Raw genomic sequence first — 57,671 nt, forward strand, 5'->3', positions numbered from 1 at the left:
GGCTTGGGTCGGGCGTTGCTCTCGACGACGATCGCCCGCTTGCACCGTACCGGGGCGGCGACGGTCAAACTCGGCGTCGATGCCTGTAGTTTGACCGGAGCGACCCGACTTTACGAGGCTCTCGGTTTTCGCCGCGTCGAAACCTGGATGACTTACACTAAGTCAGTCTGAACGGCGCTACAGTAAAGTCAATCGAGTGGGAGTGAGGGTGAATGAAAATTCGGATCGGAGTGCTGTTGGCGATCGCCTTTAGCGTGGGCTTGGCGATCGCCGTGGGGGTCAAAGTAGCATTACAGGTGCCATATTCGCCCTCCTCCCCCTCAGCCCCGACCCTCGAAGCCGTTGCCCCTTCGCCTCAAATCGTCGCTCAGTCGGGCGATCGCCCCCCGGAAATCCGGGCCGAGGCGATCGTCCCCGAACGACTCGTGCGCGATCTCAAAACCTTGGCCTTCGATCGCTCCACACCGGAAAGCCGCGACCGAGCGCGCCGTTACATCGTCGAACAATTGCAAGCTGCCGGATGGAGTCCCACCCCACACCCTTTTCCCGGCGGCATCAACATCGTCGCCGAACGCTCGGGAACTGACCCGGACGCGGGAACCGTTCTGGTGGCGGCCCATTACGATACCGTTTCCGGTTCTCCCGGGGCCGACGACAACGCCAGTGGGGTCGCCGTCGCCCTCGAAGTCGCCCGCTTGCTCGGAGCGGTACCCACCCCGCGATCGCTGCAACTGGCCTTTTTCGATCTCGAAGAAACGGGACTGCAAGGGAGTTTGGCGTTTGCAGGGGAAGCGGATCCGCAACGCCTGCACGGGGCGATCGTCATGGATATGGTGGCGTTTGCCTGCCACGAGCCGGGATGTCAGGACTATCCCAAGGGTTTACCCGTCAAAGCCCCCGATCGCGGCAATTTTCTCGCGATCGTCGGCGATCTCGAACATTTGCCCTTAATCGAAGCGTTTCAACAGGCAGCCCGCGACCCCCTCCCGGCCATTTTTACCCTCCCGGTTCCGTTTAAAGGGCTGTCGATCCCGGATACCCTCCGCAGCGATCACGCCCCTTTTTGGTATCGCGGCATCGGGGCCGTGTTGGTGACCGATACCGCCAATTTGCGATCGCCCCACTACCACCAACCGAGCGACACGCCGAGCAATATCGACCGCGACTTTTTCCTCGGGGCCGCTCAACTCGTCGTCAACGCCACCACGATCGTCTTAAACCGCCGCGCTACCCTCGACAGCCCCCTCCCCCCTCGCCAAGCCGCCACGGGGCGATCGCCCCAGGGATCGGCGGGATCGCTTTTCTGAATTTTTCTGAAGAGTTTTTTAACTTTTATTTCATTCGCGATCTACTCGATGATATGCTAAGCACACTCGATCGAATTTAAAACTTGTAAAGTTTCACGAAAAAGGCAACAAAACCCACTCGGGATACATCGGATCTCTTAAAGAGATTTCCTTGAAAAGTAAGTCGGTGCTTTGATAGGGACGCTCCGGATCGAAGCGATCCTCGGTTCTGTCGAAAATAAGGCGATCCCCTTTGAGAAAACCCCCCTGTTAAGCCATCTAAAGCGCCTTCGATGCGGCTGGGGCAACGATCCCCGCTTCTGATAGACCTTTGATTTGAGAAGCGGCGATCGCCCGTTCGGGATTGACTTTTTGCTCGACTACGATCGCGATCGCAAATTTTCGATGATAAGCATCACCCTATGGCAATGGGATTATCACAACGGATTGCTTTAAAATCCTTCATACTAGTCAATAAGGAGTTACAATCAGCACCAGAGGGATCGAGCAGGCAATCAAATGATCATTCAAGGAAACTTTTACAAGTTAACGATTTCAGAAATTTTTTGCGAAATTTGGCGATCGGGGGAAATCACCCATCTGGAACGATGGGGTCTGATGTCCGCTTTACTCAAGGGATCTCTCAGTCGAGAAGAAATGGAGACCATTAACCGCCTCATCCATGCCGTTCGTCGCGGATGGTTGCGAGTGGTCGATTGAACGAGCGAGTTTAGCAGGCGCGCCTCGAGCGTCCGCTCGTCGCCGGGTCGGTTATTGTTTGAACGCCGACTTACCCGGAGGGCTTGTCACTTGCGGACTTTTCCGTTCGGCTGGATGACCCCGGAAAGCTTGGCGCCGCGTAAATTCGGCTGGACGATATTTGCTTTCGTCAAATTCGCCCCACTCAGGTTCGCCTCACTCAAGTTCGTATGCATCAAATGCGCTCCAGTCAAGTTCGCTGCGGTCAAATTGGCTCCCGCGCAATTCGCTTGAATTAAATAAGCTCCAGTGAGATTGGCGACGCTTAAATCGGCTCCTTTCAAAATCGCTCCGGTCAGCAATTTGCCACTCAAATCGACACCGCTCAAATCCGTATTGCTCAAGTTCGTCCCGCTCAATTGCGTCGCATCTAAGCACGCTTGTCGCAAATCGACCCCGGTTAAATTGGCTTTGCTTAAGTTGGCCCGGGTCAGATCGGTTTCGCTGAAATCCGCTTGGCTTAAATCGGCCCAATTCAAATAAGCTTCTTGGAAATTCGCCTGTTTCAGCGAGGCTCCGGTCAAGTCTGCTCGGCTCAAATCCGCACGGGTCAGCTTGCACTGTTTGAGTTTGGCTCCCGTTAAATTGGTCTCGACTAAGGTCGCGTCACTCAAATCCGCTTTGTTCAAACTGCATTGTGCTAATGTGGCTTGTTTTAAATTCGCTCCGCTTAAATTGGCTCCGATTAAATAAGACCGACTCAGTTGCGCTCCTTCTAAGACGGTGTGGCTCAAATTTGCCCCACTAATATCGGCTTGATTTAACAGTGCCCCGGTGAGGTTGGCTCCACTCAAATCGGCCCAATTGAGGTGCGCGCCAATTAGATTGGCTCCACTTAAATTGGCTCCACTTAAATTGGCTCCACTCAAGCTCGCTCCACTCAGATTCGCACGGCTGAGATTGGCTCCTCTGAGATCGGCTTTACTCAACCCCGCACCCCCCAGATAGGCTCCGGTTAAGTTGGCTCCTTTGAGGTCTACTTTACTCAGGCTGGCTCGACTAAAATCCCGAACGCCATCGGCATACTGCACGAGGAGTTCATCTCGGGTCAAACTCGGTCTGGGAGTGGTGATTAAGTCAGCCTTCATAATTAAGCACGGGTTTATATAGTTTTTTTTAGTTTTCTGTTCAGATCTTACAGAACTTTACTATTTATGCAAAACCGAATTTTCCCTGAAGTTTAGTTAAGTATTATGAAGGAGGCAATTGTTTCTTTATATTTTTTTTAGATTTTAGGGCTTCGGGAAGACCAGTGGCGAGGAGCTGGAGAGGGATCGAGAAATCGCAAAAAAGTAGTTTTTTGGAGTGCGAAAAATCAAGGACGAACAGAAACAGTTAAGCCGGAGGGGGAGGGATTTCGATTGAGGGTCGAGGGAGCGGGCGATCGCCTCATTTTCCCCTCAACCGCCTATCTTAGTTCAATTCGAGCGATCGGCGTTGATGGGTCAATCCCCCTCTACGCCGGAAAGTCGCTCTAGGTCTGTAAAAGAACGGCTCGGGCGATCGCCTTCGAGCGCCCGTCGGCTAGGCGAAGCGAATGCTAAAAGTTAGTGAAAACTATTATTTTTGAAGAGAATAGTTTTCCAGGCGATCGCCTTTTGAAGGGAAAAAATATCCCCTTCACCGATCGCAAGACACTCGCGACTGTATGGGGAGTTTTCGACGAGTCGATCGCGATTGTCAAAAGCGGGTAACATTACGGATGGAAGCGCGATCGCCCTGGCGGGATTTACGGGGAAATGGGGGTCGGGATGGAGTCGTCACCCCCTCGGTCTGCGGTTTGGCAAGGTGGTGACGGAATGGCCAAAAATTGCAGCACGAATTCCCTATTTTCCGAGCGGTCATTAGGAGTTTATAGGAAGGAAAAGGGGGAGTCAGTCCGTCAGGTCCTCGATCGCAACGAGCAAGGCGAGGAAGTAGGGCTTAAAGAGGGCGAAGGGGAGGATTTGTCGGCGACGTCAAAACGAATGGTTCCCCCACAGTAATTTTTAAAATCGGGAGCGCAATGAATTAGTTCTCGGATGACACGATCGTCAACCCACAAGACCAAGGGGAAGTGAAAGAACTTGACAAATAAATGCCGGGAAAGATTGGTGGCTTTCAAGACGCGATCGAGGGCTTGAACGGCGTTTAAACCAAATACCATTAAGGTTTGGGGTTGGCGATCGCGCAGGAGGGTGGCAATCGTCGTGTAAAGGGTTTGAATGTCCGAGGAAAGCACGATTCGTTCCGGTGGATTCGGCAAACTGCTATTGAGTCGGTTCGCGATTTGCTGTTGTAAATGGGGACAGTTGCAAGAAACTAAAATCAGAGAAAACTCGCCCTGGGAACCGGAGATTGCACGATGAAGGGTGACGAGCGATCGCTCGTTCTTGGCTCCTAAATTGTCTGGAGAAGAAGGGCTAGTCATGGACTGAATGGCTCCGAGCCATGGCGGCTCGTGTTCTCGCGATCGATTTGAATGAGGTTCGAGGGAGTCGCCCGAGAAAATTGGGAGAGGGAGTGGAGCAACTCCGTGTTTGCAGTTGAGGATCTCGTCAGAATTGAAAAAGACGTAATTTTTTTATAGTCTCTTTATTTTGGAGTAAAAATTGTGAAGATTCCGTGAGGAACGAGCAAGCACTCACGAAAGTAGAGAGAAGGGTTAACCCTCGATGGGGGTACGGCGATCGCCGCGAAAGGGATGAGGAGCCTGGGATAGGGATCGAGGGTCGGCGGTTCGGGGCGGGCTAGGGTCGGGCCGAGGCTTTACAATTTCTTTATAAGGCTAGAGTGCTTGCGCGATCGAAACGGCAAAGCTATCTTAAGTTTGTGCGATCGCCATTATGAAGAAGGAAAGTAAAGAATGGCTGGAGAATTCCGGGACATTCAAGGCCATTGGGCGGCAGCGTGCATTCAGCAGCTCGCCAGCCGGGGAATTGTGGCTGGATATCCCGATCGAAGCTTTCGACCGGACAATCCCCTGACGCGAGCAGAATTTGCAGTTTTATTGCAAAAAGCGTTTCCCGGAGTGGGGAGATCGCGTCCGGGGCGGAATTTTGCCGACGTACCCTCCCATCACTGGGCCGCCGGGGCGATCGCCAACGCCGTCGAAGCCGGGTTTATGAGTGGCTACCCGGAAGGGCAGTTTAAACCGAACCGCCAGATCGTGAGGGTCGAGGTGTTCGTAGCGATCGCCAGTGGATTGCAGTACCTGGCGAGTCATTCGGCGACGGTCACCGTCAATCGCACCTTTATCGATGCGGCGCAGATTCCCGAATATGGAGTGCGCGCGATCGCCGCCGCCACGGAAAATGAAATCGTCGTCAACTATCCGAACGTGCGCCAACTCCATCCCAAGCGGGCCGCCAGTCGGGCGGAAGTGACGGCGATCTTGTGTCAGGCGATCGCCGACGGCAGCGGAGGATCCCCGGTGCCGAGTGCCTACGTCGCGCGAGTGCGTTCCCAAGAGATTCGAGGGGTGTGGTTGACTAACATCGATAGCGAAGCGATGTTTTCCCGCGATCGGCTCAAATTTGCCCTGGAACGACTGGCAAACCTTCACTTCAACACCGTTTATCCCAACGTTTGGAGTTGGGGGTATACTCTATATCCGAGTCGTCTCGCCGAGCGAGTCGTCGGCTTTCCCCACCATCCGGCGCCGTGGCTGCAAGGGCGCGACCTGCTCGCGGAAATGGTCGAAGAAGGACACCGAGTGGGGTTGACGATCGTTCCTTGGTTTGAATACGGATTCATGATGCCCCCGGATTCGGTACTGGCGAGGCGACATCCCGAGTGGATCGCGCGGCGGCGCGACGGGAGCGATCGCGTCGTCGAGTCCGGAGTCGAACGGCTTTGGCTCAATCCCTGGCACCCGCAAGTGCAAGAATTCATCCAAGGGTTGATTCTCGAAATTGTCGGCGATTATGCCGTCGATGGGATTCAGTTTGACGACCATTTCAGCATTCCCGTCGATTTAGGGTACGACGAGTATACAGTCCAACTTTACCGCCAGGAGCACTTGGGACTCGCCCCGCCAGACAACCCCAACGATAATAATTGGATTCGGTGGCGATCGCACAAACTGACCGAATTTATTCGCCAGATTTACAAAGCCGTCAAAGAACGGCGACCGTCGGCGATCGTTTCCCTGTCGCCGAATTATCAAGATTTCGCTTATAAGTTCTACCTCCAAGACTGGCGGACTTGGCAGCGTTACGGCTTTGTCGAAGAATTAATCTTGCAAGTTTATCGCGACGCGATCGACAGTTTTACCGCCGAACTGCAGCGATCGGAAGTGCAACTCGCCCAACGCAACATCCCCGTAGGGGTGGGAATTTTAGCCGGACTGCGAACTCGTGGGGTGCCGATCGAACAGATTCAAACCCAAGTGCAAGTCGCCCGCAATTTGGGATTTTCCGGGGTATCGTTCTTTTTCTACGAATCCTTATGGAATTTTGCCCCAGAATCCCCGGCAGATCGGGCCGTCGTGTTGAAAAAATTGTTTCCCTCCAAATTGTCGCGTCCTGAATTAGGGACGGGGTGGGAACCGTCCGTCTGAAAAAACCGCGATCGCGATCGTTGCCGTCAACTTTACAATTGAAAGAGGAACCGATCGCCCGTACTTCGGTAGATGCCAGCCTTCAGTCAAACCAGCCCAGCCACGGAGTCGGGGGAAGGCGATCGGAGGATAAGCGATCGAGCGGCGATCGCGCGGGGGTTGCTAAGATTTTCTCAAAGCGGTGCAAACTTAAATGCTCGGTAATACTCGCGCAATCATTAAAGATCGCTAAGATTAGTGTCGCTAAGATTACCGGGTCGATGGAGACATCTTCCTCAAACCCATTGATTGCGATCTGCCGACCGAGCCACTAGAGGGTCACTCATGAAAATCATTTTAGTTATTGAAGACGAAACCGCAGTTTTAACAAATATTCTCGAAATTCTCGAATGCGGCGGCTTTAAAGCGATCGGCGCCGAAAACGGGCAAATCGGCGTTCAACTGGCCAAAGAAAATCTGCCCAACTTAATTTTATGTGACATCATGATGCCCGTCCTCGACGGTTACGGCGTACTCAACGAACTGCGTCAAGATCCGGCCACCGCAACGATTCCGTTGATTTTCCTGACCGCCAAAGCCGAAGCCCAGGATTTGCGAGAAGGGATGAATCTCGGAGCCGACGATTACCTGACCAAACCCTTTCGGCGAAAGGATTTGCTCGAAGCGGTCAATACCCGCCTCGCCAAACAAGCCGCCGTCATGCAGCAGTACGATCGCGAGCGCCAGCGCGCCGAAGGACTGCAGAGTAAAATGCTCGAACTCGAAGAGCTGACCAATACGAAAGAAGGCTTGTTGATGAAGTTGATCGAGGATTTACGCAATCCGCTCTCCAAGATTAACTTGGCGATTCACATGTTAAAAAATATGCCTGCCGGAGCGTCGCGCGATCGCTATTTAGAAATCCTGCAAGAAGAATTCAACCGCGAAATTTCCCTGATCGAACAAGTCTCCGACTTGCAAGAACTGTTAACCGTAGACAATTTTAAATTGTTGCGTCAGTTTAACTTGCTCGGCGGCAATCTCAACGATCTTCCCCCGCAAAAAAATGAATGAGTCCGAGCCGCTCGTCGATTATTCTGGAATAAACTGCCCGTGGTTAGAGATCGAGCAGCCCGCAGTGCGGTTGGCAACCGCTTCACCCTTGTGGCGCCAACCGAGACGGCTGGCAATCGCCCGTGCGGGGTGGCACGAGCGCTCCTCTCCCAGGCGTTAAACGGCAGTGAGCGAGGGGACTCCTCCCGAGTTCGTCGCTCCCGTGCGCGCGAGATCGAGATCTGAGTTGAAATTCCCCCAGCCATGAGATCTAGTGAAATTGCGGCCTCTTACTTGCAACCTAAATCGATGATGAAAACAATTTTGGTGATAGAGGACGAGGAATTTGTCCGAGCCAACATTCTCGAAATCCTTGACTCGATGAACTTCGAGACCCTCGGTGCTGAAAATGGCAAAATTGGGGTAGAACTCGCGCAACAACACCTTCCGGACTTGATCTTGTGCGATATTAAAATGCCCGAACTCGACGGCTACGGGGTTCTGACCGAATTGCGTCAAGATCCGACAACCGCCACAATTCCCTTTATTTTTTTAACGGCGAAAGCCGAAGTCGCCGACCTGCGCCAGGGAATGAATCTCGGAGCGGACGATTATTTAACTAAACCCTTCCGACGGGCCGAATTGCTCAGTGCGGTGTCGGTGCGCCTGGAAAAACAGGCGGCGATGCAACAGCGCTACAGTCATGAAAAACAAGAACTGATCGCCTCCTTGCAGCAAGTCAAAGCGCGACTGAATGACTCGGTGCACTACGATCCGCTCACCAAATTGCCCAATCAACTGCTGTTGCGCGAACAGTTCGATCGCATTGAAACTCAAGCCGAGCGAGGACAACAGCCGATCCCGATTCTTTATATCGGTTTGGATCGCTTCAGCCGGATCGTCGAAACTTTGGGTCATGCGTTAAGCGATCGCCTCATTCAAGAAGTTGCCCGCCGCCTACTCAGTTGTGTCAATCCCGACGATACCGTCGCCCACCTCAACGGCGAACGCTTCGCGATCGTTCAATCTCCCTTCAGTCAAAACGTTCGCCCGAATTCCCTCGGAAGCGATCGCCTCGCCAATGGGGACGCGCGCCCCTGTTTGCCCTTGGTCGAACACATTCTCGAAACGATGGCCCGTCCGTTCTTGTTAGACCGTCACGAGATTTTTATGACCGTCAGTATCGGTATAGGGATTTATCCGATTCACGCCCGCGATATCGACAATTTGATGAAGCGCGCCGGAGCGGCGATGTCGCGGGCGCAACAACTCGGCGGCAATCAATATGAATTTTATAACCCGTCGTTGACCGCTCACGCGATCGCCGATTTGAATTTAGAAACCAGTTTGCGCTACGCCTTGGAGCGATCGGAATTTCTAGTTTACTATCAACCCCAAGTCGAACTCAAAACTGGAAAAATTGCCGGAGCGGAAGCCTTAGTGCGCTGGCAACATCCCGAAAAGGGCTTGGTGTCTCCGGGAAAATTTATTCCCCTCGCGGAAGAAATTGGCTTGATCGTTCCCATCGGACAGTGGGTTTTACAAACCGCTTGCAGCCAAATTCAACAGTGGCAAGCACGGGGCTTGTTTGAGGGCAGATTGGCGATCAACCTCTCGATCCGGCAATTCAACCAGCCGGATTTAGTGCCGAAATTAGCAGAAATTTTAGAGACGACCGGGTTAGAACCTTCTACGCTAGAAATTGAAGTTACTGAAAGTCTTTTAGTTCAAAATATTGACAATACGATCGCCAAATTAAAGGCGATTAAAGCTTTGGGAATGACGATCGCCCTCGACGATTTTGGTACTGGGTATTCCTCCCTGAGTTACTTGCAACAATTCCCCTTCGATATTTTAAAAATCGATCGCTGCTTCGTGCGCAACTTACCCGAAGATCGCAAAAATGCGGCGATCGCCACTGCCATTTTGCAGATGGCTCACGGACTCAATTTAAAAGTAGTGGCCGAAGGTGTAGAAACTTATCAAGAATTATTGTTTTTATACGGCCAAGAGTGCGATACTTTACAGGGCTATTTATTCAGCCCTCCAATTTCCACCAGCGAGTTTGAAACCCTACTGAGGACGGGCAAAAAACTCAAGCTTCCCGAAACCGACGACTACCTTCCTTCTTATTGAAGCCGTTCTCGTTCGCCGGGGACGGACGGGTTTGCAGGTGGGGGAGCGAAACTGGGGGTCAAAACTCTTGCTATATTGAGATCGAGCGGTCAAAAGGGGCGATCGCCCACTCGTGCTTTCCTCTTGTAGGGGAGTCCACTGCACCTTTGCAAGATCCAGCTAAGCTCGACGTCGGACGGCAATTAGACCCTCGAATGGAGCAAGACCTCCACTTTAAAAGCCAAGTGAATCACCTTTATTTCAAAAGGTTTATTCAAAAGGTTTAGCTTAAGTGCGAGCGATGGATAAAATACTCGTCGTAGAAGATGAAGAAGATTCTAGTCATTGAAGATGAAATGTCGGTGCGCGATAACATCGTCGAACTGCTCGATGCGGAGAACTTCGAGACCGTTGCTGCCGAAAATGGCGTGGAAGGGGTCAAGCGGGCGCGCGAAGAGTTGCCGGATTTGATTTTGTGCGACGTGATGATGCCCCACCTCGACGGCTATGGGGTGTTGGAAGCGTTGCAAAGCGATCGCGCCACCGCGACGATTCCCTTTATCTTTTTAACGGCGAAGGCGGAGAAGGCGGATACCCGCAAGGGGATGGAGTTGGGGGCCGACGACTATCTGAGCAAACCATTTACAATCGACGAATTACTCGGGGCGATCGCCACCCGCTTGCAAAAACAAGCGACCATTGCAGAGCAATCCCAACAAAAACTAGAGGAATTGCGCAATACGATCGCCCTGTCCCTTCCCCACGAACTGCGGACCCCGATCAACGGCATTTTAGGCTACGCCCAACTGCTCGCGGAAGACTACGAAGATCTCGATCGCGAAGAAGCGTTAGAGATGTTGGAAGGTATCCAAGTTTCGGCGAAGCGACTGCACCGACTGGTACAAAATTACTTGTTATATGCCGAAATCGAGATCGTCGCCCGAGACCCGCAACGCTTGCAATATTGGATGAATAATATCGGCGCCCACAGCCCGACGGAGATCGAACGGGCGGTGCGATCGAAACTGGTGGAGGCGGGACGAGAAGGCGACCTCTCCCTCGATCTCGAAACGGCATCGATTGCGATTTCGGCAGTGCACTTGCATAAAATCGTCGAAGAATTAATTGATAACGCCTGTAAATATTCCTCTCCCGAGACCCCGATTCGCGTTGTCGGACGCAAACAAGAACCCACCGACTACTACTTGAGTATTGTCGATCGTGGGCGGGGGATGAGCGCCACCCAGATTGCCAATGTCGGCGCCTACATGCAGTTCGAGCGCAAACTTTACGAACAACAGGGATCCGGGCTGGGATTGGCGATCGTGCGACGGTTGAGCCAACTCTACGGGGGCGACCTCAAACTCGATAGCGTTCCCGACGGCGAAACGACGGCGACGGTGCGCCTGCCCTTACTAGAATGGATGTAAATGCCGCGATCGCGGCAGTGCCAGTGCGACGATCGGGCCGGTTCGCGTTCGATCCGTGGGGTTTCCGGCGATCGCCGGATCTCGGGAACACAATCCCCACCCCTCGACCCTCAGACCAAATTTTATCAAAAAAACTCCGATGAAAAACGCCCGATCGCTCTAACAGGACGATGGTTCTAGAGTTCACCTCCCCTTTAGCGGCAGTTTTGGATCGTCATCCCCTGGCGGTACGTCCGGAAACTCCCCTCACACAAGCCCTCGCCCTCATGCACCGGGGGCGGGTCAGCTACCTCGCCGTCGTCGAACCGTGGGGCCAGGGTGGGGGAGGCTCCTTGCAACCCGGTCAGCCTTTGCAATGGTTGGGGGTGTTCGCCGAAAGTGAGGCGGTGCGCCTGCTCGCTGAGGAGCGGGACTTGGCGGCGCTCACCCTCGGCGACGCGACCCAGTGCCTCGGAAACGCGGTGAAAGCGACGGAAAGCCTCGATCTGGCGAGGGCGATCGCCCTTCTCTACCAGCAGCGCTTTACCCCGCTTCCGGTCAACAGTGCCACGGGTCAGCTCCTCGGGGCGATCGCCCCGGAAAGTCTCGCCCGCGCCCTTCATGTCACGCCGACCTTGCGCGATCTCCCGGTGGCTTCCTTGGGGCCGATCCCTGCCGTCGCCATCGATCCCCGGGACTCGTATCGGGTCGCCGTCCGACAGATGGCGCGGGCAGGTCGTACCAGCGTGCTGTTAGCCCGCGCCGGAGAAGCGATCGCCACCGTCGCCGCAGCCGACGCGATCGCCGCCTGGGCCTGGGCAATTGATGCCGATCGCCCCCTGGAGGCTCAAGCGTGGACCGCGCCCGTGTGCTGTCGGCAGGAGGATTCCTGGTGGACCGCCTACCAGTTAATGCAATTCCATCACGTCCGCCATTTGGCCGTTAAAGACCCGAACGGGGCGATCGTCGGCCTGCTCGACCTCACGGACCTGCTCGCCAGCCTCAGCCCCGAAGCCTTGCACCTGGCGATCGCCCCTTGGTCGCGCTCTGGCGTAGCGCTTCCCTCTCGCTCCGAAATTGGTCGCGATCGCTCCACCCCCCCCTTAAAAACCGTCGTCGAACAACTGCGCCTCGAAATCTTTCAGCGCCAGGTCGCCCAAAAGTTACTGCATTTCAGCGAAGAACGCTTTCGTCAGGCGATCGAAACCATGGCCGATTGGGTGTGGGAAATGAACGCCCAGGGGGTTTACACTTACGCCAGCCCGCGCATTCGCGATATTTTAGGCTACGAACCCGCCGAAATCGTCGGTACGACCGTATTCGACACCATCGATCCGGCCCAAGTGGAGGCGTATCGGGAAACCTTCGAGCGGTTTTGGCGCGATCGCCGCCCGTTCGAGTTGTTGAAACGCACGGTCCGCCACCGAGGCGGTCGTCGGGGGATCCTCGAAAGCAGTGGGGTTCCCCTGTTTAGTGCCGACGGCGAATTCCGGGGCTATCGCGGCGTGGATCGCGACATCACGGAACGAGAACAAGCTCGCCAAAAACTCGAACAGCTCAATCAAAGTTTGGAAACTCGGGTGCGCGAACAAACTGCCGAACTGCGCCAGGTGGTCGAGCAATTACAAGCAGAAATTGCCTGCCGGGTTCAAGTCGAGTCGGCGTTGCGCGAGAGCGAACGACGGCTCGAAAATATCCTCAATTCTCTCAATGACGTGGTCTGGTCCGTCTGCGCTCGAACTCACCAGTTACTTTATCTCAATCCGGTGACCGAGGTGGTGTTCGGGCGTACCTGTCGGGAATTTTTAGAGTGCCCCGATCGATGGCTGGAAGCGGTCCATCCCGCCGACCGCGATCGGGTGCGGGCCAATGCCGAGCAAATGTTGACCCTCGGCTGGAAAGACCTCGAATATCGGATCGTGCGACCGGACGGCGAAGTGCGCTGGCTTCACGATCGCGGTCAACTCTCGTTCGCAGAAGACGGTCAACCGTTACGCATCGACGGGATCGCCCGCGATATTACCGATCGCAAGCAGATCGAAGCGGCTCTATCCCAAACCGAACGCCGTTTTCGCGCCATTTTCGACCAGACGTTCCAGTATATGGCCGTGTTGACCGTCGAGGGAGCGATTTTGGAGGTCAACCAAACGACGCTGGATTTATTGGGTATTTCTGCGAGGGAGGCGATCGGCTGTTCGTTTTGGGACGGGATTCGCGGCAATTTGGCGGGGGATCTCCCTTCCCCCTGCTGGTCCGAGGCGACTGCCGCCCAAATCCACTCGGGGATCGTGGCGGCGGCGCGGGGGGAGTTCGTTCGCTGCGAAATTGAGGTGACGACCGAGGGCGATCGCCGAATCACCTTAGATATTTCGATCGAGCCGATTCGCGACGATCGCGCCCGGGTGGTGCAATTGATCTTGGAAGGGCGCGATATCAGCGATCGCAAGGCGTTGGAACGGGAACTGGCCCAGCGCGAACAGTTACTGCACTCGTTTTTTACGGCGATCGGTCAAGTTTACGTGGGACTGTCTTTGCAAGATGAGCGACTGCGTTATTTACAAGTCAATCAAGCTCTCGCCGACATCCACGGCGTCCCCGCGCGCGAGGCGATCGGCAAAACGGACCGCGAGATCTTCCCCGCCTGGGCCGATCGCGTGGTGCCGTTGCAAGAACAAGTGTTGCACTCCGGGGAACCGTTGTTGAATTTGGAGCTGTCTTTTCCGACCCGGGCGCGTCCCCAAAAGATGCGCCATTGGATGGTGTACTATTTTCCGGTACCGTTGAATGAGGGCAGCCAGCGAGGGGTCGGCACCATTATTCTCGATATCACCGAACGCCAACAAGCCGAACAAGACCTGCGGGCGATTCGAGAGCGACTCGAACACCTGTTGGCGGTCAATCCGACGGTGGTTTACAGCGCTGAAAGTTCGCCGCCTTACGCCACGACGTTTATTAGCGAGAATGTCACGCGACTGCTCGGTTACGACTCCCAAGACTTCTTAGAAAATCCCGCGTTTTGGGTCGATTGCGTTCATCCTGACGATGCGGGTAGCTTTCGGGATGCTTTAGCTAGGGTGGGACGTTCGGAAGCGATCGTCGTCGAATATCGGTTTCGCCGTCGTCATGGCAGTTACTGTTGGGTGCGCGACCAACTGCGCCTGATTCGCGGCGATCGCCGTGCAGAAATTGTCGGCTGTTTTTATGACATTACCGAAAGTAAAAAAGCTGAGGCGCGCTTGAAAGCCTCTTTACAAGAAAAGGAAGTGCTACTTAAAGAGATTCACCACCGGGTTAAAAATAACCTTCAAGTCATTTCCAGTTTGCTCAATCTCCAATCTAGAACTCTTGGGGATCCCCAAACCCGCCAATTATTTTATGACAGTCAAAATCGCATTCAGTCGATCGCTTTTATCCATGAAAAACTCTATCAATCTCAAGATTTAGCCCGGGTGGATTTCAGTCAATATATCAAAACACTAACAAACCACTTGTTTCGTTCTTACGGCGCCAATATCCAACGGGTTTCCCTTAAAATTAATATTCATGACATCTTTCTCAGTGTCGATGTAGCAATTCCTTGTGGACTAATTGTGAACGAATTGGTATCTAATGCCCTCAAGCATGGCTTTCCCGGCGATCGCACGGGGGAAATTTGGATCGCGTTATTTGACGAGTCCGCTTTGTCGAATTCCAGTCCATCTAGGGTCCCCCTCCACCGTACCGATCCCCAAATGATTTTGACCGTGGGGGACAATGGGGTCGGTTTACCGCAGGAGTTGAGTTTGGGCAACACTCAATCGTTGGGAATGCAACTGGTCAATACCTTAGTCAAGCAACTCAAAGGAAGCATGGAGTTGCTCGCCGAACCAGGGACGGTGTTTCGTATTGTCTTTCCCGTCCCCCACTAGCACGCTTCCCTCCCGTCTGCATCGCCAAGCGACTTCAGACTGGAACGACCGACCCCCCCATCGCCCCGGCTGCCCGTGGCATCCGAAGCCTGGAGTTCTTTTTGTAACCGCCCGAGGGAGGCAAAAGTAATGGCCAACGAGCAGATTTTGGTAGTCGAAGATGAAGGCATTGTCGCCCTTGATATTCAAAGTATGTTGGAAGATCTCGGATATCAAGTTCCCATTACGGTAGGATCGGGCGAGGAAGCCCTCGCCTCGATCGCCGAAAATCGACCGAATTTAGTCTTGATGGATATTAATTTGGACGGCGAAATCGACGGCGTAGAAACTGCCGAACAAATTCGCGACCGCTACAATATTCCGGTGGTCTATTTGACCGCCTACAGCGACGACGATACCCTGCAACGGGCAAAGTTGACCACGCCTTTCGGCTATTTGGTCAAACCTTTGGAAGCCCGCAGCTTGAAAACGACGATCGAAATGGCGATTTATCGCCACGAACTCGAACAAGAATTGAAGCAGAGTAAAGAATGGTTTGCGACGACTTTGCGTTCGATTGGCGATGCGGTGATTGCCACCGACGAAAGTCGTAAAATTGCTTTTCTCAATACGATCGCCGAACAGTTGACCGGATGGAGTCAAAATGAGGCGATCGGTCGCGAAGTTTCCGAAGTGTTGTACTTGATCGACGAAGATCGAGGCGTCGCGATCGGCGATCCCGGTTTGGCCTTTTTTTCCGGGCAATTAGCTGGAGAAACGATCGACGAAGCGGTTTTAGTCGCCAAGCAAGGACGCCATATTCCGATCGAAAATACGGTGACGCCGATTACCGATCGCAACAATCGCACGATTGGCGTCGTTTGGGTGTTTCGCGATATCAGCGATCGCAAACAAGCCGAAGCCCTCGAAAAAGACCGCATTCGCTTGGAAACGGAAGTAAAACAACGCTCGATCGCCGAAGCGGAAATTCGCCGTTCTCTCGAACTCGAACGCCAGTTAAGCGAACTCAAAAGCCGTTTGATTGCTAATGTTTCTCATGAATTTAGAACCCCGTTGAGCGTCATTCTCTCGTCGAGTGAGCTATTGCAAACCTACAGCGATATTTGGTCGGAAGAAAAAAAAAATAGCCACTTTCAACGGATTAAAAGCGCGATCGATTACATGACCAAACTGGTCAGCGATGTTTCCGTCATCGGTCAAGCCGAAGCCGGGAAACTCAGCATCAATCCCGTTCCCCTAGAGTTGGTTCAATTTTGCCGCGATTTAGTCGAAGAACGTCAAATTACCGCAGGCGATCGTTATCAAATCTCTTTTGAAACCAACCGCGATCGCCTTGAAGTGACCATCGACGATAAAATTCTCGAACATATTTTACTCAACCTGCTCTCCAACGCCCTCAAATATTCCCCCGAAGGCGGTCGAATTGAGTTCAAACTCACGTTAAAAGAGAGCGAATCTACTCCAGAGGAATCCCCTCACGAGGCGATCGTCATCAGCATTCAAGACCCCGGAATTGGCATTCCCCCCGAAGATCTCCCCAACCTCTTCAAATCCTTTCAACGGGCCACCAACGTCGGTACGATTCGCGGAACCGGATTGGGTTTGTCAATCGTTAGAAAATGTGTAGACTTACTCGAAGGTCAGATCGAAATTAAAAGTGAAATTGGTCGCGGAACGACGGTCACGGTCACCCTACCGCGATACTGCAAACAATCGTCCTAGCCAACTCTGTTTCCTCTCTATTGACTGCTCTCAACCACTTTCATCTCTTTCCCTAATTCTTGCCGTGGAAAACCGCAAAATTATTCCCTATTTATTCCTCTTTCCTGCTTTAACTATCTTAGGACTCACTGTTTTTTGGCCTGCCTTGAATGCGTTTTTCTTAAGTTTTACTCGCTACGAGTACGACCTCACCCAAGCCCCTCAATGGATCGGCTTCGCCAACTTTCGCAAGTTGCAATCCGACCCGGTTTTTTGGAAAACTGTCGGTAATACTTTTATCTATCTCGTCGGCGTCGTTCCCGTACTCGTGGCAGCCCCGTTAGCTTTGGCAATTTTAGTCAATCAAAAACTACGCGCGATCGGCTGGTTTCGCGCGGCTTATTACACCCCCGTCATTATTTCTCTCGTCGTCGCCGGGATTGCCTGGAAATGGCTTTATGCCGAAAATGGTTTCTTCAATCAACTGCTAAAAATGAGCGGTTTGAGTTTTATTTTTGGCGAAAGTATTCCCTGGTTAACCAGTCCCAACTTGGCTATTTTTAGCGTGATGGTCGTCACGATTTGGAAAGGATTAGGCTACTACATGGCCATTTATTTAGCGGGATTGCAGTCCATTCCCGGGGAAGTTTACGAAGCTGCCGCGATCGACGGTTCCGACGGTATCCGCAAGCATTTTGATATTACCGTCCCTTTAATGCGCCCTTATTTATTCTTAGTCGCCGTTATTTCTTCAATTTCAGCTACCAAAGTATTTGAAGAGGTCTACATCATGACCCAAGGCGGTCCGCGCAATAGTTCTAAAACGATCGTTTATTATTTATATGAAAAAGCATTCACTGAATTGGAAATCGGCTACGCTTGCACGATCGGCTTGATGTTATTTTTATTTATTTTTGCTTTATCTCTATTACGATTAGTTTTTACCGTTAACAATGAATCTTAATTCAAATAGCAATTCTTAAAACACTCCAGTTCATCCACGCCCCCTGTCGTTACCGCACAAGCAGGAATCTTACAACCCACGATAGACCTAAGAAAATTTAGAAGTATTATAAAATCTAAAATCTAAAATCTAAAATCTAAAATCTAAAATCTCCCAATGAATCTGTTATTAATCGAATCTCCCGGAAAAATCAAAAAACTCAGCCAAATTCTCGGATCGGGGTGGCAAGTCAAAGCGAGTATGGGACATGTGCGCGAACTCGCCAACGACGGCGAAGATGCGTTAGGTTTTGATTTGATCGGCGATCGCGTCAAATGTCGCTACACGGTCAGGAGCGATCGCGCCCAAAAAACGATCGCCGACCTGCGCCAAGCCGTCGCCCGTGCCGATACTGTGTATATCGCCACCGACCCCGATCGCGAAGGCGAAACCATCGGCTGGCATTTAGCTCACGAACTACACCTCCGCCGTCCCTATCGCGTGACTTATACAGAAATTACCCCCGCCGCCGTCAGACGGGCGATCGCCCATCCCCGCCACCTCGATCGCGATCTGGTCGCCGCCGGACGTGCCCGGGACTGCCTCGACAAACTCGTCGGCTACAAAGGCAGCAAACACGTCGTTTGGGCGCTCAAGATCGGCGCTAAATCGATGGGGAGAGTACAAAGTGCGACCCTCCATTTACTCTGCCAGCGCGAAGCCGAAATTCAAGCCTTCGTTCCCCAAGATTATTGGTCCTGCTGGGTCGAATACGCCGAAGGATTCAAAGCCTTTTATCGCGGCGACGCCGACGCCACCAGCGACGACGAAGCCAACCCATCGGACGACGCCGAAGATCGCAGTCAAAAAGCGCCCGAATCTCAAAAAGTTCTCTCACAAGCAGAAGCCGATCGGATCGTGGCGATCGCCCGTCGCGAATCTCACCAAGTTCTCCGCATCCACAAGCGCAACACCTCCCAATCCCCCCCGCCACCGTTCATCACCTCCACCCTGCAACAAGCCGCAGGCGCCAAATTACGCCTCAGTCCGGATAAAACCATGAAGGTCGCCCAAGCTCTTTACGAAGCCGGACATATTACCTACATGCGAACCGATTCGATCTCACTTTCTGCCGAATTTCAAGCCGCCGTGCGCGACTACCTGCAACAACACGACCCCAGCAACGTGCCGGACAAAGTGACTCGATACCGCTCAAAAGGTAACGCCCAGGAAGCCCACGAAGCCATTCGCCCCACTCACGTGACCCGCACTCCCGAGGCATTAGGGCGGGAAGTGAGCCGCGAAGAAGGCCAACTTTACCAGCTCATCTGGAATCGCGCCGTCGCCTCTCAATGTCGTCCGGCGCAACTGGCGAAAACACGCATTCTTAGCCAATCCGGGCCGTTATTTTGGGAAGCACGCGGCCAGGTCGTGACTTTTGCAGGATATACGAAATACTGGAACAATATCAGTGAAGATACTCGGTTACCGAATATCGAAGCCCGCCAGAATCTCACGTGCAAACGAGCTGGAGCAGATAAAAAACGAACCCAACCGCCACCGCGTTATAGCGAACCGAAATTAGTTCAGTTGATGGAACGCAAGGGAATCGGGAGACCGAGTACCTATTCCCCGACAATTAAGACGTTAAAAGAGCGAAAATACGTCAGTTTGACGAAAGGAAAATTACAACCAACGGATTTAGGAATGGAGTTGGATGGGGTATTAGCGAAAGTTTTGCCAGATTTAATCGAAGCAAATTTTACCGCAAAAATGGAGCGAGATTTAGATGCGATCGCCGATGGAAAATTAAACTGGGAAAGCTATTTAACCGGATGGAATCGAGATTATTTTTATCCTGCTTTAATTAAGGCAAAACAGGAGATTAAGCAGTTCGTTCCCACCCGCGTTTCCGAACAAAAGTCCGGTCATCGTTCTGCAGTCAAAACTGAAGCGACTGAGGTAGTTTGTCCGCAGTGCAAACGGTTTATGACTAAGGTTTTTTCGCGATCGCCCAAACTCAAAGCCGACCATTTTCTCAGTTGTAGCGATCGTGAGGGAGGATGCGGAACGGTGATGTTTTTAAATGTTGCTACTATGCAATACGAACTCCCTTATTCCCAGCGAAAACCAGATCCGACGAAGTTAACCGAGCATCCTTGTCCTCAATGCGGAAAACTGTTAGAACGTCACGAATACACTCGCGAAGGACAGCAGAAAGTCATGTTGCGCTGTTCCAATCCCAAAACCCGCCGGGACAAATGTAAAGAGGTTGCTTTTTTTAAAACCAAAACGGACAATTGGTGGTCGCCGAAGTGGGGAGAATTGGGCAGTCCGACGGCAAAAACGGCGAAGAAAACACCCCGCAAACAACGGCGAACCTCTCGGGGGCGATCGAAATAAACAAGCTTTTTTACTGTTTATAAAACACCAAAGTAGGGTGGGCAGAAATTTGCCTATCCTACTGATAGCTGTATCTTGTAAATTCTGCATGACCTCTTCCAAGGTATCGCCTTCGGTAATGCAACCGGGAAGGGCTGGTACTTCTGCTTAAGAACCCCCTTCTTCTGCTGGATGAATAATGGCTTTAATTTTCATAAACTTCGCTTCATCACAAGTTAAATGTAGTCTAGCAGGATTCAGGGATTGACATGATATGCCAAAACTAGCATAATTGAGGCATGAGTGAATTACTAAAACCAGTTGAGTGGGTTGGCAGTTCTCCTGACAATTTAAATTTCCAGAGGAGGTTCGGCAAGGTCTTGGTTATGCGCTATATCTGGCTCAATGTGGTGAAAAGCACCCGTTTGCGAAACCACTTAAAGGCTTTAAGTCAGAAAATTACATCAATTAGTAGGAAGAACAGATGATGAATCAACCCATTCAAGTCCAAGCAGGCAGTGCCAATGTGTTCGCAGATTTAGAGTTAGAAAATTCTGATGAATTACTGGTCAAGGCAGAACTTGCCCGGAGAATTAGTGGTATTATCGCCGCCGAAAATATGACTCAAACTGAGGCGGCAAAAATGTTAGGGATTGACCAGCCTAAAGTGTCGGCATTAGTGAATGGCAAGCTATCGGGTTTTTCCACTACTCGGTTGTTTCGTTTTTTAAATGCGTTTGGTCGAGATGTGGAAATCGTGGTAAAACCCAAGTCTTGCCCAGAAGCTCAAACACGAGTGGTTGCTTTGTAATGTACAGAGAAACCGGGTTTCTAGTGAAATCTTGGTTGGGATACATAAACCCATCAGACGCAATTTTTGAGCTAACCACCGCCAACCGATCGCCCTGACAATGCGATCGCCTCTTTCTTTCTTGATAAAATTAACCTGGGAATTTTTTTACCACAGAGACACAGAGAACACAAAGAAGAGATTTTCAAGGAGGGCGATCGCAAGCGCGAGGAGGAATGTAACGAGGGAGATCGCTCCTAACTATGGCTTCTAACTGTGGCTGTTTTCCTTTACTTCATCACCAAGATATCGTCCACTCCACCGGGTTTTGAGACCGGGTTTGCGCGACAAAGTAACAACTTCTCTGCCGCTTTCGGCTTGCTTTTTGCGGAGGTCTTCAAATATGGCATTCAAATCATCGTTGAAAGACTTGGCATAGGTTTCACGAATTTGGTGAATTTCTTCGACAATTTCATCTTTCCACATGGACTAATCTCCCATTCGTTTTAAATAGGTATTAGACTGGGGTAACTTTGCTGAGTTCAACCAAACCCCCCGGAAAAACTTGCACCACTAACTGATAGCCATTCATCAGGGACATCCCTACAAGTGGTTCCGAATCAGCTTCATCGACTGGAATGGTTAGAAGCTCTCCATCCCAAACTAAAATGGCTTCATAGATGTTGAAGATACATTCACTCCCATCCCCAAGAATGGCTCTTCCTCTTCTTTTCCATCTCAGATTCAACTGAGCGATTAAATCCGGAGGTAATGACAACCAACCATTAAAACCTGTATCCACAATCGAATTTTGTGTGTAAATTTTGCCATCACCGCCATAGACTGAGAGGGGAATAATTGGTTCAAAATCTCTATTAATGATTCCGGTAATCATCAGGTTCTCTTCGTTCGTCCGCCAAAACGACGCACATAGCCCGAACCGATTCGTACAATCCAGATTTGAGCATCAGGGTGAGTGGCTTCAAGGCGATCGCAGGCGGCAATTTCACTAGCATCAACTTCAAAATCTCCAGTTTCTAAATCGATCGCCACAATCTTGCCATCATTACCTGCCTCTACTTGTGGGCGAACCCGAGATTCATAAATTTCATCCCCAAGGCGAGCGAATTCCTCTTTACTGTAGCGGGGTTGTTTAGTAGTCATAGCTTTAACTTGCTTAAAATGGCACTAACTGATAAAAATATGGATTGGCTCTTTATTATACCGCATTCATTGAAACGATACGAGGGGAGAGGATAATAGGCGATCGCTCTTACTTGTACCTGAGAAACCGGGTTTCTAGTCAAATCTTAGTAAAGATACAGAAAGCCTAAAAGAAACCCGGTTTCTGTATGTTCGCACCTCCCGGTGCTGCTAAGATTTAAGCAGGAGACTTAAACCCAAGAGAGATAACCATGAGTTTAGTGATTTCCGATGAGCTAGTAAAGGCGAGTGGGTTTTCAGAAAATGAGTTATTTTGGGAAATTGTGCTGATGTTGTTTCAGCAAGATCAAATTAGTTTGGGGAAAGCGAGTGAGTTATTGGGGCTGCATCGGATGCAGTTTCAATAACTGATTGCTGAGCGAAGTCTCTGCGTCCACTATGATATCGCTGAGTTTCAGGAAGACCTCAAGACTTTAGAGGAAACGGAGTAGTGATGATTGTTTTCATCTTCTACATCTCATGCATGAATCGTTTTAGCATGTGCTGCACTGAGTTGTTAGATTGGCATAGAATTGTTTTAGGTTGAGTTGATGCCACGAAACCCGATCGGGATAATGGGGCGATCGCAGTTTCATAGATGCGATCGCGCTTTGGAAGCGGGAAATCATGGAAAAATCGTGGCCATTGATATTGAAACGGGCATTTTTGAGGTGGCAGACGACATTTTGACCGCCAGCGATCGCCTATTTGAACGACTGCCTGATGCTCAACCTTGGATTGTGCGGATAGGCAGCAGGGCCGTGCATCGTTTTGGCACACAGAACATCAGAATGTAATTCTCATACTTGTGAAGTACGCAAACTCTGTCATTCCCGTGAAAACGGGAATCCATCAAACCGGGCAGCATCAGTGACCATTTAAATCATGCCAGCAATCAGGTGCGATCGGCTTAGTCGGATAAGGTGCTGATATAATAGAGCTATATTTTCGAGTTGAGAAGGACACAATCAACCTCACTATCCCTCTAGAAGCGCCATAAATATTACAGGATTTCGCATTTTTGTCTGATCTGGATTGATTGCCCCGTTTCAAATTTTCACCTGATTCGTTGTTGACAAGATTAACCAAACCATGAAAATTCAAACAGTAATTACTGGGTTAATTCTGGGGTTTTTATTAGGATGTGGCGAAAGTAAGCAGGATGCACCGATAAGTCAGCCGACTCCCACCCCCCCAGTGCAGCCAACTAATATCTTTGATAGTGTTTCTTTTCCCCAGGATGCTTGTGGTGACAATTTGCCAGAAGACCCGCAGGCTTATCCGGTAGATTTTTATCCGGTTTATATCGATTACAGTGAAAGTAATTTACAAGCGGTGAAATCTAAGTTTTGCCGGGATGCTTTGAAAAAGTATAGGGAAGCGAAAGGCAAAGATTATATTCAAGTTGCCTCTTTTGTGGGTGAAGAACGAGCCAATCAGTTTAAAAAGTTGATGCAGCAAGAGTTGGGTAGTGGAGAGATTGGAGAAGCTACTGTTATAGAAGCTCCTTTAAGCAATAGAGAAGTTTTTCCCAAAGAATACTGCGGAGATAATCCGCAAGATATTAAGAGCTATCCAACTTATATCTACCCAGTTTTTACTTGGGCAGAAGATATTGATAACATAAAGTTGCAATTGTGTCAGAATGCTCAAATAGGTCAAGCTCCTTCAGAATATCGTAACCCTTATGGTAGGAACAGGGAAGCAGTAGTATTAGGATATTTTTTCAGTCAAAAAGCGGCGCTTTTGCTTAAAGATGAAATCGGAAATCGTCTAGATAACATTCAAATAGGCAATCCTTATAAAATTACATCAAACCCTTCTGAATTAGGTAGGTTAGCCAAGTTGACTGATTCGCAAACTCAAGATTTGCTCAGTTTTGCTAAAAATAACCGTTACCAAAAAACCTTTAAAATTATTTTGCCAGCTTATATACCCGATGGTTATAAAGTCGCTAAATTTAACGTTTACGAGGGACTGGGTGGACCAGTGTATCATATAGAATATCAAAACTCAAATAATTCTTGCTTTAGTATACATGGCAGTTCAGGAGGTTGGGGTGGCGCACCAGAAGATTATGAACGAGTTGAAGTTTTGTCTTCAGCTTTAGGAAAAGTAGTTTTAGGAAAAACAGATTTTGATCGTTATTATAACATGGCACAAATAAACTTAGTTATTGAGGCTGGCTTGTTAATTAACCCACAAAGATATTCATTCTCAACTTCTTGGAAAGCTAATTCTTGCACTCCTGTTCAAGTTCAAGAAGCAGTGAAAATTGTTGAATCTTTTCAATACTTAAATCCTTAAGGAATTAAAGTAACTATATTTTGTTAACTTTTAATGCCAGTCAATTATTCATCAGTGGTGAAAATAACAACAACTAAGATTATGAAAAAAATGCTAATGATTTGCTTATTGAGTGGGATTTTCGCCGGATGTGGTGCCACTCAGCCCAAAATCGCCACGTCTTAAGGGATGATTTAGATACTGCAAAGATTCAACGACTTTCGCAGCCTCATTCATGCTGAGTGTAGTCGTACAACCTGGATTCTCTTGCTTAAGGACTGAACCAAAACTATATAAAATTTTGGTCGGAATTATTCCACTTTTTTGGATTGGTTCTATACTCATCCAAGGGGGCTGGTTTTCTCTATCAGATTTGGCATACATAATAGTAACGTCTCCTAAAGCTGGTGCGTAAACTTCAAGAGTTTCAATGTCTCCAACACCAGCGCCACCTCTCATTGACGTACCAGAAACTTTAAAACAGGAGCCTAATGAATTACCGTATGAAACACGATAGTAAATATGCGAATCATTGATAGTAAATACTAAATCATTTATTTTGAATCCAGGAGGAATGTAGGTAGGAACGATCGCATTTAGCTCTATATTTTTAGGATTCTGTTCTAAAAAATTGATGAATTCTGAAAACTGTTCAGAGTTAATGAGTTGAGAAGCTTCTGCTACGCTAGAAAAAGAAGGAGGTTTTTTCTTTATAGTTATTGGTATTTCCACCGATGCAGTACCAAAATCTCGTTGGATCAACTCTGCCATCTGATTTGCTCGCTCTAAATCGGTAAAGTACACCACATGATATATTTCTGGAATTCTATTGCCAGCACTACTTTTTGGACTGACAGCATTTTTGCATACTTCAGATTTAATCAGATTAAATTTTGAATAATCTTTGACATACACTCGATGAACGGTGATTGGGTAGGCTTGAGAATCTTTGGGGAGTAAATCACCGCAAATTTCTAACGCGAAATTAGAAAAAGACAATTCATGCTCATCAGATACGTCAGTGTTAACCTGATTTTCACCAGAACTCAAAATCCCATTAAAGTTGCACCCAGAAAGTAAGATGGCAATAAAAAGTTGAGCTATTCCAAAAATAAGAGTGTTTTTCATAAGTTGTAATTGAACTGATTTGAAAATACCTGATTAGACTCCAGACGAACAACAAAGGTAAAATCTACTCCTGACAAAATTCTCTAACCTGTGAAGCCTGAGAAGCATTTGCCAGATACCCTTCCAGCCACTCACACCCCGCTACCAACAACTCATCCAACCCTGGAACTTGCCATAACTGCAAACTCCCTGCATCTCCTCCAGCTATAATCGACTGCCCATCGGGACTAAAACTCAGACCCCACACTGCCCCTGACTGATTGGCAAACTCAGCCACTTGCCGCCCCTGTAAATCCCAAATTCGCACCGTTCCATCCATCCCCCCAGTAGCAATATACAACCCATCGGGGCTAAACCTCACCGCATTAATCCCACTCTGGTAGCTGAAAAACTCAACTTGTTGCCGACCCGACATATCCCACAGCCGCACCATACTATTATTATCTGCCGTCACCAATTGCTGGCCATCGGGGCTAAAACTGACACTGCGGATTTGCCCCTGATGTCCCTGCCATTCTTGCTGCAACTCACCGGATATATCCCACAGCTTAATTTTCCCGTCCCAGTCCGTACTCACAATCCGCTGCCCATCGGGACTAAACGCCACTTTACCCACCACCGCTTCATGTCCTTTGAGGGTTGCCAGCAATTCTCCCGACAAATTCCACAATCGCGCCGTCTTGTCTGCCCCGGAAGTCACAATTAACTGACCGTCGGGACTAAAACTGACACTATTCACCCAAGACTCGTGACCTTTTAACTGTCCCTGGGGTTGTCCCGAACTATCCCAAAGCCGCACCGTATTCTCATATCCTGCCGTGGCAATCGTTTTACCATCGGGACTGTAACTCACACTCCAGACTGCGCCACGAGAATTCGCCGTCCACTGCGCCACTTGTTCCCCGGACAAATCCCAAATGCGGACAACTCCCTCATCTCCGGACCCAATAATGCGCTGTCCGTCGGGACTGAAACTGACACTGTTCACATCCTCTTGATGACCGGAAAACTGCACCCCTACCCCTGTCCGTGCGGACATATCCCATAAACGAGAGGTGCCATCCCGTCCCGCACTGACCAAATATCGGCCATCGGGGCTAAAATTCGCTTGCCACACGGTTCCGCGATGACCTTGCAACCGGGCAATTTCCCGACCGGAGTTTTCCCACAGCCGCACCGTCCCATCATCTCCTGCGGTTGCCAACCGCTGACCGTCGGGGCTAAAACTCACGGCAATTACCCAGCCTTGATGTCCCTCAAGCTGTTGCACTTCTTTACCAGACAAATCCCAAATGCGAGCAGTATTATCGTCCCCCGCTGTTGCCAACTGCTGACCATCGGGGCTAAAGGTCACGTCAAACACCCGCTGTCCGTGTGCTTTAAATTGACTGACCTGCTTTCCAGACAAATTCCACAGTCGAACCGTGCCATCTTTCCCTGCCGTCGCTATTTTTTCCCCATTCGGGCTAAAACTAATCTGACTCACTCCTCCCGGATGGTCAAATTTGGCCTTCTCCCCTGCCGACATATCCCACAACTTCACTACACCAAAGTCATCCCCAGAGGCAAAATGGCCGTCGGGACTGAAACTCACCGCATTAACTACGGTTTCGTGTGCCATTTTTGCCAGTTGTTTGCCGGAAGTATCCCAGAGTCGCACGGTACTATCTCCCCCGGCACTGACAATTTTCTGGCCATCGGCACTAAAACTGATATCATTGATGCCGCCTAACACACCGCCCAGATGACCTTGGAGTTTAACTGGTTTTGTTCGCTCTGTTCCTGAAAGGCTCCAAATTCGCACAATTCCATCCCGTCCTGCGGTGGCAACGGTTTCTCCATTAGGACTGAAACTGGCAGCTTTGACCTCTTCTCCATTCGCATCAAATCGATCGCGCTCGTAAATGGTATCGAGAATTTTCTGTAACGCCAAGATGGGACTAGCTGCTGGATAATCTTGCGGGAGGCGATCGTCTTTCACGATTTCCCGCAATCGCTGACCGCTTTGCATGGCTGAAAGCAATGCCTCTAGTTCGCCCGATCGCAATTGTCGCAGGGCACTGACTCCCGCTTGTTCGAGTCTGGTTCCTTCCTCTGCTTCCCGTTGTTTGTCACTGGCGATCCTTGCCGAAGCTAAAAATATCCCAGAAAAAACAAAACTGGTCAGCAGAACGCCCGACCCGATTATAGTCCCGATTTTAATTGTGCGCTTTGCTTTCTGATTAGCATCTTCAAGAACATGGTTAGCATCTTCAAGAAAATGGTTAGCATCGGCCAGAATTTTCGCTTCTTCTTGCGCTGTTTTTTTACGTTTTTCTTCTAGTTCAGCTTTTTGTTGTGCAGTTTCTTTCTCCTGCCTTTCTCTCTCCAAAGCCAGTTGAGCTTCTTTTTGCTCATTTTCAGCCCGTTGTCTTTCTTGTTCTCTTTGCTGTCTTTCTAGTTCAGCCCTTTCTTGTGCAATCTCTTTCTCCTGCCTTTCTCTCTCCAAAGCCAGTTGAGCTTCTCTTTGCTCATTTTCAGCCCGTTGTCTTTCTTGTTCTCTTTGCTGTCTTTCTAGTTCAGCCCTTTCTTGTGCAATCTCTTTCTCCTGCCTTTCTCTCTCCAAAGCCAGTTGAGCTTCTTTTTGTTCATCTTCAGCGAGTTGGCGAGCTTCTTGACTCAATTGAATTAAATCAACCGCATCCGATGACAGTTCTCCAGGGTATTGTTGCCAAAACTCTTCTGCTAAAACTAGACGACTGCCACCGAGCAAATCTCCGGGTTGATGAGATTTTCCACCATCCACCCATTGCCGAGCCTCAACTTCAATTCGCCGCTGATTTCGCAACATTTCTCGGCTTTCTTCCAGCCAGCTTTTCAACTGGGGCCAGTGACGGATGAGGGATTCATGGGCCACATCAATGACGGTTACTTTTCCGGTTTCTCCTCGTGGTTGCAATTCATCAGTCACCACTAACCGCGCTTTGACTAATTTTTCGATCGCGCGATCGACCAGTTCTTCGGTATATTCCGTAGTAATCAGTTCATTTTTCAGCACCCGTCGGCGAGTATCGTCCGTCCCTTCTCCCAACTGGGTCAGTTCCAAGAAAATGCGCTTGGCGACTTTCTGTTCCGCTTCAGAAAACTCTTGAAAAACTTCATCTGCTTGCTTTTTCAGCGCTCCCTTGATTCCCTCCAAACGGTTATATTCCGAAAGGGTCAACCGACTGACTGTTTTTTGATCCCAGAGTTCGGTCAGGGTATATTGCAAAAGCGGTAAACTTCCCGGAGAACCTTGCACGTCCTCAACCATTTGTTTAATCAGTCCCGCGTCCACTTCCAGTCCCACTTGCTGCGCGGGTTTACTAATTGCCTCGTGCAAATCTTGTGCGGTCATGGTTCTCAGAGTCAGCTTATGTTCTTCCTTGGCCATATAGTCTGCCAGACCGGAATGCTCTTGTTCCACACATTTCCCCAAAAAATCAGTCCTCATCACCAACACCAAACAAAGCTTGCCATTACTTTGCTCTAACGCTCCCAAGAGGCACTGAAAAAACTTTTGCCGTTCCGAGTCATCTTCACAGAGAGTAAAAATTTCCTCAAATTGGTCGATCGTCAAGACAACACGAGGCGCTGGAGTTGCTTCGATCAGACGCTTTAAGCCTTCCGCGCCTGAGAAAATCAACTCCTCAGCGTTTTTAAGCTGAGTCGCACGTTCAACTGGGGAGAGTTCCGGTTCTGCATCCACAAATACCCGAGCTAAGTTTTGCAGGGGACTGCTATCTTGTTCTCCTGGGGTGAAAGGAGGGTAAATTTTCCAGCGATCGCTCGACCCCCAGCGATCCTCAGAAAACTTTTGCCCTAATTTAAGCTGATACAACAACCCCGCTCGAACCAGGGAAGACTTGCCACTGCCAGAAGGTCCGAGAACTGCCAGAAAATTGTGACTGCGAATTTTGGCGATCGCATCGTTGATGTCACTGGTACGCCCATAAAAATATTCAGCATCTTCTTGCTTAAAATCAAAATACCTCAACCCCCGATAAGGACAAATTCCTTCCCGAACCGGCTTAACCGACTCCAACTTTCTGCTGGTCAGGATAATCGGATCCCCAGGGTTGCTATAAATCGGCGCTTGAGGGACTCCTTTAAATTTCTCTTTAATAAAATCTGTCAGGTGATTATTTGTCACCACCCCATCAGCATAGTTATTGGGGTCGAGTCCCTGCAACAGAAACTCAGTCAAAACCCCATGCTCGCCACTTAACGACTCATAAGCTGACTCAAAAGGACGACAGGCAGCAATAAAACACCGATCTTTTCCTTTGCCCAAACTCCCTGGATCGGCTTCATCAAAATTATGCAACTCCCCACTGTGGCAGCAGTCCAGCCAGATAATTTGCTGCCTGACCGTATTTTTCTGCTGCAACAAGCGACGCAACCATTGCAGCGACAGACCCCGAAATCCTACACTGGGATCGGAGTCACTGGTTGCCAAAAAGCCTTCAGTAATACCGCCGCTACTTTCGCGTAACCCATGACCGGCAAAAAACAGCAACGCGGTTTCAGGGGCTTCTCCTTCGGGGTTGAAGAGATTAGCGATCGCCTTCTTCAACTCCTCGCAAGAAAGCTCGCCATCGCGATCTACGCATAGCTTGCCGTTTATACTGGCTTCCGGCAATCGTCGCACGCGAAAATCCCCATACTTTTCCAGAAGTTGAGCAACCGCTTCGGCATCCCGTGCGGGTTTCGGCAAATCCGTCAACTCCAGATAGTTATTAATGCCCACCACCAGTGCATCGCGAGTCATAGTTGAGCTAGAGGTAAAACTGAGTTATTCTATATTGACATATAAAGTTACACCTAACATAGGATCGTGGCAAAATCAGCAAACGAAACCTTACTTGCGATCTTGCTGGCACTAGAGAATTTAGAAACCCCGCTCAGTGCCGATGAGCAAGCGACCTTAAAAAAAACAGGTCAACGGCTAACTATGCACCCCAAAAAGTGGGAATCTGCCACTCAAAAGCTGCTGGAGGCTTTCGAGAGTAATGCCTCTTTCCAACAATGTTACCAAGCGGCTCTCACGCAATTAGAAAACTTCCAAGGTAACATTCCACCAGAACTGCTCCCCACTGAAGAAGAGTTACAACAAGCACTTCCCTCCGAGGGGAAAGTGGTGAAGCGAGCTTATTTTGAGGGACAACCGGATCGCGTCAGCAATGAAATTCTTAACGTAGTGACAAACGTTCTCAAAACATCCGACCCAGAAATTCCTCTCGGCAAACTCAGCTTAAGTCAACGCATTCTCGCCTTCTTCAAGTCTCGTAACTCCCAATGAACCAACTCATCTATCCCAATCTATTTTATTTTGTCTATGACTTGCGAGAGGGCTTAGGAGAAGACGAGCGAGAACTGAAAAAAAACCAAGAAATATTTGCCTCCAAATTTCAAGAAACTCCTTCAATCCTAGAGCGAGATACTATCCTGGAAACCGAATACCATGAGCTACTCGCTCCTCAGCAGCCTCCAATCAAGCGATTTCCCGACAGCGATCGACCTTACGAAGGATATTATTATCCCGTGCGGTTAAATGATACTTACGGTCTGCTAGTCGCCTGTTCCTTCCAGGAAACGCCCCAAATTCATGAAATCAATACAATTCTTCCCCAACTTAAATCTAAAATTGACGAAAAGCTGACTGCATCTAAAGGAGTCAAAGAAGGAACGCTAGGACAAACCTGGATGCTACTAGCTCATGTTCCAGAACCCTCGGCCAAAAATATTAAAGAGATAGCCAAAGCCTGTTACCAGCAACTAACCCAGCAGATAGATCCTCAAAATGAATTTGATTGGGAACGGGATTTGCAAGGAGAAGGCTATTTTATGGGAGGGATGGTATTTGAATTAGTGCAGTATAAAACCCTTCTCCACGAAGTCCCTGCTAAGCGTTCCAGGCGCGATCGCCTCGCCGAGCGTTCCAATCTACCCACCATTCAAAATCTTCAGCAATCCCATCACATTATTATTGCATTATATCCCAACGGTCGAGCCGCCAAGCAAGCCGCACAATTAAACTTTAGTTGGCTTCGACTCTTTTGCTATCGGCACAAAATTTTGTGGGCGTATGGTCAGAGTCGATATCTTAAGCAACAGTTAAAAATTAGTTATAAAAAAATCAAAAGATGTATTGATTTAGTGAAACAGCAAACTGAACCGAGCCTCAACCTGTCAGAGCTTCAAAAGAGCTTGTTTGACGCTCAAAGCACTTTGTCCAGATATGCAATCGATTTAAACGAGTTTGCCGACCAAATTCGCACAATCGAAATTAATTTACTCAATTACCAACGCCGACTGAAAACCATTCAAGAAAATACACAAAATAAATCCGCAGAAGCCTTACGTTCCAGCACAGGCTATCCCCCTCTCCAAGCTTTAGTTTCGCAACTGGACAGCCCTGAACTCAATGCTATAGTAGGTCTATTGGTAAACTGGCAACTTTCCTGTGATTTCACTTTTTTAGAGAAATTCAGGAATGACGTACAAGATAAATATTTGTTACAGATTCAGAAAGATTATGACAGTCTCAGCCCTGGACTAACGCTTCTAGAAGATTTAATCAATTCAATTCGAGGAATTACAGAACTCGACCAAGCGCAGCGCGATCGCAATTTTCAAGCCATTGTAGGTGTGGTTGGGATTGGATTGGCATTAGGTGCCCTCTTTGCTTCAATTTCCGGCCATTTCCCCACCGCTTATAACGACCGCTACGTTATTGATGTGACCACCGATCCAGTGTGGTCTACTTTACTAAAATTAGGAGTTCCAGAACCTTGGGTAGCCCCTTCAGTATCAGCATTGATTAGTGTGGGAGTGTCAATTGGGTTTATTGCGAGCGCAGTTATCTTCTGGATTTTCATCCAATTCTTAAAAAGATTTATCTTTAAAGTCAGCCGATTATTCAAAAAGATATTTTATTAAAATCTAGAAAGTGGTTTCATCACAAATTACTCATTGGCTGTCTCATGTCACCTTTATTGAATGCTATTGAATCATCATTTGTTGTACCATTTATCGCTGGTTATCTCTGGGTTTGATTATGTTACCTCTGCTGATTGTCAATTGAGTTCAGATGCTCCAAAAGGTTTGGTGGAGATCGCGCCCCTGCAATAGCGATCTCGCTCTCGTGACTTGCGCTTCTGGTAAGCGGATATCCAGGGGAAATTCATCTAATTTTGTAGCCAATTTACTTGACAAAAAAATAAAATGTCCATAAGGCTAGGTTAAATAAATTTGGTTAAGATCGAGATGCATCGAAATTGAGAGTGTTTTGAATTCAAGATCATGGCTAAAGGTTTTGCCCCCACGGTTGAAGCGAAAAACAAAAAGACCAGGAGTCAACTTCAATCCATCCCCTCTATCTCTGAAGTACAAGACAATTTATTGAGTTATGTGGAAGAAATTAAAGACCCTCGCTCACCCCGAACTCAAAAACATTTATTGAAAGATATTTTAGCGATCGCGATTTTAGCCGTTATTGCGGGTGCGGAAGGATGGGAAGACATGGAAAATTACGGGCTGAGCAAATATGTTTGGTTAAAAGAGTTCTTAGCCTTACCCAATGGCATTCCTTCTGATGATACGTTCCGGCGAGTTTTTGAACGAATAAACCCCCTGGAGTTAGAGCGAATATTAGCCCGATGATTTCAAAGTATTATGGGGTCTTTAGTGGGAGAAGTCGTCTCGATAGATGGGAAATGTCTGCGAGGCTCTTATGACCGAGAAAAGGGGATTAAAGCGTTAAGTTTACTGACCGCTTGGGCGGGGAAACAACAACTAATTTTAGGACAAGTCAAGGTAGAGGATAAGTCCAACGAAATTCCGGCAATTCCCACTTTGTTAAAGTTATTAGATCTTCAAGGAGCTGTCGTCACGATTGATGCTCTAGGGACTCAAGTTAAAATTGTTCAACAAATTCAAGCCCAAAAAGCTGATTATGTCCTCGCCTTAAAAAAGAATCATTCCACCCTTTACACCCAAATTGAAGAAGAGTTTGAATCCTTAAGAAAATCTCCGAGCAACTCCAGTGAAGTGAGCTACGAACAACGCCTTGAAAAAGGACATCATCGGGTTGAGAAACGACGAGTTTGGGCGATTCCCGTTTCCCAATTTACCCATCTTCATCATCAAGAACAATGGTGCGGACTTCAAACAATTGTTGTGGTCGAACGAATTCGTCATCTCTCGAATAAAACGACTCGGGAAGTTCAGTTTTATCTGTCTTCTCTTCCAGCTAATGCTTCCCTTTTAGGCAAGATTATTCGACAGCACTGGGGAATTGAGAACCAAGTTCATTGGGTTTTAGATGTGACTTTTAATGAAGATTCCTGTCGGATTCGTTCCGGTCATAGTCCTCACAATTTATCTTTACTCCGGCGCTGGGCTTTGAATGTTCTTCGTCAAGAAACCACTCTTCGGCTTTGCGACAGAAACAGAAACGAGCCGCGATGAATAATGACTACACGACCTGACTGCCTGACAGAAGTAGGTGAAAGCCAAGAAGCACGAGGACATGAGCGAAGAGGGTAGAGAATCATGAGAAGCTAGAGTTACCACACAACAGCCTAAACACATGAGAACCTCTACCCATTTGTATGGTCAACTATTCAATCAATTAAGTCAACATAGCCGCGTCTGCGATTGGCGCCACTTAAAAGCGCTGGCATGGATGGTGAGTGCCTTGCTCTATAGCGGAGAATTGAATCTGGCTGCATGGGAGCCATATGTGTTGAGTCGAGCGAAGAAAGCGCAAAGTACGGAGCGGCGCTGGCAACGATTTATGGACAATAACCGCATTCGCGTGATGGCGATTTACTTACCGTTGGTGCTAGCGGCTCTGAGTGGATGGAAGCAACAGCGATTGTATTTAGCCTTGGATACGACGGTTTTGTGGGAGCGCTTTTGCATGATTCACCTGTCGGTAGTGTGCTGTGGACGGGCGGTTCCCTTGTTGTGGCGAGTCCTAGAACATGGCAGTGCCACTGTTGCCTTTGAGGAGTACCAACCGGTTTTGCGCCGTGCTCGATGGCTGTTGCGGCATCATCAGGATGTGATGCTCTTAGCCGACCGAGGCTTTGCCAATCATGAATTAATGAAATGGTTACGGCACAGCCACTGGCATTACTGTCTGCGATTACCCTGTGATGTCTTGATCCACACCACAAGACGTTATCCTTTGAAGGTTGGGACGCTTTATCCTCCCCTCGGCGAAGCCAGACTTTATCAAAATGTGGGCTTGTGGCTTGACGGCGAGCATCGCTGTAACTTAGTCATTGCAACGGTACAGGGAGCTAAAGAATCTTGGGCAGTGGTCACTGATGAACCTCCGAGCTTGCAGACACTCTGGCAGTATGCCAAAAGGTTTCAGGTAGAGGAATTATTTTTGGATAGCAAGTCGGGTGCTTTTGAGTTAGAAGACTCACGCTTGCGCTCTGCTGCCGCCCTTGAACGCCTTTATCTGGTCGCTGCTATTGCCTTGCTGTTTGCTACCTCCCAAGGCATGGCGGTGCAGATCGCTGGCTTCAGGCAACAGGTAGATCCGCATTGGCGACGTGGTATAAGCTATCTCAAAATTGGACTCCGCTGGCTGCGAGGGGTAATTCATAAAGGACGGACTTTGCTGCCTTGCGTTGCGTTGTTACCCAATGACCCTCAACCTTGTTTCGCCTCCCTCAAAGCCAAGCATCACTATTATGACCACATCTGGTTTGATCGAGTTCGCTCCATTGTTTGTAAACCTGGTCATACTGTCAATTAGAAAAGATGTGTCAGGCAGTCAGCTACACGACTACTGTTCTCAAAGCTTTTTGTCAAGCCTGATTGAGATGCTCTTACCCTGACAAGTAGCGGGTTTAGGTAAATTAGCCACCCAAATTTTCAGCGACAGAAAACTCAAAGACCCAAAAAAATGGTCGGAACTTATCCAACTTTACAACGGTAACCCTTTATGGTTGAAGATCGTCGCCTCCACTATTGTCGATTTATTTAATGGTAGCGTTCGAGAATTTCTCTCTTATCCCACCCTATTTTTAGGAGACTTAGAACCCATCCTCAAACAACATTATCAACGCCTCTGTGAATCCGAGAAAATCCTGATTCATTGGTTAGCAAACCAAGACCAGGCTGTAAACATTAGCCAGAAACCTCCAGAACTTTTAGCCGATCGCGACTTCTTAAAAGCAATTCAATCTTTAACTAGACGAAATTTATTGGAAAAATCAGCAGGTTTAACACTACAGCCTGCGATTAAACAATATGTGAAGAATTTTATTTCATAGGCTATAGCAGTGCTTAATGAATTAGGAGTATAAGAAGATAGAAATTGAAGCCACTTTTCAAGTAAATCAAGTCTGAATTCGGTAGATGAACTCCCCCTCACATGGGAATGAGAGGTTTGAGAATAGGCATCTTATGGATTCAAAAGAAATCTCGATTAAAATGCCTGAATCCACTCTTTAACTTCGTATTCTGTCCAGATTCCATGTTGCCAATAGGGATCGGACTCGATCGCCCGCCGAACGGTTTCCTCATCGGGGGCGTCGTAAATCGCAAACACTTTACTCAGATCGGCGGTAGAACCGATGGTGACGATTAATCCCGCTTGTTTCTGTTGTTTGATTCCGGCTAAATGAGCTTGGCGAAACGGTTCTCTTTTTTGAAAAACACGATCGCAGTAGCTGCCCCACATCACATATTTTGGCATTTTAATATTTATTTTTACTTCAAACAACCCGAGAACAAGAAAAGGTTTCTCTCGGCGAATTGAGAAAAGGTGAGGACGGGCAAAATGCCCGCCACTTGCTCGGATCTCAAGGGAATCTTTCCCTAACTTCTCAAACTGACCTCAAACTGTTTCACCAACAGATCGCGTACCTTTTGATGAGTCTTTTCGACCTCTTCATCGGTTAAAGTCCGATCGCCGCCCCGGTAAATCAAACGAAACGCCAAACTGCGCTGTCCTTCCGGGACATTTTGACCGCGATATTCGTCGAACAAATCCACCGATTCGAGTAAAGAACCGCCCGCTTTTTGCATCACTTTAGCCAATTGGGCCACCGACAACTCTACCGGAGAGAAAAAGGCCAAATCGCGACCGGAAGCGGGATAGGGGGAGAAGGCGACGAATTTCTGACCGCCGATTTGCTTGCTCAACGCTTGCACGATCGGGTCTAAATCCATTTGGAAGACATACACTTCCTCGGGTAAATCTCGGTCTTGCCTCACTTGCGGGTGCAGTTGTCCGAACACGCCGATCGCCTTGCCCCACAACCAAATCGAGGCAGTGCGTCCCGGATGCAAGTGAGTTTGACAATATTCGGCAAACAAGGGATGCAAACCCCGATCGCCTTGATTGAACGGACGATAGTCGAGGGCGAGTCCGAGGCGATCGCACGCACTTTCTAACATCCCCTTAGCTTCGTACCAACTCATCCCCCGTTCGCGTCCGCCGCGTACCCAGCGACCGCGACTCGGATCGCCGCCCATCATCCCGGCGATCGCCTCTTTTTCGTGAGATCCTTCCTCACCTTTCCAGAACACCCGTCCGATTTCAAAGCCGTTGAGGGGGCCGTTCCCTTGTTCTAAGTTGTAGACAAATGCATCCACCATTGCGGACAGCATCTCGGTTCGCAAGGCGGAATACTCCACAAATAAGGGATTGTGCAGGGCAATTTGGGTCTCGTCGGTGGCTTTGACGAGGGAATAGTGCATCAACTCGGTCAATCCGGCGGCGCGCAAGGCGGCGCGCAGTTCGCGCAGGACTTGTTGGGGAACAGTCAAATCGCCGCAGGCACTTTGACTCGGCAGGGTCGCACAAAAGTTATCGTAACCGTAGAGACGGGCGATTTCTTCGATTAAGTCGATTTCCCGTTCCAAATCCCGGGCGCGGTACGGCGGAACGGTGACGGTCCAAGTTTGGGAATTGCCGTCTGTTTCTAAGGTACAGCCGAGGGCGGTTAAAATGCGCTCTACGGTGTCTCCATCCAGTTGTCCCGTGCCGTCCCCTTGGCGGATCGGACCGAGGACGTGGTTGACGCGATCGAGGCGTAGGGCGATCGCCCGACTCCACTGAGTGCGATCGCCACGCGCGTCCGCCTGTGCTTGGGCGAGGACTTCACCCCCCGCCAGTTCTTCGATCAGGGCGATCGCCCGACGGCAAGCCATTTCCAATTCCGCCTGGTTGACCCCGCGTTCGTAGCGCGCCGAGGACTCGCTTCGCAGGCCCTGACTGCGCGCCGATCGCCGAATCGCCGCCGAATCGAATAACGCCGCTTCCAAGACTAAATTCTCGGTGTTCTCGTCTACTTCAGTCTCTTCGCCACCCATCACCCCGGCGAGGGCCACCGCCGCATCGTTGGCGGTAATCACCAGAGATTCGGGTTTGAGGGTGCGCTGTTGTCCGTCGAGAGTTTTTAAAGACTCGTCGGCGCGGGCGAAACGGACGCCAATGGTGAGGGTGTCGCCCCCTGCGACCTGCTCTAATTTGGCGCGATCGAAGGCGTGCAGGGGTTGGCCCCATTCGAGTAAGACGTAGTTGGTCACGTCTACGACATTGTTAATCGGGCGGACTCCGGCGGCTTCGAGGCGTTGCTGTAACCAGGCGGGAGACGGGCCGATCTTCACCGAGGCGATCGCCGTTCCGATATACGCCGGACAGGCTTGAAATTCGCTCACCTCTACCGTCAGCGACTCGTCACCCGTCGGGAAGGCGCGATCGTCCACGGCGGGCAATCGCAACGGCGCCCCGGTCAAGGCGACCACTTCCCGGGCAACGCCGACCATACTGAGGGCGTCGGCGCGGTTGGCGGTGGAGGTCAGATCGAGAATCACGTCATCGAGACCCAACAGGGGACGGGCATCGCTGCCGACTTCGAGGGGATCCCCTGAGAAAATATGAATTCCGGCGGATTCTTTAGCCAGACCGACTTCGGCGAGAGAGCAAATCATCCCGGTGGAGGGGACGCCGCGCAGTTTGGCTTTTTTAATTTTGAGGTCGATCGTGGGCAGATAGGTGCCGACGGTGGCGACGGGGACGTAAATCCCGGCTTTGACGTTGGGGGCGCCGCAAACGATGTTGAGGAGGTCTCCAGCACCGACATCGACTTGACAGACGCTCAGTTTATCGGCATCCGGGTGGCGATCGCAGGTGACGACTTTACCGACGACGACGCCATCGGCCCAACGGCGGCGGTCTTCAATCTCTTCGACTTCAAACCCAGCCATGGTCAGCGTATGCGCCAACTCTTCGGGGGACATCGTGATGTCTACCAGTTCCCGCAACCAGTTTAATGAGATCCGCATTGACTTGAAAGACTTAGAAATAGATCGGCCTGACTCATTCTACTAGCTGGGCGCAGCGCGCGATCGCCCGCGAGGGGTCGAGGCACTCTAGCCGAACAAACCACCTTTCCCGTTGGGCTTGATCGTGCGCCAGTTGGTGCGGGCCATTGCCAATTGGCTGTCGGCAATGCGCGCCCCGGTGAGGTTGGCGCCGCAAAGATTGGTTTTGTGTAGGTTGGCGTTCATCAACGAGGCGTTACTCAAGTCGGCGCCGCGCAAGTCGGCCCCGGCGAGGTTGGCATTGACCAGATAGGCTTTACTGAGATTGGCATCTCTGAGGTTGGCTTGAAGCAGGGAAGCGCGACCGAAGTTCGCGTTAAAGAGATTGGCTTCTTGCAAGTTGATCCGATTCATTTTGGCGTCGTAGAAGTTCGACCCCGAGAGGTTGGCTTTGGCGAGGTTGAGTCCGACTAAATCGCTGTCGGCAAAATCCCGGCGCCCCTTGGTGTAGGCGAGGCGAACTCCCGAGGCGTCGAGTTTTTCTGGGTTCGAGGAGCCTTGACGGAACAGGGTTTGAGTTCGCATTCCCGTCGGGTCGGAATTGGCGATCGTCTGGCCGCGATTGAGTTCGGTGCGCGGGTCGCGTTGACCGGGGCGCGGTTTTTTGCCTTTGCGGGCCCGCAGTAGCTGCACTTGGCTGACCACGGGAGAGACCCAAGCGGAACTGCCCCCTTCGTCGAGTTCGGTTTGTTCGTCCGTAGAGGACGATCGCCCTCGTCCTTGACTGCTGAGGCTGCCGGAGAGGTCGTCGTCGGACAGTTGGCGGTGCAGTTCGCGCAAGGCTTGTTCGGCGTTGCCGAAGCGATCGCGCACCGAGGCGGCGAGCATTCGATCGAGTAGGGCGGCGAGGCGATCGCTCACGTAAACGTGGGGGCGCCAGATCAGTTCCCCGCTCATCGGATCGTAGCCGAAGTGCTTGGGAGATTTTCCGGTGAGTAAGTAGAGGCAGGTGGCGCCGACGGCGTAAATATCGCTAGCGTACACCGGACGTTGTGCCATTTGTTCTTGAGGGGCGAAGCCGGGGGTGCCGATCGCGAAGGAGGTGAAGATCGTATCTCCGGTAGAGTTCGCATTGAGCATTGCGGTCTGACTGACTTTATCTTTGACCGCTCCAAAGTCAATCAACACGAGCTTGCGATCGATGTCTCGTCGGATGATATTCGCGGGTTTAATATCGCGGTGAATGACTTCGTTATCGTGCAAGTATTTCACCAATGGCAAAATTTGTTCGAGAAATTCCCGAACTTGCTGTTCGCTAAAGGTTCCCTGTTTCTTAACTTCTTGTTTTAAGGTTTTGCCACTGACATATTCTTGAACGAGATAAAATTGATTGTCACTTTCAAAATAATCGAGCAGGCGAGGAACTTGTGGATGATCGCCAATTCTGCCCAGGGTTTCGGCTTCTCGTTTGAATAATTTCCGAGCCATATCGAGAACGTTGGGCGAGGTCGAAGCGGGGCGTAATTGCTTGATCACGCAAATCGGTTTCCCCGGTAAGGCTTGGTCCATCGCGATAAAGGTGGCTCCAAAACCCCCTTGACCTAATGCTTCGACAATGCGATAGCGATCGCGAAGTAGGAGTTTGGAACCGCAGCCCTGACAGCGCGTGGCCCGGTCGGAGTTATTCGGATTGGGACAGTCGGGATTGACACAATAGCTCATTAAACTTCACCCGGATTGTGCGAAAGCTGTTTGACAGCTCATTAGTCGGTTAACGTAGATGCCAAACCAATATTGGCTTCCCACATGGCAATTCAAATCACAGTACACTTATTCCCTAGATTAGAGGATTTAAGAGCGCTTGAGGGAAATTGCAGTAGAAATCCCTTGAAGTGTTGCCAAAGTTACTTTTCTTTTCCTTAAAGTCTCAGTAAATCATTCGGCTTTCAATTGGCCACTGGCGTTACCCAAGGATGTCCTTATCGATATCATTCCCAAAAGGTCGGTTAAACGAACGAAAGACAAGGGGAATTCCGATTTTTTTAACTAATTCTCGGTCGGATTGGTGCCATTTTGCCCGATCGCCTGCGGTCTCCTCGGACCGTCGCGATCGCACAATTGCCCGGCGATCGAAAGCAATCGCGCTCGGATTTGGGGAGCCAACCGTCCCGATACTTAATTTTTTCCTAAAATAATCGAAAGCGCCGTGATTTCCCTCAACTCTAGCGATCGCCATTTCACCGCCTCAGCCCGTCGCCATTTTAGGGAACAATAGCAGTTCAAACGATCGCCTCGACCCCCCGGGCGATCGCGACAGGCGGCTTGCCTTGGGTGGGGTTCGACTTCAATTTACAAAATTTACGCACGACTTGGGCGAGGGGTGAAAACCACCAATTCCCCCCCGACTCCGACGGGCGATCGCCGTCGAATTTTTATTCTCTCCCCAATATTTTAAATTTCCCCGCCCGGGAGTGTAAAGCCTTGGCAAAAGTGAGGCTCGGATGTCAAGGGAAACGGGGAAATTTATGGCATTTTTTGACAAAAAAGAGCATCTAGCGAGGTCGGGGGCGCGATCGCGCCCCCCACCCCACGGCCCTAGGGCGACAGTCGCCACATCTTGATCGTGTCGTCGAAGCTGCCACTAATCAGGGTATTGCCCCGACCCACAAAGGCCACTTCTACCCAGTCAGAATGCCCCTTGAGAGTGCCCATTTCCTCGCCCCCGGGCAAACTCCACAGTTTGATCGTTCCGCCCAAATCGCCGCTCGCCAGGCTCTTACCGTTGGGACTGAACGCCACGGAATGAACTTGTTCGTTATGTCCTTTCAACGTATTCAAGCGCAAGCCACTGTCGATATCCCACAGTTCGATCGTCTTGTCCCAACTGCCACTCGCCAGGGTCTGCCCGTCGGGAGAAATCGCCACGGACCAGACCGCATCGGCGTGTCCCACCAGGGTTCGCATCAATTTTCCCGTGCGCCATTTCCACAGCTTGATCGTACCGTCACTGCTGCCACTGGCGAGCAGTTGACCGTCCGGCGAGAAGGCCACCGATTGAACTTCCTGAGAATGACCGACAAAGGTGCGCTCTAAACGACTCGCCGCATGTCCGTAGGCACTCGATCGCACCCGCCAGACTTTAACGCTCTTGTCAAAAGACCCACTGGCGAGAAAATCGCCTTCGGGACTGAAGCTTAAAGAAAATACCCCGGCGCCATGTCCTTTGAGCGTATCGAGCAGCTCGCCCGTTTTTAAATCCCAAATCTTGATCGTTTTGTCCGCACTGCCACTGGCGAGGAACTGACCGTCGGGAGAGATCGCCAACGACCAGACCGGATCGAAATGACCGCCGAGGATGCGAGTGGGAACGCGCACGTTGTCGGCGCCGACTTTCCACAGGTGGATCGTCCCGTCCGTACTCCCACTGGCGATTGTGTTGCCGTCGGGACTGACGGCGACGGACCACACCGGACCGGAGGAGATCGCCAAGGTTCGCATCGGCTGGGTATCTTGGGGTAAGCTCGGCGCGTAATCGGGAATCGCCGTGGGCAGTTTGTAGGTCAACTCCGGCGCTTCGAGGCTTCGCGGCTCCATTTTGAGGGCGGGTTGCACCACCGGACCGGGGAGACCGTGACTGAAGAATAGGGACACCAGGGCGATCGCCGCCCCTCCCACTGCCGTCGCCACCCGGGTTTTTTGCGGCGGCACGAAACTGCCCAAATTCGGGCGATCGAGGGCTTGTAAGACTTCCCCCGCCGTTTGATAGCGTTGTTTGGGATTCCGTTCTACTAATTGGTCGAGAATGCGTCCGAGATGGTGGCTGACCCCCTGTTGCAGGTAGTCGGGCCAGACCCATTCTTCCGCTTCGATCTCGAACAGGTCGAAGGGACTCAGTCCCGTCATCAAATGCAGACAGGTGGCGCCCAAGCTGTACAAGTCGCTGCCGTAGACCGCTTTTCCGTGGGTTTGTTCGGGGGCGGCATATTCCGCCGAACCGTAGGGACGATCGCCCACTTTGAGCGCGGTCAATCCGGTGGGAACTTCGATCGAGCCAAAATCGACTAAAACGATCCGCCCGTCACTTTCCCGGCGGATCAAATTTTCCGGTTTGATATCTCGATGAATGAGTTGGCGATCGTGAATGAATTGCAAAACCGGAAGGATGTCTTTGAGCAATTGACGAATTTTGCTTTCATCAAAAACCCCCTTTTCTGCTAACTCGGACGCGAGGGTTTCCCCGCCGATATATTCTTGTATTAAATAGCGATCGCCATCTTGCTCGAAACAGGCCAATAATTGGGGAATGTGCGGGTGACGACCCAATTCGTCCAATTTTTCCGCCGCTTGTGCAAATAACAAGGAAAACGAACTTTTGGCATTGGAGATCGCGCGATCGCCGCCCCCCGACGTCGGATCGAACTGTTGCTTGATGACGCAGCGCGGTTGCGAGGGTTTATCTTCGTCCACCGCTAGGAAGGTTTGACCGAATTTTCCCCGACCGAGGCATTCGATCGCCCGATAGCGATTTTTTAGCAGTAATTGTTCGCCGCAACTGTCGCAGAATTCAGCATGATATGGATTGTGGGAATTCTGACAGTCGGGATTGATGCAATGAGTCATAATGGCAAGCCCTTAGCAGATTTTATCTATAATCAATCTTCCCCGGAATGTCTTTCATGTCCGGTGTTTCCTCTGATTCCAACGGGGAAAATCGGCGCGTGAATCACCTACATTATATTCACTCGATCCCGATCGAGCCGATCGCTGGCGAGCGCCTTTTAAGCCGCTGCCCCCTCTCTCCTCTTTCCCCGCGCGCCGATCCCCCTGACGCACTCGTTTCGCCGACGAGAAGGGTGACGAAACGCGCCTTCCCCAACTCTATCAAGCCGCGATCGATCGCCCGATCGCCCCCTTACGCTTTGTCTTACTCTGTTATTGAATGGGTGAATTCCAATATAAGGATAGACAAATATAGTGCGATCGCAAAGCTCCTGCCCCCGTCGGCGTCCCTACCCGCAAAGATTGCAGCTTGTTGAAAGTTCAGTAATTGAGGATCGCCGGGTGGCGATCGCCCCGAAACTGCACCCCCGTACCTACCCCAATTGTCGATCGCGGTTGGGATTGTGGGAAGATATAAAAATTGAAAAAACAGATCTAGATCCTGCACCCCAATCCAGTGCAGGTCATTTGCTGAGGGACAAGATAGGTTGAATTTGTTATGAAAATTGGCGATCGCGTTCGCGTGAAAGACTCTGTTGTCGTATACCACCATCCCCAAAACCGCAATGCTCCCTTCGATCTGAAGGGACACGAAGGGGAAGTCATAGCCATCGTTACTGAATGGGAAGGCAGACCTGTCAGCGCCAATTTGCCCGTTCAAGTCAAGTTTGACAAGAAATTCAAAGCCCATTTTCGGGAAGACGAGCTAGAAGCGCTCTAAGCTGCTCTTTCGGAAAGGAACTGAGTTAGTCTTGAGGTCTGGTTCGCGCGCGCCAGGCTAACTCAGTTCCCCCATCAGCGCCGTCCCCGCAAAAACCACCCGAAGAGATTGAGGTCGCCGCGCATTTTCTCTAATTCTTGGCGGTGGCGTTCGGCGGTTTCGTAATACCACTGACAGTGACGGTCGAACTCTTGGCGATATTGAACTTCTCGATAAAAATCGCGGGTAATTTGCGCCGCTTCGAGGGATTCTCCGGCTACGGTCGGCGTCGGAAACAGAGGTAAGAATTCGTGCGGGAGCATGAGGTTTCGCCTAAAACAGTGATGGTTCGAGACGACAGCGCAGCGCGCCGCCTAGATGCGATCGTAGCACTGCTATTTCCCATCGATAGCCAACTCGGCTAAATCCAGCCGCGCAAGCGGTAAATCGCCAATCCCAGATATTCTTTTAATGCCTTGGTCGTATTTTCCAGACGACCGGAATCGGGCAGTAAATTAAGAAGCACCGACTGCCAAGAATGGCTTAATTCCGCCAATTCCTGCTCGCTGACGATAAAATCCGTAGGGGCGGCGATCGCCTCGACCCCTTGTTTGGCAAAACATAACAGCGATCGCGGCATGTGAGACGCCGACGTAACCAACAATACCGGGCCGTCAATTCCCTCCCGTCGCAAAATTTCTGCCACGTTCGCCGCATTTTCATAAGTATTGAGCGAGTTCGGTTCCTCGACGATCGCCCCTTGGGGAACCCCCATCGCCCGCAAAATCTCCGCCATCGCCTCCGATTCCGGCGCACCGCCGCCGCGCCAGTCGATCCGACCCCCCGACGGAATCACGATCGGTGCTTTCCCCGCCAAATACAGGCGCGCGCCGTGGAGGACGCGATCGCCCGCCTCGCTCACATCGACCCAGGGACGGGGATAATTCGCCGCCTTAATCCCGCCACCCAACACCACGATCGCCGATGCATTCGGTAACTCGCCGTCCGGGATATTTTGCCATTCGAGCGATCGCAGCAACCCGTTCGACACCCAGCCATTACTTCCTAACAGTAACCCCACCAAACCCACGGTCAAAATTGCCCCTAAAATGCGTTTGGCGATCGCCCCGGACACCCATCGCGGTCGCTTCCACAACCACAACAACCCCAAAGCCATCGCCACACAAGCTAGACCCAACGGATAGAAGAAAATCGGTAAAAGCTTCGATAAAAATAAAAACATCAGTTCGACAGCGATTGCCCCCGCGCGCAAATCAACCTCAAATTTTAAACGATTTTACCGAAAAAATCCTCTGTTTTAATAATTTATCCCTGCAAAACCCTCAATAAAAATGAGTAATGTTTCATTATAAAACAATTCTAAAACCTGCACGATCGCCCCGAAAAACAACCGCGATCGCCCGATTGAAAACTTTGCAAATTACCGACGAGATGATAGACTTTTCTTAACCCGTCCGAATTGTTGGATTAAAAAATAACAAATATGGCTGATATTCCAGAAAGAGTACCCGACGTTGTATTTAAAACTCGCGTCCGCGATGAATCCGTCGAAGGACCCAACCCCTTTCGCTGGCAAGATCGCACCACCCAAGACATTTTTGGCGGCAAACGAGTCGTCCTCTTCTCCCTTCCCGGAGCCTTCACCCCGACTTGTTCTTCCAACCACCTCCCCCGTTACGAAGAACTCTACGACGAAATCCGCGCTCAAGGCGTCGATGAGATCGTTTGTTTGTCCGTTAACGATGCCTTCGTGATGTTCCAATGGGGCAAACAACAAGGAGTTAAAAACGTCTTCCTACTGCCCGACGGTTCCGGCGATTTTACCCGAGGCATGGGGATGATGGTCGCCAAAGACAACTTAGGATTTGGAGATCGCTCCTGGCGTTATTCCATGGTCGTCAACGACGGCAAAATCGAAAAAATGTTTATCGAACCCGGGAAAGAAGATAACTGTCCCACCGACCCCTACGAAGTCTCCGATGCCGATACGATGTTGAACTATCTCAAATCGGCCAAATAAATCGAATTGACTCGATCTTAGCCCGCTAAAAACTTAGCCCGATAAAAAAGAGAGACGCAAAGCTGCGCGTCTCTCTTTTTTAGAGAAATATATTTTGTAATTTTTTGCCTCTACCCACAGATAGATTCTTGAGGGGAAAGAAGGCAAAAATTAACTTACTTAGCCATGACAAAATTGACCAACTTACCGGGAACCACAATCACTTTTTTAATCTCTTTCCCGGCAATCCAACGTTGGGCCACTTCCGAATCGCGGGCGCACTGTTCCAGGGTCGCCTTATCCGCTTGCGCCGAAACCTGAATCGTTCCGCGCGTTTTACCCATCACTTGAATCACTAACGTAATTTCATCCACTTCTAGGGCAGCTTCGTCCACCTCGGGCCACGATTGGGCGTGAACCGACCCCTTACAGGAGATCGCCTCCCACAACTCCTCCGCCACGTGGGGTGCAAACGGCGCCAGCAATAAAATCAACGTCTCGATGCCTTCGCGATAGACCGCCGACTGGGTGCAACCCGCCTCCGTCAACGCATTACTCAGTTTCATCAACTCGGAAATCGCCGTATTGAACTGATACTGACCGTCCATATCCTCGGTCACTTCGCGAATCGCCGTATGGATGGCGCGACGCAAATCTTTTTCCGCCTTACTCAACGACTTCCCACGCTTCGGTTTCGGCGCCCCCACCGCGACGAACTCGCCGACCAAACGCCAGATGCGATTTAAGAAGCGGAATTGCCCCTCGACATCGGCATCGTCCCATTCCAAATCTTTCTCCGGCGGCGCTTTGAACAAGATAAACAAGCGGGCCGTATCGGCGCCGTATTTGTCCATCACCGCCAACGGATCGACCCCATTATATTTGGATTTGGACATTTTCTCGTAAAAAACTTCGAGATCTTCCCCGGTTTCTGGATCTTTGGGAGCTTTTGGATCGGGGATTTGGGTCGGAGGGATATATTTACCCGTGCGCGGATTTTTGTAAGTCATCCCCTGAACCATGCCTTGAGTGAGCAGGCGTTGGAACGGTTCGCCGACGTCGAGTAAACCGCGATCGCGCAACACTTTCGTAAAAAAGCGCGAGTAGAGTAAATGCAAAATCGCGTGTTCGATCCCGCCGATATACTGGTCTACAGGCATCCAGCCATTGACCTTATCGGTATCGAACACCTTTTCGCTATTTTGGGCGTCGGTATAGCGCAAGAAGTACCACGAAGAATCGATAAACGTATCCATCGTGTCCGTTTCCCGTTTCGCCGGAGTGCCGCAACTCGGACAGGGAACGTTCACCCACTCGTCCAAGCTCGCCAACGGCGACGGACCGCGACCGCTAAATTTGACATTTTCCGGCAAAGTCACGGGTAAATCGGCCTCGGGGACGGGAACCGTGCCACATTTGGGGCAGTGAATCACCGGAATCGGGGTTCCCCAATAACGCTGGCGGGAAATCAACCAATCTCTAAGGCGATATTGAATGCGGGCTTTGCCGAATCCTTTTTGTTCGGCATATTTGATGATTTCTTCTTTACCTCGGGTCGATTCCATCCCGTCGAAGCGATCGGAATTGACCATAATGCCGGGTTCGGTATACGCCTGTTTTAATTCCGCTTTTTCGTCCGCCGCATCCGCTTGGACGATGACTTGCCGGATCGGCAGTTGGTTTTCCCGGGCAAATTTGAAGTCTCGCACGTCGTGAGCGGGAACGCCCATGACCGCACCCGTACCGTATTCGTAGAGGACGTAATCGGCAATCCAAATCGGGATTTGTTCTCCGGTGAAGGGGTTAATCGCCGTGCCCCCGGTGGGAATGCCCCGTTTCGGTTTATTTTCGGCGGTCCGTTCTAACTCGCTTTCGGCGCTCACTTCTTGGATGAAGGCGTCTACTGCCCCTTGGCGATCGCGGGTCGTGACCTGGGCCGTGAGGGGGTGTTCCGGGGCTAAAACGACGTAGGTGACGCCGTAAACCGTATCGGGACGGGTGGTGAACACGGCGATCTTTTCGTCCATCCCGACGATCGGAAATTCTAAGTAAGCCCCGGTGGATTTGCCGATCCAGTTGGCTTGCATCAGTTTGACTCGTTCGGGCCAACCGTCGAGGCGATCGAGGTCTTGTAAGAGTTCTTCTGCGTAGTCGGTAATTTTTAAGAACCACTGGCGCAATAGTTTGCGTTCGACTTTGGCGCCCGATCGCCAGGAACGGCCTTCGTTATCGACTTGTTCGTTGGCGAGCACGGTTTGGTCGATCGGGTCCCAGTTGACGGCGGCTTCGCGTTGGTAGGCCAATCCGGCTTGATAGAATTGGAGAAACAGCCATTGGGTCCATCGGTAATAGTCCGGGGAACAGGTGGCGAGTTCCCGGTCCCAGTTGAAGGAAATCCCGAGTTTTTGCAATTGCCCTTTCATTTGGGCGATGTTTTGATAGGTCCATTGGGCCGGATGGATACCGCGTTCGATCGCCGCGTTTTCGGCGGGCAAGCCGAAGGCGTCCCAGCCCATCGGATTGAGGACACGATAGCCTTGCATCCGCTTGAGTCGGGCGATTGCGTCGGGGATGGTATACACCCGAACGTGACCCATGTGCAGGTTTCCGGAGGGGTAGGGGAACATCGACAAGACGTAGAATTTCGGGCGTTCCTCCGTTGCTTCGGCCCGGTACAAGCCTTGCTCGTTCCAGGTGGTTTGCCATTTTTGCTCGATGGCGGTGGGGTTGTACTGAGACTCCACGGAAGTTACTCCTACACTGAATGCGAATCGTGTCTGCTAGGTTATTTTGACATATCAAAAACATGGCGGGGGAAAACCTCGTCCCTTCAGCTTCACTCAGGACAGGGGTTCTACGAGGAGGACGTGCCTTGCGCCTTAACTTTCACTTTATCATTTCCAGGAGGGGGTGCTAACTTGACTGACAAGAGTGGTGAGAGCTGGGTGTTAAAAGCGTACAAATTCCGCATCTATCCAACGTCGGAACAAAAGGTCTTACTAGCGAAGTCCTTCGGCTGTTCCCGTTGGTTTTTTAATTGGGCGCTTCAAATCTGTTACTGTTTCCATAACCGGATATCAATGCAGCCATCAATATCCGAGATGAAGGTTTACAAATTTTGGCGGGAGGGTATCTCGCGATCGCTTCGCCGAGATTGAGTAAGAGTGACGTACTCCCGACGCCGACCGCTAAGCAGTACGGCGCGGGCTTCTCCTCCCGTTACGGGATTCGCGTTCGATCGTGAGGCGAACGCCCAACCCCACTTTTTTGATGAGTAACCCAGAATTGAGATCTCGCGCCATGGACGCCTTGCAATCAGGGCATTCATGCCAGCGATCGGACAATTCCTTCGGCACTCGGTTCAGACACATTGCACAATGTTGGGATGTGCCAGCCGGATGAACCTTCACAACCCGCTTACCAGCTCTTTCAGCCACGTAAGGCAGTACATCGTTCAGGAACCCAGCTATCCCAGCATCAGCAACACTTTTATTCAAGCCCGACTTGGCTGCTTGCCCGTTAGGGAGAAATGTTCCGTCCTCCCCCGGCTTCGGCTGATGTCGTCGGGACATCTTAGAAACTTTCAGAGCTTCGACAAAGATGACTTCCGCTCGATCTATTAACTCTCGAGCCGTTTCAAAATGCCACTGCTTCCGTTGCCGTGCAATGCGTTGGTGCAACTTGGCAATACGCTCATTCAGCTTACGGCGCGGCTTTGAACCTTTAGCCCTGGCGTCTCGCTTTCCCTGGAGCTTAGCTAATTTGTCTTCAGATTGGCGGTAAAACTTTGGCGGTTGCTTGGTTGAAGCATCAGAGCAGGCGATGAAGTATTCCAGTCCGGCATCCACGCCAATGCTATTGGTTTCGGTGGGCTGGATCTCGATCGCTGGCAAGTCAGGAACGCTCTTGTCTTCGAGGGTTAATGTGACATACCAGCTGTCCGCCTTCTTGGTTACCAAAGCCCGCTTAATCGTGAATCCCTCTGGCACAAGGCGATGTTGAATCAACTTGATTTCACCCAGCTTGGGCAGGGTGACTTGATTGCCCTGGATGCAGTCTGGTTTGACTCGCGGATAAGCAAAGGTGCGATAGCGGTTCTTCCCCTTAAATCGAGGCTTACCGCTACGTTGGCCGTTCTTGTCGCCTTTGATGAACCGAGCCAATGCGAGGTCTACCCGCTTCACCATTTCTTGCAAGACATCAGCATGAAGATCGGCGTACCATTCCCGCTCCTGCTTAAGTGAGACCAGGGAGCGTTTTTGCCCGTAGTATTCGGGCTGTTCTCTGGGCTGAGCGATACTGCACACCAAAGGACAGGCATTAACAGGACATCGATTCATCTCCCACCAGTCAAAGCGATCTGCCAGCAGATAGTTGTACTGGTAGCGCAACCTATCGAGCCACTTATCCATGCGGCATCGTTGCTCGTAGGTCGGCAATAGCTTGTACTGGTAGGCTAGTTTCATGCCATCATTTTAGTAGATATAAATACGATTGCTACTTAAAAGCCAAATAAGCCTTAGAATCTCGGATGTTGAAAAGGAACATTTAGACAGATATTGTAAACTTACGGAACGCAATCAAACCGACGTTTTGCGGCAATACATTAGAAGTCTGGGCGTCTCTGGGGCATTGAACCCCATCGAAGTTGACCGCTATTCCTCCCGGCACTGTACCCGAAGGGTCAGTGCACGGCTCCTAGCGCTTAAGCTGAGCAAAGGTACTACCTTTGTTCGGCGTCCTTCCGTGAAGGAAGAATCCCCTCGCCTTTAGGCGGGGGGGTTGTCAATTAGTGTTTGCGGTTCTCAGAACGCCGTTCTTTCAGCCACCCATTTTCTGCGATTTCCTATGCTTGCCAAACGAATCTTACCTTGTTTAGATGTCAAAGCGGGTCGCGTCGTTAAGGGCGTGAATTTTGTCAACCTTAAAGATGCGGGCGATCCGGTCGAACTGGCTCAGGTTTACAATCAAGCCGGAGCTGACGAGTTGGTTTTTCTCGATATTACTGCCACCCACGAAGACCGCGATATTATTTACGATGTGGTTTACCGGACTGCCGAACAGGTGTTTATTCCCCTCACGGTCGGCGGCGGCATCCAATCCTTAGAGACCATTAAGAAATTGTTACGCGCCGGGGCCGATAAAGTCAGTATCAACTCGGCGGCGGTGCGCGATCCGGAGTTTGTCAACCGCGCCAGCGAGCGTTTTGGCAATCAGTGTATTGTGGTGGCGATCGACGCGCGCCGTCGCACGGAGGAGCAAAATCCCGGTTGGGACGTGTACGTGCGCGGCGGTCGCGAAAATACGGGCATCGACGCGATCGCCTGGGCGAAAGAGGTCGAAGCCCGGGGCGCCGGAGAACTGTTGGTGACCAGCATGGATGCGGACGGCACCCAAGCGGGATACGATTTGGAGTTAACGCGCACGATCGCCGAACAAGTCCAAATTCCGGTGATTGCATCCGGCGGCGCCGGAAACTGCGAGCATATTTACGAAGCGCTCACCGACGGTCGCGCCGAAGCGGCTTTACTGGCGTCGCTGCTGCACTACGGTCAACTCAGCGTCGGTGAAATTAAGACGTATTTAGGCGATCGCCAGATCCCCGTCCGCCATTAATCCTCAACCCCTCAACCCCAAGCGAATCGGTATCGTCGGCTGCGACGGTCGGTGAACTGTAAAGGAAACCTGAAGCTTTTCTCAGCTCGGCGGCGCGATCGCCCGCGAACCGATTCGCCAATTTTATCGATTTTCTAACCCCTACTATAAATTCTTATGGGGTTAATCTTTAGAGAAATTTTGCTATCCCTCCCGAACCTTATTCTGAGTCAATGTTAAAATATGTAAAGTCTTAGGCCCTTATATGTAAAGTTATGATTTTCATCCTCATAATTGTTATTGCCTTAGTGGCCTGGTCTTTACACTTGATGCAGGAAGCCTTTGACCAAAACGAGTTTTCCTTGATGTTGGCAGGCACCTTAGTCGCGATGGCGGCAGCAGCGATGATGGCCGTTTACTTCCTGATGGGCGACTATATGCTATACGTCCAGGAAATGGCCAATCGCAATTTAGTAGACCAAACCCCCGAATTGGTCAACGCGATCGGGATCGACCCGTGGAGCAACCTCGGCGCGGGGGGACAAGCCTATATGGACTTCGATCCGCGTTCCCTCGATCTCGAACCCTATGCCATCCTTTTACCGTGAACTCCCCGGCACCCTCCAACCCTAGGCGTGCTTTGGCTTTTGCGCGATCGATATAAAGACAGAAAAAAAATTTTTTCCAAATGCTTGACGAATTTTGTAAGGTCGTGCCAATATAGTAAAGCGCCTGACGGGGCTATAGCTCAGTTGGTAGAGCACCTCAATGGCATTGAGGGGGCCAGCGGTTCGAGTCCGCTTAGCTCCATAACAAAATATCAAGCGCAAAAGCCCTAGGTTTTCAAACCCGGGGCTTTTTTAGCTCGTGGGGACATTGAGAGCCGCCGCGCGATCGCCTCCGGCGGCCTTTTAACGATCTCAAGGTCGAGGGTGGCGATCGCGAGCCATCCAGCCAAGTTGTCACCAATTGTCAAGCGCTATACTTGCGACAAGGCTCGCTGTATTATTTAGCTCATTTCCTCCACATCCTCACCGGACTCTAGCTTGCTTGAAGCAAAGCAGTAGCCACGGCGATTCCTGAACCTCACGATTTAGGTTTCTGTTTCATTGCAACCGCCTCCACCCTTAAAGAGTTTTATGGCCTTACGTTCGCTCCACCGACTATCCCCGCAAGTCCGGCAGTTCTTATGTGTTGAAATCTCCAACAGAAAATTGCAATTTTTAGGTAGATCCTCGGGTTAAAACTTAAACAGTTTATACTTTTTATTGCCCTATCCTCAATTCCTGAGTCTACCGAGCTTTCTGCGCCCCTGGTTGCCACCAGATTTCGTCACGTTTAGGCTTTCTCTTACGTCTGCGTCACGGATGGGTCTGTTAACCATTGCTATAGTACCATAAAGCCGTCCTAGAAAGCTTGCCCTGAGCTAAGTCGAAGAGACGGGGTTTCAGACCCAAAATTTTGATGATGAAACAAATTGGTATTCATTTAATTATAGATGCCTGGAACTGTCCCACTCATTTACTCGACGATCCCGATCTCATTCGCCACGCTTTAATTGAAGCCGTCGCCGCCGGAGGCGTCACCCTGATTAACTTGTGCGTCCATCAATTCAGTCCCCATGGGGTCACCGCCACCGCTACCCTCGCCGAATCTCATATTGCCTTGCATACTTGGCCTGAATTTGGCTATTTCGCTGCCGATTTATTCTTTTGTGGCAGTGGCAATCCACAACAAGCCATGCATTTACTCAAAACCGCCCTCAAAGCCGAACAAATGAGTGTTAGAGAAATTAAAAGGGGCTTAAATTTTACCGATCGGTTGACCGGGTGACCTCCTCGCGATTCCCTGTTTTCAGCTAGGGATTATCCAGTTTCCACCCCATCGAAAACATACCAAAAACGCATTAAAAAAGGTCGGTTCTAAGGGTTCAGATCCCAGGGTAAACGCATCAAAATCAAGTAAGAGCCATGTTCTGCATCGGAATCCGGGAAAGCATAGCTAAGAATGTCAAGCAGGAAGGAGTTGTCCAGCCTAGCACGATAACGCTTCATCTTAAATCTATGATTTTTTAGAGGTTTAACTAACTTGAAGGGAGCGCGATCTAAGATATTTTATCACTCCCAAAACTGCTAAACTCGCGATCGCCCAACTCCACAACAGGAGATCGCCCGCCATGGCAGTCCCGCGAATGCGACTTAACAGAAATTCCAGCAAAAACCCCGGCAAAATTGTTCCAAAAAGAATTAGCAAACGAGCGATCGAAGGGCGATCGCGGGATACTAGGTATCCAATCGTTGCCGCCAAACTTCCCAGGGGAATAAAAACTACACTGTAATAGAAAATGCAATAAACGATCGCATTTGGTGCATCTAAGCGTAAAACTGACTCTTCAAAGTTTAATAATAAATAGCGAAATAAAATAAAATCTGGAGTTAAACGAATTTCAGAGAAAGGCGTTGGGCGATCGCGATAAAACGCTAAATTTGCGCCATCGTAAGCGATCAGTAAGCGATGAAATTGGCGATCGCGAAAAAAATTGGGAACGACAAATTCCGGATTCATTCCATTGCGTCCGGTGATTGGCGTTCGCAACCGAAATACCAGATCGTTTCCCTCTTGTCCCAGGGTCAAATTGCGCTCAAATGGCGTTTTTGATAGGGAAACAATACGCGCCGGACCGCTTTGTCGATCTTCGAGGGTAGCTAAAGTCAAGATCGAGCTAAACTGATGCTGTTGACGGAGAATTTTTATCAAGTTTTTTGCCGATCCTTGCGTTTGTAACCAGCGATCGCGACCCAACTTTAACACGCCGTCTTTTTCGGGCTTTAATGATTCTGCTGGGGTCAACAAGGGCAGTGAAATTTCATCGCGACTTTGCCAAGGATTGGGGCGATCGAACTGATAAGAAATTAGCCAAGATGATGAATTGAGTGAAAATTTAGATTCTTGTTGAAATAGGGTATTGATTTCTGTGTCGGACAAGGCGCGATCGGCGATCGCCAATTGAGAGATTGAACCGTTCCACGGGCGATCGCCCGTCGCTTCATTGCCAATAATTAAGGGATAATCTGTATTCCAGTTACTCAGATTGGTCGTCGTCTGAACTGCACTGGAGATGATTAAAATAATTAGAAAATATCCCCAATAAATAAAACTTAAATTTTTAACCGTACTTCCTCGCCGAATTCGACGCAGGATCCGGGCGATCGCCTGCGCTAATTGGAATCGCCAATGGCAAAATGTAAAATATCCCAATCCCGATCCGATCGTGTTGGTTAAAATGTCCGTTCCCGTGGGATGTCGGGACGGTAAAAAGGCTTGCAACGTTTCAATACTAGACGAGAAAAAAGCACTACCAATTAAGATTAAACTCAACTGAATGCAACGGTTTAACTGGGTTTTTGCTAGCAACCCACTTGCGCCGAATCCTAGGGGTAGAAATAAGATTAAATTTTCAACTAAATCTTTAAATGCCGTTTGTCGAGAAGGAGCTAAATGGAAGCTGTCTAATAAATTTGCCAGTGAGAAGCGATCGGGTAGGTAAAAATCGAAAGGAAATAAAGTGGCGATCGCCACGAAAAGAAAGCCACCAATAAAAATTGGCAAAGCCGCTTTTTCTAGTCTATGATTCCAATTGAGTTGGGGGCGATCGCTCATCAGCTTCATCTCAAGTTGGTTTATACCGATAAATGCATTTGATTTGCCGTTCTGAGACGGTCTCGGACGCGATCGGCGATCGCTTTTCCGATTTCTAAAGAAGCCGTCGCCGCCGGAGAAGGGGCGTTACAAACATGCATCGCCCGTTCTCCATCGACGATTAAAAAATCATCGACCAACATCCCGTCATTCATCAAAGCTTGAGCCCGAACTCCCGCATGAGTTGGAATCACATCATCCGCCTGAACTTCCGGAATTAACCGTTGCAAACTGCGAACGAAAACAGTTTTACTCAGCGATCGCACAATTTCTTTCACCCCTTCATTGCCATATTTTGCCGCCAGTTTCCACAATCCCGGATAAGTCATAATTTCGACAAAATCTTGCCAGTCAAAATCGGTTTTTCGATACCCTTCCCGTTTGAAACTGAGGACCGCATTCGGTCCGGCGTGAACCGACCCGTCAATCGCCCGAGTGAAGTGAACCCCGAGGAAGGGAAAATCAGGGTTGGGAACGGGATAAATGAGGTTTTTAACCAAATATCGTTTTTCTGGTTTTAATTCGTAATATTCACCGCGAAAGGGAATGATTTTAGCTTGGGGATCGACCCCTTCCAAAAGAGCGATGCGATCGCTGTGCAGTCCCGCACAATTAATCGCGAACCGCGTCGAAAATTCACCCGCATTCGTCTGGATAACTAATTCCCCGCTTCGATGCTGAATTTGCTCGACTTTAGTATTGAGGCGCAATTCCCCGCCCCGATTTTGAACCAATTCGACATATTTTTGACAGACGCCGCGATAGTCTACAATTCCCGTCGATTCGACCCGAATCCCCGCCAAAGAATTGACGTAAGGTTCGATCTCTTTCACTTCTTCTCCGGAAATTTTGGCAACGGGAATACCATTGTCTAAACCCCGTTGGTAAAGTTTATCTAACAACGGCAATTCTTTCGCTTCGGTCGCGACGATGACTTTACCGCAAACTTCGTAATTGATGCCGTGTTCTTGGCAAAACTCGACCATGGAACGTTGACCGTCGCGGCAGAATTTTGCTTTGAAGCTACCGGGTTTGTAATAAATTCCCGAGTGAATGACGCCGCTATTATTTCCCGTTTGATGAAATGCCCATTCTTCCTCTTTTTCGAGGACGAGAATCTTGGCATCTGGGTAAGTCTGGGTTAAATGGAGGGCGGCAGAAAGTCCGACAATACCACCCCCAATAATTGTAAAATCGTACATTGATGCTTACCTCGTTTGTTATCGCTGAAAGTTAAATGAAATCAAATGAAATTAAATCAAACCTTTTTAAAATTGACGGCGATCGCCGATCTAGGATCTAGTTGATTGGACACGGGTATTTCAAAAAGATTTCAAAAAGATTTCAAAGACTTTTAAGCGATCGCCGTTAATTTAATTTTTGATATTTGCGGTATTGCGTTGTTTTTGATATTCTAAATAATCCAGAACTGACATTTTAACTTCTCGTCCCATTTTCCTCCATCCCATCGGAGAAAACAACAACCATCTTCGCAATTCTAAATAACATAAGACTTTTTCACTCCAGCTTAAATTTACGCGATCGATCGCCCGAAGAAAGTGACCGAACCGTTCCCAAGTTGGTAGGGTTACCCGCTTATTCGTAGGGTCGAACCAAGCGGCCCGTTCGGACGCACTCCGATGAGCTTTAACGGATTGTCCGGCATGTTCTCGGCGGAGAAAAAGGTATTCGGGAATTTCAAAAAATTCCCCCCAGAGAGCGAGTTCGCTCAATAAGGTTAAATCCGATGCATTATAGTTGCCAATTAAAGGAGTTTTTCGTAAAATTTCCGTTCTTATTACTCCCCAAATTGGACTAATTTTAGAACAGCCTTGCGGACCACTCCGATAAAGAACATCTAAATATTGACCGTAGCGTTGATGGGGTTTGGATTGTCTTAAATTTAAGTCGTCAGTATAGTCCGGTCGAATCAATTCCCCTCGTTCGTCAATGAAACGAGTTCGGGGATAAGCGAGGACGACAGAGGGATAGCGGTCGAGGATTTCCACGCAACGTTCGAGATATTCAGGTTGACAAATATCGTCGTGGGCTGCCCATTTAAAATATTCACTTCGATCGACTTCAAAGGCATAGTTATAATTCCATGCTGCTCCCCGATTGACCTCATGACGGTGGTAG

43 protein-coding genes, 1 tRNA gene and 3 pseudogenes (2 of these 47 only partly in view) are annotated in these 57,671 nt (G+C 50.0%); 28 read left to right on the forward strand and 19 right to left on the reverse strand.

Annotation, left to right across the window (positions count from 1 at the left end; translation table 11 throughout):
- From JJD41_RS13110 to JJD41_RS13120, 3 genes are all read left to right on the forward strand, one after another.
- Positions 1-171, forward strand: the 3' end of a protein-coding gene (locus JJD41_RS13110; RefSeq protein ID WP_200666565.1) for a GNAT family N-acetyltransferase. Its footprint begins 780 nt before the window's first position; only the last 171 of its 951 coding nucleotides appear in the window; its start codon lies beyond the left edge, outside the window; its stop codon occupies positions 169-171.
- 41 nt (positions 172-212) lie between these two features.
- Positions 213-1,307 carry a M28 family peptidase gene (locus tag JJD41_RS13115; RefSeq protein ID WP_200666568.1) on the forward strand — a complete coding sequence of 365 codons (1,095 nt, stop codon included), beginning with the start codon at positions 213-215 and terminating at the stop codon, positions 1,305-1,307.
- A gap of 498 nt (positions 1,308-1,805) precedes the next feature.
- A complete protein-coding gene (locus tag JJD41_RS13120; protein WP_168567757.1) occupies positions 1,806-2,006 on the forward strand; it encodes a hypothetical protein in 201 nt (66 codons plus the stop codon).
- A gap of 86 nt (positions 2,007-2,092) precedes the next feature.
- Here JJD41_RS13120 and JJD41_RS13125 read toward each other — a convergent pair whose 3' ends face one another.
- The gene (locus JJD41_RS13125) at positions 2,093-3,133 is read right to left on the reverse strand and encodes a pentapeptide repeat-containing protein (protein ID WP_200666570.1); all 1,041 of its coding nucleotides are present in this window, start codon (positions 3,131-3,133) and stop codon (positions 2,093-2,095) included.
- 589 nt (positions 3,134-3,722) lie between these two features.
- Here JJD41_RS13125 and JJD41_RS13130 point away from each other — a divergent pair.
- The gene (locus JJD41_RS13130) at positions 3,723-3,893 is read left to right on the forward strand and encodes a hypothetical protein (protein WP_200666572.1); all 171 of its coding nucleotides are present in this window, start codon (positions 3,723-3,725) and stop codon (positions 3,891-3,893) included.
- Between the two features lie 34 nt (positions 3,894-3,927).
- Here the strand turns inward: JJD41_RS13130 and JJD41_RS13135 are convergent, their stop codons facing one another.
- Positions 3,928-4,455 (reverse strand): hypothetical protein, encoded by a 528-nt coding sequence (locus JJD41_RS13135; protein WP_200666574.1) that lies wholly within the window; start codon positions 4,453-4,455, stop codon positions 3,928-3,930.
- A 435-nt stretch (positions 4,456-4,890) separates the two neighbouring features.
- Here JJD41_RS13135 and JJD41_RS13140 point away from each other — a divergent pair, with 435 nt between their 5' ends.
- The 8 genes from JJD41_RS13140 (at position 4,891) to topA (ending at position 20,096) form a co-directional block, all read left to right on the forward strand.
- On the forward strand, positions 4,891-6,585 hold the full coding sequence (locus JJD41_RS13140) for a glycoside hydrolase family 10 protein (RefSeq protein ID WP_200666576.1): 1,695 nt from the start codon (positions 4,891-4,893) through the stop codon (positions 6,583-6,585).
- A gap of 324 nt (positions 6,586-6,909) precedes the next feature.
- A complete protein-coding gene (locus JJD41_RS13145; RefSeq protein ID WP_200666578.1) occupies positions 6,910-7,638 on the forward strand; it encodes an ATP-binding response regulator in 729 nt (242 codons plus the stop codon).
- 243 nt (positions 7,639-7,881) lie between these two features.
- The gene (locus JJD41_RS13150; RefSeq protein WP_234488619.1) at positions 7,882-9,753 is read left to right on the forward strand and encodes a putative bifunctional diguanylate cyclase/phosphodiesterase; all 1,872 of its coding nucleotides are present in this window, start codon (positions 7,882-7,884) and stop codon (positions 9,751-9,753) included.
- Positions 9,754-10,058: 305 nt separating this feature from the next.
- Positions 10,059-11,162 (forward strand): hybrid sensor histidine kinase/response regulator, encoded by a 1,104-nt coding sequence (locus JJD41_RS13155; RefSeq protein ID WP_200666580.1) that lies wholly within the window; start codon positions 10,059-10,061, stop codon positions 11,160-11,162.
- A gap of 170 nt (positions 11,163-11,332) precedes the next feature.
- Positions 11,333-15,049: a PAS domain S-box protein gene (locus tag JJD41_RS13160; protein WP_200666582.1), complete on the forward strand. Its 3,717-nt coding sequence runs from the start codon at positions 11,333-11,335 to the stop codon at positions 15,047-15,049.
- A gap of 129 nt (positions 15,050-15,178) precedes the next feature.
- Positions 15,179-16,771, forward strand: a complete 1,593-nt coding sequence (locus JJD41_RS13165) for a hybrid sensor histidine kinase/response regulator (RefSeq protein WP_200666584.1) — start codon at positions 15,179-15,181, stop codon at positions 16,769-16,771.
- Between the two features lie 64 nt (positions 16,772-16,835).
- Positions 16,836-17,714, forward strand: coding sequence for a carbohydrate ABC transporter permease (locus tag JJD41_RS13170; RefSeq protein WP_370583807.1), 879 nt, complete (start codon positions 16,836-16,838; stop codon positions 17,712-17,714).
- Positions 17,715-17,870: 156 nt separating this feature from the next.
- Positions 17,871-20,096 carry a type I DNA topoisomerase gene (gene topA / locus JJD41_RS13175; RefSeq protein ID WP_200666586.1) on the forward strand — a complete coding sequence of 742 codons (2,226 nt, stop codon included), beginning with the start codon at positions 17,871-17,873 and terminating at the stop codon, positions 20,094-20,096.
- A 72-nt stretch (positions 20,097-20,168) separates the two neighbouring features.
- Here topA and JJD41_RS24810 read toward each other — a convergent pair.
- Positions 20,169-20,291: pseudogene (locus JJD41_RS24810) on the reverse strand (type II toxin-antitoxin system HicB family antitoxin); the annotation flags it as partial.
- A 268-nt stretch (positions 20,292-20,559) separates the two neighbouring features.
- Between JJD41_RS24810 and JJD41_RS13180 the strand changes: the two are divergent.
- Positions 20,560-20,886 (forward strand): helix-turn-helix domain-containing protein, encoded by a 327-nt coding sequence (locus tag JJD41_RS13180; RefSeq protein WP_234488620.1) that lies wholly within the window; start codon positions 20,560-20,562, stop codon positions 20,884-20,886.
- A gap of 249 nt (positions 20,887-21,135) precedes the next feature.
- Here JJD41_RS13180 and JJD41_RS13185 read toward each other — a convergent pair whose 3' ends face one another.
- From JJD41_RS13185 to JJD41_RS13195, 3 genes are read right to left on the reverse strand one after another with little or no spacing between them, the layout of a single operon-like run.
- Positions 21,136-21,351: a hypothetical protein gene (locus JJD41_RS13185; protein ID WP_200666590.1), complete on the reverse strand. Its 216-nt coding sequence runs from the start codon at positions 21,349-21,351 to the stop codon at positions 21,136-21,138.
- A 31-nt stretch (positions 21,352-21,382) separates the two neighbouring features.
- Entirely contained in the window at positions 21,383-21,760 is a 378-nt protein-coding gene (locus JJD41_RS13190; RefSeq protein WP_200666592.1) for a clan AA aspartic protease, read from the reverse strand.
- Positions 21,760-22,029, reverse strand: a complete 270-nt coding sequence (locus JJD41_RS13195; RefSeq protein WP_200666594.1) for a hypothetical protein — start codon at positions 22,027-22,029, stop codon at positions 21,760-21,762. The genes JJD41_RS13190 and JJD41_RS13195 overlap by 1 nt, the downstream gene beginning before the upstream one ends.
- 251 nt (positions 22,030-22,280) lie before the next feature.
- On the opposite strand from JJD41_RS13195, the gene JJD41_RS13200 reads away from it, so the two are divergent.
- The 3 genes from JJD41_RS13200 to JJD41_RS13210 all read left to right on the forward strand — a co-directional run bounded on the left by JJD41_RS13200 (position 22,281) and on the right by JJD41_RS13210 (position 24,375).
- Positions 22,281-22,436: a UPF0175 family protein gene (locus tag JJD41_RS13200; protein ID WP_370583808.1), complete on the forward strand. Its 156-nt coding sequence runs from the start codon at positions 22,281-22,283 to the stop codon at positions 22,434-22,436.
- Positions 22,437-22,619: 183 nt separating this feature from the next.
- Entirely contained in the window at positions 22,620-22,865 is a 246-nt protein-coding gene (locus tag JJD41_RS13205; RefSeq protein ID WP_200666596.1) for a hypothetical protein, read from the forward strand.
- Between the two features lie 295 nt (positions 22,866-23,160).
- A complete protein-coding gene (locus JJD41_RS13210; RefSeq protein WP_200666598.1) occupies positions 23,161-24,375 on the forward strand; it encodes a hypothetical protein in 1,215 nt (404 codons plus the stop codon).
- Positions 24,376-24,480: 105 nt separating this feature from the next.
- Here the strand turns inward: JJD41_RS13210 and JJD41_RS13215 are convergent, their stop codons facing one another.
- Together JJD41_RS13215 and JJD41_RS13220 are read right to left on the reverse strand one after the other, a co-directional pair.
- The gene (locus tag JJD41_RS13215; protein ID WP_200666600.1) at positions 24,481-25,482 is read right to left on the reverse strand and encodes a hypothetical protein; all 1,002 of its coding nucleotides are present in this window, start codon (positions 25,480-25,482) and stop codon (positions 24,481-24,483) included.
- A gap of 64 nt (positions 25,483-25,546) precedes the next feature.
- Positions 25,547-30,271, reverse strand: a complete 4,725-nt coding sequence (locus JJD41_RS13220) for an nSTAND1 domain-containing NTPase (protein WP_200666602.1) — start codon at positions 30,269-30,271, stop codon at positions 25,547-25,549.
- A gap of 66 nt (positions 30,272-30,337) precedes the next feature.
- Here JJD41_RS13220 and JJD41_RS13225 point away from each other — a divergent pair, with 66 nt between their 5' ends.
- The 5 genes and pseudogenes from JJD41_RS13225 to JJD41_RS13245 all read left to right on the forward strand — a co-directional run.
- The gene (locus JJD41_RS13225; RefSeq protein WP_200666604.1) at positions 30,338-30,802 is read left to right on the forward strand and encodes a hypothetical protein; all 465 of its coding nucleotides are present in this window, start codon (positions 30,338-30,340) and stop codon (positions 30,800-30,802) included.
- Positions 30,799-32,442, forward strand: coding sequence for a hypothetical protein (locus JJD41_RS13230; protein ID WP_200666606.1), 1,644 nt, complete (start codon positions 30,799-30,801; stop codon positions 32,440-32,442). The genes JJD41_RS13225 and JJD41_RS13230 overlap by 4 nt, the downstream gene beginning before the upstream one ends.
- A gap of 363 nt (positions 32,443-32,805) precedes the next feature.
- A pseudogene (locus tag JJD41_RS13235) lies at positions 32,806-33,992 on the forward strand (ISAs1 family transposase).
- A 101-nt stretch (positions 33,993-34,093) separates the two neighbouring features.
- Positions 34,094-35,278: a transposase gene (locus tag JJD41_RS24815; protein WP_234488498.1), complete on the forward strand. Its 1,185-nt coding sequence runs from the start codon at positions 34,094-34,096 to the stop codon at positions 35,276-35,278.
- 82 nt (positions 35,279-35,360) lie between these two features.
- Positions 35,361-35,798, forward strand: a pseudogene (locus JJD41_RS13245) (AAA family ATPase); the annotation flags it as partial.
- A gap of 155 nt (positions 35,799-35,953) precedes the next feature.
- On the opposite strand, the gene JJD41_RS13250 reads toward JJD41_RS13245, so the two are convergent.
- The 4 genes from JJD41_RS13250 to JJD41_RS13265 all read right to left on the reverse strand — a co-directional run bounded on the left by JJD41_RS13250 (position 35,954) and on the right by JJD41_RS13265 (position 43,419).
- Positions 35,954-36,223, reverse strand: coding sequence for a YciI family protein (locus JJD41_RS13250; RefSeq protein WP_200666608.1), 270 nt, complete (start codon positions 36,221-36,223; stop codon positions 35,954-35,956).
- Between the two features lie 122 nt (positions 36,224-36,345).
- Positions 36,346-38,820: a phenylalanine--tRNA ligase subunit beta gene (pheT, locus tag JJD41_RS13255; RefSeq protein WP_200666610.1), complete on the reverse strand. Its 2,475-nt coding sequence runs from the start codon at positions 38,818-38,820 to the stop codon at positions 36,346-36,348.
- An 87-nt stretch (positions 38,821-38,907) separates the two neighbouring features.
- A complete protein-coding gene (locus tag JJD41_RS13260; RefSeq protein WP_200666612.1) occupies positions 38,908-40,521 on the reverse strand; it encodes a serine/threonine-protein kinase in 1,614 nt (537 codons plus the stop codon).
- Between the two features lie 873 nt (positions 40,522-41,394).
- Positions 41,395-43,419, reverse strand: coding sequence for a serine/threonine-protein kinase (locus JJD41_RS13265; protein ID WP_200666614.1), 2,025 nt, complete (start codon positions 43,417-43,419; stop codon positions 41,395-41,397).
- 598 nt (positions 43,420-44,017) lie between these two features.
- Between JJD41_RS13265 and JJD41_RS13270 the strand changes: the two genes are divergently transcribed.
- The gene (locus JJD41_RS13270) at positions 44,018-44,239 is read left to right on the forward strand and encodes a ferredoxin-thioredoxin reductase variable chain (protein WP_200666617.1); all 222 of its coding nucleotides are present in this window, start codon (positions 44,018-44,020) and stop codon (positions 44,237-44,239) included.
- Positions 44,240-44,313: 74 nt separating this feature from the next.
- On the opposite strand, the gene JJD41_RS13275 is transcribed toward JJD41_RS13270, so the two are convergent.
- Both JJD41_RS13275 and JJD41_RS13280 read right to left on the reverse strand, forming a co-directional pair.
- Positions 44,314-44,541, reverse strand: a complete 228-nt coding sequence (locus JJD41_RS13275; protein ID WP_200666619.1) for a hypothetical protein — start codon at positions 44,539-44,541, stop codon at positions 44,314-44,316.
- A 98-nt stretch (positions 44,542-44,639) separates the two neighbouring features.
- Complete coding sequence (locus JJD41_RS13280) at positions 44,640-45,461, reverse strand: YdcF family protein (RefSeq protein WP_200666622.1); 822 nt, start codon at positions 45,459-45,461, stop codon at positions 44,640-44,642.
- Positions 45,462-45,722: 261 nt separating this feature from the next.
- On the opposite strand from JJD41_RS13280, the gene JJD41_RS13285 reads away from it, so the two are divergent.
- The gene (locus JJD41_RS13285; RefSeq protein WP_200666624.1) at positions 45,723-46,259 is read left to right on the forward strand and encodes a peroxiredoxin; all 537 of its coding nucleotides are present in this window, start codon (positions 45,723-45,725) and stop codon (positions 46,257-46,259) included.
- A 155-nt stretch (positions 46,260-46,414) separates the two neighbouring features.
- On the opposite strand, the gene leuS is transcribed toward JJD41_RS13285, so the two are convergent.
- Positions 46,415-48,982 (reverse strand): leucine--tRNA ligase, encoded by a 2,568-nt coding sequence (leuS, locus tag JJD41_RS13290; RefSeq protein WP_200666626.1) that lies wholly within the window; start codon positions 48,980-48,982, stop codon positions 46,415-46,417.
- 201 nt (positions 48,983-49,183) lie between these two features.
- Between leuS and JJD41_RS24820 the strand changes: the two genes are divergently transcribed.
- Positions 49,184-49,396, forward strand: coding sequence for a helix-turn-helix domain-containing protein (locus tag JJD41_RS24820; protein WP_370583835.1), 213 nt, complete (start codon positions 49,184-49,186; stop codon positions 49,394-49,396).
- A gap of 30 nt (positions 49,397-49,426) precedes the next feature.
- On the opposite strand, the gene JJD41_RS13300 is transcribed toward JJD41_RS24820, so the two are convergent.
- Complete coding sequence (locus tag JJD41_RS13300) at positions 49,427-50,704, reverse strand: RNA-guided endonuclease InsQ/TnpB family protein (protein WP_200666628.1); 1,278 nt, start codon at positions 50,702-50,704, stop codon at positions 49,427-49,429.
- A 382-nt stretch (positions 50,705-51,086) separates the two neighbouring features.
- On the opposite strand from JJD41_RS13300, the gene hisF reads away from it, so the two are divergent.
- The 4 genes from hisF (at position 51,087) to speD (ending at position 53,666) form a co-directional block, all read left to right on the forward strand.
- On the forward strand, positions 51,087-51,854 hold the full coding sequence (gene hisF / locus JJD41_RS13305; RefSeq protein ID WP_200666630.1) for an imidazole glycerol phosphate synthase subunit HisF: 768 nt from the start codon (positions 51,087-51,089) through the stop codon (positions 51,852-51,854).
- 254 nt (positions 51,855-52,108) lie between these two features.
- On the forward strand, positions 52,109-52,441 hold the full coding sequence (locus JJD41_RS25730) for a hypothetical protein (RefSeq protein ID WP_370583809.1): 333 nt from the start codon (positions 52,109-52,111) through the stop codon (positions 52,439-52,441).
- Between the two features lie 129 nt (positions 52,442-52,570).
- Positions 52,571-52,643: transfer RNA gene (locus JJD41_RS13315), tRNA-Ala, on the forward strand.
- A 657-nt stretch (positions 52,644-53,300) separates the two neighbouring features.
- Positions 53,301-53,666, forward strand: a complete 366-nt coding sequence (gene speD / locus JJD41_RS13320) for an adenosylmethionine decarboxylase (protein ID WP_200666632.1) — start codon at positions 53,301-53,303, stop codon at positions 53,664-53,666.
- A gap of 246 nt (positions 53,667-53,912) precedes the next feature.
- Here the strand turns inward: speD and JJD41_RS13325 are convergent, their stop codons facing one another.
- From JJD41_RS13325 to JJD41_RS13335, 3 genes are all read right to left on the reverse strand, one after another.
- Positions 53,913-55,493, reverse strand: coding sequence for a VanZ family protein (locus tag JJD41_RS13325; RefSeq protein WP_200666634.1), 1,581 nt, complete (start codon positions 55,491-55,493; stop codon positions 53,913-53,915).
- 20 nt (positions 55,494-55,513) lie between these two features.
- Positions 55,514-56,734: an L-2-hydroxyglutarate oxidase gene (gene lhgO / locus JJD41_RS13330; RefSeq protein ID WP_200666636.1), complete on the reverse strand. Its 1,221-nt coding sequence runs from the start codon at positions 56,732-56,734 to the stop codon at positions 55,514-55,516.
- Positions 56,735-56,905: 171 nt separating this feature from the next.
- Positions 56,906-57,671, reverse strand: the 3' portion of a protein-coding gene (locus JJD41_RS13335) for a glycosyltransferase family 2 protein (protein ID WP_200666638.1). The gene runs 194 nt beyond the window's last position; only the last 766 of its 960 coding nucleotides appear in the window; its start codon lies beyond the right edge, outside the window; it ends in the stop codon at positions 56,906-56,908.

Origin of the sequence: Oxynema mangrovii CENA135 (assembly GCF_016632315.1) — a bacterium.
GTDB lineage: Bacteria > Cyanobacteriota > Cyanobacteriia > Cyanobacteriales > Laspinemataceae > Oxynema > Oxynema aestuarii.

Coding starts and splice junctions, on each gene's coding strand:
- JJD41_RS13275 (WP_200666619.1), bottom strand. CDS start 44,541: ATGCTCCCGCACGAATTCTTACCTCTGTTTCCGACGCCGACCGTAGCC.
- JJD41_RS13165 (WP_200666584.1), top strand. CDS start 15,179: ATGGCCAACGAGCAGATTTTGGTAGTCGAAGATGAAGGCATTGTCGCC.
- JJD41_RS13140 (WP_200666576.1), top strand. CDS start 4,891: ATGGCTGGAGAATTCCGGGACATTCAAGGCCATTGGGCGGCAGCGTGC.
- JJD41_RS13270 (WP_200666617.1), top strand. CDS start 44,018: ATGAAAATTGGCGATCGCGTTCGCGTGAAAGACTCTGTTGTCGTATAC.
- JJD41_RS13180 (WP_234488620.1), top strand. CDS start 20,560: ATGATGAATCAACCCATTCAAGTCCAAGCAGGCAGTGCCAATGTGTTC.
- JJD41_RS13115 (WP_200666568.1), top strand. CDS start 213: ATGAAAATTCGGATCGGAGTGCTGTTGGCGATCGCCTTTAGCGTGGGC.
- JJD41_RS13190 (WP_200666592.1), bottom strand. CDS start 21,760: ATGATTACCGGAATCATTAATAGAGATTTTGAACCAATTATTCCCCTC.
- JJD41_RS13280 (WP_200666622.1), bottom strand. CDS start 45,461: ATGTTTTTATTTTTATCGAAGCTTTTACCGATTTTCTTCTATCCGTTG.
- JJD41_RS13160 (WP_200666582.1), top strand. CDS start 11,333: ATGGTTCTAGAGTTCACCTCCCCTTTAGCGGCAGTTTTGGATCGTCAT.
- JJD41_RS25730 (WP_370583809.1), top strand. CDS start 52,109: ATGATTTTCATCCTCATAATTGTTATTGCCTTAGTGGCCTGGTCTTTA.
- JJD41_RS13120 (WP_168567757.1), top strand. CDS start 1,806: ATGATCATTCAAGGAAACTTTTACAAGTTAACGATTTCAGAAATTTTT.
- speD (WP_200666632.1), top strand. CDS start 53,301: ATGAAACAAATTGGTATTCATTTAATTATAGATGCCTGGAACTGTCCC.
- JJD41_RS13155 (WP_200666580.1), top strand. CDS start 10,059: ATGAAGAAGATTCTAGTCATTGAAGATGAAATGTCGGTGCGCGATAAC.
- JJD41_RS24815 (WP_234488498.1), top strand. CDS start 34,094: ATGAGAACCTCTACCCATTTGTATGGTCAACTATTCAATCAATTAAGT.
- JJD41_RS13260 (WP_200666612.1), bottom strand. CDS start 40,521: ATGAGCTATTGTGTCAATCCCGACTGTCCCAATCCGAATAACTCCGAC.
- topA (WP_200666586.1), top strand. CDS start 17,871: ATGAATCTGTTATTAATCGAATCTCCCGGAAAAATCAAAAAACTCAGC.
- JJD41_RS13135 (WP_200666574.1), bottom strand. CDS start 4,455: ATGACTAGCCCTTCTTCTCCAGACAATTTAGGAGCCAAGAACGAGCGA.
- JJD41_RS13250 (WP_200666608.1), bottom strand. CDS start 36,223: ATGCCAAAATATGTGATGTGGGGCAGCTACTGCGATCGTGTTTTTCAA.
- JJD41_RS13325 (WP_200666634.1), bottom strand. CDS start 55,493: ATGAGCGATCGCCCCCAACTCAATTGGAATCATAGACTAGAAAAAGCG.
- JJD41_RS13210 (WP_200666598.1), top strand. CDS start 23,161: ATGAAAATTCAAACAGTAATTACTGGGTTAATTCTGGGGTTTTTATTA.
- JJD41_RS13230 (WP_200666606.1), top strand. CDS start 30,799: ATGAACCAACTCATCTATCCCAATCTATTTTATTTTGTCTATGACTTG.
- JJD41_RS13200 (WP_370583808.1), top strand. CDS start 22,281: ATGAGTTTAGTGATTTCCGATGAGCTAGTAAAGGCGAGTGGGTTTTCA.
- JJD41_RS13265 (WP_200666614.1), bottom strand. CDS start 43,419: ATGACTCATTGCATCAATCCCGACTGTCAGAATTCCCACAATCCATAT.
- JJD41_RS13185 (WP_200666590.1), bottom strand. CDS start 21,351: ATGTGGAAAGATGAAATTGTCGAAGAAATTCACCAAATTCGTGAAACC.
- JJD41_RS13125 (WP_200666570.1), bottom strand. CDS start 3,133: ATGAAGGCTGACTTAATCACCACTCCCAGACCGAGTTTGACCCGAGAT.
- JJD41_RS13195 (WP_200666594.1), bottom strand. CDS start 22,029: ATGACTACTAAACAACCCCGCTACAGTAAAGAGGAATTCGCTCGCCTT.
- JJD41_RS13145 (WP_200666578.1), top strand. CDS start 6,910: ATGAAAATCATTTTAGTTATTGAAGACGAAACCGCAGTTTTAACAAAT.
- JJD41_RS13205 (WP_200666596.1), top strand. CDS start 22,620: ATGCCACGAAACCCGATCGGGATAATGGGGCGATCGCAGTTTCATAGA.
- JJD41_RS13215 (WP_200666600.1), bottom strand. CDS start 25,482: ATGAAAAACACTCTTATTTTTGGAATAGCTCAACTTTTTATTGCCATC.
- pheT (WP_200666610.1), bottom strand. CDS start 38,820: ATGCGGATCTCATTAAACTGGTTGCGGGAACTGGTAGACATCACGATG.
- JJD41_RS13300 (WP_200666628.1), bottom strand. CDS start 50,704: ATGAAACTAGCCTACCAGTACAAGCTATTGCCGACCTACGAGCAACGA.
- hisF (WP_200666630.1), top strand. CDS start 51,087: ATGCTTGCCAAACGAATCTTACCTTGTTTAGATGTCAAAGCGGGTCGC.
- JJD41_RS13150 (WP_234488619.1), top strand. CDS start 7,882: ATGAGATCTAGTGAAATTGCGGCCTCTTACTTGCAACCTAAATCGATG.
- JJD41_RS13220 (WP_200666602.1), bottom strand. CDS start 30,271: ATGACTCGCGATGCACTGGTGGTGGGCATTAATAACTATCTGGAGTTG.
- JJD41_RS13285 (WP_200666624.1), top strand. CDS start 45,723: ATGGCTGATATTCCAGAAAGAGTACCCGACGTTGTATTTAAAACTCGC.
- lhgO (WP_200666636.1), bottom strand. CDS start 56,734: ATGTACGATTTTACAATTATTGGGGGTGGTATTGTCGGACTTTCTGCC.